This window comes from Massilia sp. BHUDP2, from assembly GCF_046236355.1.
Lineage (GTDB): Bacteria > Pseudomonadota > Gammaproteobacteria > Burkholderiales > Burkholderiaceae_D > Telluria > Telluria varians.
This window is the reverse complement of sequence record NZ_JBJUVW010000002.1, coordinates 285098-341760: the sequence shown is the minus strand read 5'-3', so window position 1 is coordinate 341760 and position 56663 is coordinate 285098. Positions and strand designations below refer to the sequence as shown.

The 56663-nt window shown below is 66.7% G+C and carries 47 protein-coding genes (2 of these 47 running past the window's edge); 24 read left to right on the top strand and 23 right to left on the bottom strand.

What is annotated here, in order from left to right; translation table 11 throughout:
* Both ACK6C6_RS12220 and pgeF read left to right on the top strand, forming a co-directional pair.
* Nucleotides 1–473 carry the end of an RluA family pseudouridine synthase gene (locus tag ACK6C6_RS12220; protein ID WP_409267542.1) on the top strand. Its footprint begins 547 nt before the window's first position, so the window shows 473 of its 1020 coding nt (coding positions 548–1020); the start codon falls outside the window, past its left edge; its stop codon occupies nucleotides 471–473.
* Entirely contained in the window at nucleotides 473–1249 is a 777-nt protein-coding gene (gene pgeF / locus ACK6C6_RS12215) for a peptidoglycan editing factor PgeF (RefSeq protein ID WP_409267541.1), read from the top strand. Before ACK6C6_RS12220 ends, pgeF begins: the two co-directional genes overlap by 1 nt.
* Nucleotides 1250–1274: 25 nt before the next feature.
* Here pgeF and ACK6C6_RS12210 read toward each other — a convergent pair whose 3' ends face one another.
* Nucleotides 1275–1499, bottom strand: a complete 225-nt coding sequence (locus ACK6C6_RS12210; protein ID WP_209586844.1) for a hypothetical protein — start codon at nucleotides 1497–1499, stop codon at nucleotides 1275–1277.
* A gap of 55 nt (nucleotides 1500–1554) precedes the next feature.
* On the opposite strand from ACK6C6_RS12210, the gene phaC reads away from it, so the two are divergent.
* The 5 genes from phaC to ACK6C6_RS12185 all read left to right on the top strand — a co-directional run bounded on the left by phaC (nucleotide 1555) and on the right by ACK6C6_RS12185 (nucleotide 13639).
* Entirely contained in the window at nucleotides 1555–3312 is a 1758-nt protein-coding gene (gene phaC / locus ACK6C6_RS12205) for a class I poly(R)-hydroxyalkanoic acid synthase (RefSeq protein WP_409267540.1), read from the top strand.
* 269 nt (nucleotides 3313–3581) lie between these two features.
* Nucleotides 3582–4145 carry a polyhydroxyalkanoate synthesis repressor PhaR gene (gene phaR / locus ACK6C6_RS12200; RefSeq protein WP_027867422.1) on the top strand — a complete coding sequence of 188 codons (564 nt, stop codon included), beginning with the start codon at nucleotides 3582–3584 and terminating at the stop codon, nucleotides 4143–4145.
* A 126-nt stretch (nucleotides 4146–4271) separates the two neighbouring features.
* Nucleotides 4272–5723 (top strand): 30S ribosomal protein S12 methylthiotransferase RimO, encoded by a 1452-nt coding sequence (rimO, locus tag ACK6C6_RS12195; protein WP_409267539.1) that lies wholly within the window; start codon nucleotides 4272–4274, stop codon nucleotides 5721–5723.
* Entirely contained in the window at nucleotides 5720–6883 is a 1164-nt protein-coding gene (locus tag ACK6C6_RS12190) for a cystathionine beta-lyase (RefSeq protein WP_409267538.1), read from the top strand. The genes rimO and ACK6C6_RS12190 overlap by 4 nt, the downstream gene beginning before the upstream one ends.
* Nucleotides 6884–7081: 198 nt before the next feature.
* On the top strand, nucleotides 7082–13639 hold the full coding sequence (locus ACK6C6_RS12185; protein ID WP_409267537.1) for a VCBS domain-containing protein: 6558 nt from the start codon (nucleotides 7082–7084) through the stop codon (nucleotides 13637–13639).
* Between the two features lie 107 nt (nucleotides 13640–13746).
* Here the strand turns inward: ACK6C6_RS12185 and ACK6C6_RS12180 are convergent, their stop codons facing one another.
* Complete coding sequence (locus ACK6C6_RS12180; RefSeq protein WP_209586839.1) at nucleotides 13747–14109, bottom strand: hypothetical protein; 363 nt, start codon at nucleotides 14107–14109, stop codon at nucleotides 13747–13749.
* 118 nt (nucleotides 14110–14227) lie between these two features.
* On the bottom strand, nucleotides 14228–14665 hold the full coding sequence (gene trxC / locus ACK6C6_RS12175; protein WP_409267536.1) for a thioredoxin TrxC: 438 nt from the start codon (nucleotides 14663–14665) through the stop codon (nucleotides 14228–14230).
* 105 nt (nucleotides 14666–14770) lie between these two features.
* Between trxC and ACK6C6_RS12170 the strand changes: the two genes are divergently transcribed.
* From ACK6C6_RS12170 to ACK6C6_RS12155, 4 genes are all read left to right on the top strand, one after another.
* Complete coding sequence (locus ACK6C6_RS12170; RefSeq protein ID WP_409267535.1) at nucleotides 14771–15571, top strand: DUF72 domain-containing protein; 801 nt, start codon at nucleotides 14771–14773, stop codon at nucleotides 15569–15571.
* A complete protein-coding gene (locus tag ACK6C6_RS12165) occupies nucleotides 15565–16347 on the top strand; it encodes a Mut7-C RNAse domain-containing protein (RefSeq protein WP_409267534.1) in 783 nt (260 codons plus the stop codon). Before ACK6C6_RS12170 ends, ACK6C6_RS12165 begins: the two co-directional genes overlap by 7 nt.
* Before the next feature lie 4 nt (nucleotides 16348–16351).
* Nucleotides 16352–16768, top strand: a complete 417-nt coding sequence (locus tag ACK6C6_RS12160) for a hypothetical protein (protein ID WP_409267533.1) — start codon at nucleotides 16352–16354, stop codon at nucleotides 16766–16768.
* An 82-nt stretch (nucleotides 16769–16850) separates the two neighbouring features.
* Nucleotides 16851–17240, top strand: a complete 390-nt coding sequence (locus ACK6C6_RS12155; RefSeq protein WP_209586834.1) for a cupin domain-containing protein — start codon at nucleotides 16851–16853, stop codon at nucleotides 17238–17240.
* A gap of 60 nt (nucleotides 17241–17300) precedes the next feature.
* On the opposite strand, the gene ACK6C6_RS12150 is transcribed toward ACK6C6_RS12155, so the two are convergent.
* The 4 genes from ACK6C6_RS12150 to mfd form a co-directional block, all read right to left on the bottom strand.
* A complete protein-coding gene (locus tag ACK6C6_RS12150; protein WP_409267532.1) occupies nucleotides 17301–17723 on the bottom strand; it encodes a hypothetical protein in 423 nt (140 codons plus the stop codon).
* Between the two features lie 91 nt (nucleotides 17724–17814).
* Nucleotides 17815–19119 carry an SGNH/GDSL hydrolase family protein gene (locus ACK6C6_RS12145; protein ID WP_409267531.1) on the bottom strand — a complete coding sequence of 435 codons (1305 nt, stop codon included), beginning with the start codon at nucleotides 19117–19119 and terminating at the stop codon, nucleotides 17815–17817.
* Nucleotides 19120–19378: 259 nt separating this feature from the next.
* Nucleotides 19379–20221 (bottom strand): phosphoserine phosphatase SerB, encoded by an 843-nt coding sequence (serB, locus tag ACK6C6_RS12140; RefSeq protein WP_409268271.1) that lies wholly within the window; start codon nucleotides 20219–20221, stop codon nucleotides 19379–19381.
* A gap of 14 nt (nucleotides 20222–20235) precedes the next feature.
* Entirely contained in the window at nucleotides 20236–23682 is a 3447-nt protein-coding gene (mfd, locus tag ACK6C6_RS12135) for a transcription-repair coupling factor (protein ID WP_409267530.1), read from the bottom strand.
* Between the two features lie 151 nt (nucleotides 23683–23833).
* Between mfd and ACK6C6_RS12130 the strand changes: the two genes are divergently transcribed.
* Nucleotides 23834–24505, top strand: a complete 672-nt coding sequence (locus tag ACK6C6_RS12130) for a class I SAM-dependent methyltransferase (RefSeq protein WP_036214811.1) — start codon at nucleotides 23834–23836, stop codon at nucleotides 24503–24505.
* Nucleotides 24506–24517: 12 nt separating this feature from the next.
* Here the strand turns inward: ACK6C6_RS12130 and ACK6C6_RS12125 are convergent, their stop codons facing one another.
* From ACK6C6_RS12125 to ACK6C6_RS12105, 5 genes are all read right to left on the bottom strand, one after another.
* Nucleotides 24518–25480 (bottom strand): HDOD domain-containing protein, encoded by a 963-nt coding sequence (locus ACK6C6_RS12125; RefSeq protein ID WP_409267529.1) that lies wholly within the window; start codon nucleotides 25478–25480, stop codon nucleotides 24518–24520.
* Nucleotides 25481–25619: 139 nt separating this feature from the next.
* Nucleotides 25620–25901 (bottom strand): hypothetical protein, encoded by a 282-nt coding sequence (locus ACK6C6_RS12120; RefSeq protein WP_409267528.1) that lies wholly within the window; start codon nucleotides 25899–25901, stop codon nucleotides 25620–25622.
* A gap of 137 nt (nucleotides 25902–26038) precedes the next feature.
* Nucleotides 26039–27799: a putative bifunctional diguanylate cyclase/phosphodiesterase gene (locus tag ACK6C6_RS12115; RefSeq protein ID WP_409267527.1), complete on the bottom strand. Its 1761-nt coding sequence runs from the start codon at nucleotides 27797–27799 to the stop codon at nucleotides 26039–26041.
* Nucleotides 27792–29150, bottom strand: a complete 1359-nt coding sequence (locus tag ACK6C6_RS12110) for a diguanylate cyclase (RefSeq protein ID WP_409267526.1) — start codon at nucleotides 29148–29150, stop codon at nucleotides 27792–27794. Before ACK6C6_RS12110 ends, ACK6C6_RS12115 begins: the two co-directional genes overlap by 8 nt.
* A gap of 22 nt (nucleotides 29151–29172) precedes the next feature.
* Nucleotides 29173–29562, bottom strand: coding sequence for a PAS domain-containing protein (locus ACK6C6_RS12105; protein WP_409267525.1), 390 nt, complete (start codon nucleotides 29560–29562; stop codon nucleotides 29173–29175).
* A gap of 198 nt (nucleotides 29563–29760) precedes the next feature.
* Between ACK6C6_RS12105 and ACK6C6_RS12100 the strand changes: the two genes are divergently transcribed.
* Nucleotides 29761–31011 carry an AMP-binding enzyme gene (locus tag ACK6C6_RS12100; protein ID WP_409267524.1) on the top strand — a complete coding sequence of 417 codons (1251 nt, stop codon included), beginning with the start codon at nucleotides 29761–29763 and terminating at the stop codon, nucleotides 31009–31011.
* A gap of 9 nt (nucleotides 31012–31020) precedes the next feature.
* On the opposite strand, the gene ACK6C6_RS12095 is transcribed toward ACK6C6_RS12100, so the two are convergent.
* Entirely contained in the window at nucleotides 31021–33378 is a 2358-nt protein-coding gene (locus tag ACK6C6_RS12095; RefSeq protein WP_409268269.1) for a penicillin-binding protein 1A, read from the bottom strand.
* A gap of 212 nt (nucleotides 33379–33590) precedes the next feature.
* Here ACK6C6_RS12095 and ACK6C6_RS12090 point away from each other — a divergent pair, with 212 nt between their 5' ends.
* Complete coding sequence (locus tag ACK6C6_RS12090) at nucleotides 33591–35870, top strand: OPT family oligopeptide transporter (RefSeq protein ID WP_409267523.1); 2280 nt, start codon at nucleotides 33591–33593, stop codon at nucleotides 35868–35870.
* 82 nt (nucleotides 35871–35952) lie between these two features.
* On the opposite strand, the gene ACK6C6_RS12085 is transcribed toward ACK6C6_RS12090, so the two are convergent.
* The gene (locus ACK6C6_RS12085) at nucleotides 35953–36873 is read right to left on the bottom strand and encodes an NAD-dependent epimerase/dehydratase family protein (protein WP_409267522.1); all 921 of its coding nucleotides are present in this window, start codon (nucleotides 36871–36873) and stop codon (nucleotides 35953–35955) included.
* A gap of 105 nt (nucleotides 36874–36978) precedes the next feature.
* Between ACK6C6_RS12085 and ACK6C6_RS12080 the strand changes: the two genes are divergently transcribed.
* Nucleotides 36979–37878 carry a LysR substrate-binding domain-containing protein gene (locus ACK6C6_RS12080; RefSeq protein ID WP_036215510.1) on the top strand — a complete coding sequence of 300 codons (900 nt, stop codon included), beginning with the start codon at nucleotides 36979–36981 and terminating at the stop codon, nucleotides 37876–37878.
* 65 nt (nucleotides 37879–37943) lie between these two features.
* Here ACK6C6_RS12080 and ACK6C6_RS12075 read toward each other — a convergent pair whose 3' ends face one another.
* On the bottom strand, nucleotides 37944–39446 hold the full coding sequence (locus ACK6C6_RS12075) for a peptide MFS transporter (RefSeq protein WP_209586821.1): 1503 nt from the start codon (nucleotides 39444–39446) through the stop codon (nucleotides 37944–37946).
* A gap of 255 nt (nucleotides 39447–39701) precedes the next feature.
* On the opposite strand from ACK6C6_RS12075, the gene ppnN reads away from it, so the two are divergent.
* Nucleotides 39702–41072 carry a nucleotide 5'-monophosphate nucleosidase PpnN gene (gene ppnN / locus ACK6C6_RS12070; RefSeq protein WP_027867403.1) on the top strand — a complete coding sequence of 457 codons (1371 nt, stop codon included), beginning with the start codon at nucleotides 39702–39704 and terminating at the stop codon, nucleotides 41070–41072.
* A gap of 155 nt (nucleotides 41073–41227) precedes the next feature.
* On the opposite strand, the gene lysS is transcribed toward ppnN, so the two are convergent.
* The 3 genes from lysS to prfB form a co-directional block, all read right to left on the bottom strand.
* Nucleotides 41228–42763 (bottom strand): lysine--tRNA ligase, encoded by a 1536-nt coding sequence (gene lysS, locus ACK6C6_RS12065; RefSeq protein WP_409267521.1) that lies wholly within the window; start codon nucleotides 42761–42763, stop codon nucleotides 41228–41230.
* A 28-nt stretch (nucleotides 42764–42791) separates the two neighbouring features.
* The gene (locus tag ACK6C6_RS12060) at nucleotides 42792–43454 is read right to left on the bottom strand and encodes an HAD family hydrolase (protein WP_409267520.1); all 663 of its coding nucleotides are present in this window, start codon (nucleotides 43452–43454) and stop codon (nucleotides 42792–42794) included.
* Between the two features lie 3 nt (nucleotides 43455–43457).
* A protein-coding gene (gene prfB / locus ACK6C6_RS12055; protein ID WP_409267519.1) for a peptide chain release factor 2 occupies nucleotides 43458–44562 on the bottom strand; the annotation gives its coding sequence in 2 pieces (ribosomal slippage) (nucleotides 43458–44480 and nucleotides 44482–44562; 1104 coding nt in all).
* 155 nt (nucleotides 44563–44717) lie between these two features.
* Here prfB and ACK6C6_RS12050 point away from each other — a divergent pair.
* Both ACK6C6_RS12050 and ACK6C6_RS12045 read left to right on the top strand, forming a co-directional pair.
* A complete protein-coding gene (locus ACK6C6_RS12050) occupies nucleotides 44718–46739 on the top strand; it encodes a bifunctional 2',3'-cyclic-nucleotide 2'-phosphodiesterase/3'-nucleotidase (protein WP_409267518.1) in 2022 nt (673 codons plus the stop codon).
* Nucleotides 46736–47125 carry a tetratricopeptide repeat protein gene (locus tag ACK6C6_RS12045; RefSeq protein WP_409267517.1) on the top strand — a complete coding sequence of 130 codons (390 nt, stop codon included), beginning with the start codon at nucleotides 46736–46738 and terminating at the stop codon, nucleotides 47123–47125. The genes ACK6C6_RS12050 and ACK6C6_RS12045 overlap by 4 nt, the downstream gene beginning before the upstream one ends.
* A gap of 16 nt (nucleotides 47126–47141) precedes the next feature.
* On the opposite strand, the gene ACK6C6_RS12040 is transcribed toward ACK6C6_RS12045, so the two are convergent.
* From ACK6C6_RS12040 to ACK6C6_RS12030, 3 genes are read right to left on the bottom strand one after another with little or no spacing between them, the layout of a single operon-like run.
* Entirely contained in the window at nucleotides 47142–47462 is a 321-nt protein-coding gene (locus ACK6C6_RS12040; protein WP_409267516.1) for a DUF2288 domain-containing protein, read from the bottom strand.
* A gap of 13 nt (nucleotides 47463–47475) precedes the next feature.
* A complete protein-coding gene (locus ACK6C6_RS12035) occupies nucleotides 47476–48156 on the bottom strand; it encodes an RES family NAD+ phosphorylase (protein WP_409267515.1) in 681 nt (226 codons plus the stop codon).
* Between the two features lie 2 nt (nucleotides 48157–48158).
* On the bottom strand, nucleotides 48159–48596 hold the full coding sequence (locus ACK6C6_RS12030) for an antitoxin Xre/MbcA/ParS toxin-binding domain-containing protein (RefSeq protein ID WP_209586813.1): 438 nt from the start codon (nucleotides 48594–48596) through the stop codon (nucleotides 48159–48161).
* A gap of 154 nt (nucleotides 48597–48750) precedes the next feature.
* Between ACK6C6_RS12030 and ACK6C6_RS12025 the strand changes: the two genes are divergently transcribed.
* Nucleotides 48751–49206 carry a YybH family protein gene (locus tag ACK6C6_RS12025; RefSeq protein WP_409267514.1) on the top strand — a complete coding sequence of 152 codons (456 nt, stop codon included), beginning with the start codon at nucleotides 48751–48753 and terminating at the stop codon, nucleotides 49204–49206.
* Nucleotides 49207–49317: 111 nt separating this feature from the next.
* Here ACK6C6_RS12025 and recJ read toward each other — a convergent pair whose 3' ends face one another.
* The gene (gene recJ / locus ACK6C6_RS12020; RefSeq protein WP_051306781.1) at nucleotides 49318–50967 is read right to left on the bottom strand and encodes a single-stranded-DNA-specific exonuclease RecJ; all 1650 of its coding nucleotides are present in this window, start codon (nucleotides 50965–50967) and stop codon (nucleotides 49318–49320) included.
* 61 nt (nucleotides 50968–51028) lie between these two features.
* Complete coding sequence (locus ACK6C6_RS12015) at nucleotides 51029–52045, bottom strand: hypothetical protein (RefSeq protein ID WP_409267513.1); 1017 nt, start codon at nucleotides 52043–52045, stop codon at nucleotides 51029–51031.
* A 156-nt stretch (nucleotides 52046–52201) separates the two neighbouring features.
* On the opposite strand from ACK6C6_RS12015, the gene ACK6C6_RS12010 reads away from it, so the two are divergent.
* From ACK6C6_RS12010 to ACK6C6_RS11990, 5 genes are all read left to right on the top strand, one after another.
* Nucleotides 52202–53482, top strand: coding sequence for a lipoprotein-releasing ABC transporter permease subunit (locus tag ACK6C6_RS12010; protein WP_409267512.1), 1281 nt, complete (start codon nucleotides 52202–52204; stop codon nucleotides 53480–53482).
* An 82-nt stretch (nucleotides 53483–53564) separates the two neighbouring features.
* Nucleotides 53565–54830, top strand: coding sequence for a lipoprotein-releasing ABC transporter permease subunit (locus tag ACK6C6_RS12005; protein WP_409267511.1), 1266 nt, complete (start codon nucleotides 53565–53567; stop codon nucleotides 54828–54830).
* A complete protein-coding gene (lolD, locus tag ACK6C6_RS12000; RefSeq protein ID WP_409267510.1) occupies nucleotides 54823–55530 on the top strand; it encodes a lipoprotein-releasing ABC transporter ATP-binding protein LolD in 708 nt (235 codons plus the stop codon). Before ACK6C6_RS12005 ends, lolD begins: the two co-directional genes overlap by 8 nt.
* Nucleotides 55531–55532: 2 nt before the next feature.
* Nucleotides 55533–56354: a TatD family hydrolase gene (locus ACK6C6_RS11995; protein ID WP_409267509.1), complete on the top strand. Its 822-nt coding sequence runs from the start codon at nucleotides 55533–55535 to the stop codon at nucleotides 56352–56354.
* A gap of 206 nt (nucleotides 56355–56560) precedes the next feature.
* A protein-coding gene (locus ACK6C6_RS11990) for a type VI secretion system Vgr family protein (RefSeq protein WP_409267508.1) crosses the window boundary here: on the top strand, nucleotides 56561–56663 show its 5' end (the start). 2699 nt of this gene lie beyond the right edge of the window; 103 of the gene's 2802 nt are visible here — the first part of the coding sequence; it begins with the start codon at nucleotides 56561–56563; the stop codon falls past the right edge of the window.

Sequence of the window (56663 nt, the reverse complement as noted above, 5' to 3'; positions counted from 1 at the left end):
CCGTCAAGCGCGAGTACTTCGCGCTGGTCTGGGGCACGCCGCAGCTGTCCGGCACGATCAACGCCTCGATGGGCCGCCACCCGCGCGACCGCGTCAAGATGGCGGTCTCGACGGGCATGTTCGGCAAGCCCGCCATTACCCACTACAAGCGCGTCGCCGAAGGCAGCCTCGACCGCCGTCCGGTGAGCCTGGTGCGCTGCAGCCTGGAGACCGGCCGCACCCACCAGATCCGCGTCCACATGCAGCACCTGGGCTTCGCACTGGTGGGCGACGCTGTCTACGGCAAGCAGCACCTGGTGCCGGTGTTCCACCGCCAGGCCCTGCAGGCGCGCCGCCTCGGCCTGGTGCATCCGGGCACGGGCGAGCCCTGCGAATGGACGGTGCCGCTGGCCGCGGACTTTGCCGAGCTGATCGCCAAGGCCGGGATCGCCGAGCCGCTCATGGAGAACGATAGCGAGGACAGCGAGGAGTAATGGAGCGCAGCACTCTGGTATGGCCGGACTGGCCCGATCTGCCCGGGAACGTCGGCGCACTGGCCACCAGCCGTGACGGCGGCGTGAGCCACGGCCCGTACGACGACGGCAAAGGCGGCGGCGGGCTCAACCTCGGCATGCACTGCGGCGACGATCCCGAGGCCGTGCGCAGCAACCGCGCGCGCCTGGAGGCCTGGCTGCCGGGCCGTCCGGCCTGGATCGCGCAGGTGCATGGCGCCGCCGTGGTCGATGCCTGCACGGTGGGACCAGAGCAGCCGGTGCGTACCGGCGACGCCAGCGTCACGACCCAGCCGGGCGTGGTGTGCGCGATCCTCACCGCCGACTGCCTGCCGGTGCTGTTCGCCGACCTCGAGGGCAAGGTGGTGGGCGCCGCCCACGCCGGCTGGCGCGGCCTGGCCGGCGGCGTGCTGGGCGAGACGCTGCGCGCGATGCGCGCCGCGGGAGCCGGCGAGATCACCGCCTGGATGGGACCGGCGATCGGTCCGCAGGCATTCGAGGTGGGCGAGGATGTGCGCGACGCCTTCCTGGCCGCCATGCCGGGCGAGGCCACCCTGGCCGCCTTCACGCCGAAATTTGACCAACCGGTAAAATTCTTGGCCGACATGTTCACGCTGGCGCGCCTGATGCTGGCGCTTGAGGGCGTGACCCGCCTTCATGGCGGAGGCATGTGCACCTTCAGTGCGCCGCAGCGTTTTTATTCCTACCGCCGCGATCACGTCACGGGCCGCCAGGCTAGCTTGATCTGGCTCAAGTAAGCGGCGCCGTGCGGGCTCACAATGTTCAGTCGCCTGTGCCGCCCGACGCGTCGTTTGAGGCCGTTGCCGCGTTGCTGCGGGCCAGCGCTTCGCGCCGCGCACGCCGCCGTTTTGACCCTGTGAGATAGAAAAGAATGGATAATGGCAGGGCGCAATAGAACAGGAACGTCATCACGCCGTGCACCACGGTCGGTTCGGTCGCTGCCATGAGGGCAACGACATAAATCCACGCAACGGCGACGATCCACATGAGCTTTTCCCAAGGTTTTTATTCTGTACCCCGATTCTAAACAACGGACGCTGACATGAACATGCCTGACCCCCAAGCTTTTGCCGCCTCCTGGATGAGCCAGTTCACCGACCCGAGCGTCTGGCAAGGCTGGATGACGATGCCGGCCATGACCCCGCCCGCCGCCGGCGCCAATGCCTTCGGCGCCAATCCGCTGGCCGGCGTGCTGAAGGACTTCGGCGCCGGCATCGCCCCGGCGAAGCTGGAAAGCATCCGCGACGACTACCTGAAAAAGGCCGGCCAGCTGTGGCAGGATTTTGTCAGCGGCAAGACGCCCGAGATCCACGACCGGCGCTTCTCCAGCTCCGAATGGCGCGAGCACCCGCTCTCGAGCTTCTCGGCCGCGTCCTACTTGCTGAACTCGGAATTCATGCTGGCCCTGGCCGACGCCGTCGAGGCCGGCCCGCGCGAGCGCCAGAAGATCCGCTTCGCGGTCCAGCAGATGGTCGACGCCATGTCGCCGGCCAATTTCTTCGCTACCAATCCGGAAGCGCAGAAGAAGCTGATCGAGACCAAGGGCGAGAGCCTGACCAAGGGCTTGAGCAACCTGCTGGCCGACCTGCAGAAGGGCCGCATCTCGCAGACCGACGAATCGGCCTTCGAGGTCGGCCGCAACGTCGGCACCACGCCGGGCCAGGTGGTGTTCGAGAACGAGCTGTTCCAGCTGATCCAGTACACGCCGAGCACGCCGAGCGTGAAGGCGGTGCCGCTCCTGATGATCCCGCCGTGCATCAACAAGTTCTACATCCTCGACCTGCAGCCGGAAAACTCGCTGGTGCGCTACGTGGTGGAGCAGGGCAACACGGTGTTCATGGTGTCGTGGCGCAACCCGGACCGCAATCTGGCCAAGGTCCGCTGGGACGACTACGTCGAGACGGGCGCGATCAAGGCGATCGAGGTGGTGCGCGAGATCAGCGGCCAGGACAAGACCCATGTGTTCGGCTTCTGCGTCGGCGGCACCATCGCCGCCACCGCGCTGAGCGTGCTGGCCGCGCGCGGCCAGCAGCCGGCCGCCAGCCTGTCGCTGCTCACCACCTTGCTCGATTTCCAGGACACCGGCGTGCTGGAAGTCTTCGTGGACGAGGCCCAGGTGGCGCTGCGCGAGCAGACCCTGGGCGGCGGCGGCCTGATGCCGGGCCGCGACCTGGCCACCACCTTCTCGGCCCTGCGGCCGAACGACCTGGTGTGGAACTATGTCCAGCAGAATTACCTCAAGGGCAAGGAGCCGCCGGCCTTCGACCTGCTGTACTGGAACGCCGACAGCACCAACCTGCCGGGCCCGATGTTCTGCTGGTACCTGCGCAATACCTACCTCGAGAACAAGCTGAAAGTGCCTGGCGCCCTGAGCGTGTGCGGCGTGCCCGTGGACCTGGGCAGGATCGACTGCCCGGTGTTCCTGTACGGCTCGAAGGAAGACCATATCGTGCCCTGGGAAGCGGCTTTTGCCTCGATGGACCTGCTGAACCCGAAGAACCCGAAGGCGAACCGCTACGTGCTGGGCGCGTCCGGCCACATCGCGGGCGTGATCAATCCGGCTTCCAAGAACAAGCGCAGCTACTGGGTCAACGACAAGTCGGGCAAGGCGCGCCCGAAGACAGCCGAGGCCTGGTTCGCAGGCGCTACCGAGCAGAAGGGCAGCTGGTGGCCGGAGTGGGCCAAGTTCCTGGCGCAACATGGCGGCGCGGACGTACCGGCTCCGAGCGCGTTTGGGAACGAGCGCTACCAGCCGCTCGAGGCGGCGCCGGGACGCTACGTCAAGGCGCGGGCGGACTGAACGCAGCCCTGTACGGCGGATGGCCTTTTGTGATCTGGTCCACCGGACCAGATCACTCCGCTGTACATATCAAAATCATCACGTTCGTTTGTAGTCTAATAATTGCTGCACCTGCGCGCGGGTCGTGGTATGGTGTGGGCTTGTCCGTCCGTTAGGCAATAAAATTGCCGCGCGGAACGGCCCACGGGCCGGGTTTTCTGGTGACCAATCACGAAAAAATAGCGTGCGGTCCACGCTACCGCAACGCACAACGATGAGACATGAGAGAGATGAGCAGTGTGAAAAAGAGTGCTGAACGCCTGATCAAGAAGTACCCGAACCGCCGTCTGTACGATACCCAGACCAGTTCCTACATCACCCTGACCGACGTGAAGCAACTGGTGCTCGACGCCGACGAATTCACCGTCGTCGATGCCAAGACCAACGAAGACCTGACCCGCAGCATCCTGCTCCAGATCATCCTGGAAGAGGAGGCCAACGGCATCCCGATGTTCTCCAGCTCGGTGCTGGCCCAGATCATCCGCTACTACGGCCACGCCATGCAGGGCATGATGGGTTCCTACCTGGAAAAGAACGTGCAGGCCTTCACCGACATCCAGAACAAATTCACCAGCAACGCCGCCGGCGCCCTCGAAGGCAAGCCCTTCAGCCCGGAAATGTGGACCCAGTTCATGAACGTGCAGGGCCCGATGATGCAGGGCATGATGAACAACTACATCGACCAGTCGAAGAACCTGTTCCTGCAGATGCAGGAGCAGATGCAAAACCAGAGCAAGGCGATGTTCGGCGCCTTCCCGTTCCCGGGCATGACGCCGCCGAACGATAAGAAGTAAGCAAGAAGTCGCTGTTTTGACACATCCGCCGGCCCTGGCCTGGGCCGGCAAACCCTCCCCCAGGTAGCACCGGCACACCCGGTTCGGGTACAATCGCGGATTGCCCAGATTCCCTGTCGTCCGCCCATGACCGAACTCCGTCGTATTCCCGCTTCCGCCAATACCGCTGCTGCCGTCGCCGAGCCAGCCGCTGCGCCGCTCGTCATCCCGAGCCCGGCCGCCGGCACGGTCGCGCCCAAGGTCGGCTTCGTGTCGCTCGGCTGTCCGAAGGCGCTGGTCGATTCCGAGCAGATCCTGACCCAGCTGCGCGCCGAAGGCTATGAAACCGCCAAGTCCTACGACGGCGCCGACCTCGTGATCGTCAACACCTGCGGCTTCATCGACGCCGCGGTGCAGGAATCGCTCGATGCGATCGGCGAGGCCCTGGCCGAGAACGGCAAGGTTATCGTCACCGGCTGCCTCGGCGCCAAGAAGGACGCGGACGGTGCGGACCTCATCACCAAGGTGCACCCGAAGGTGCTGGCCGTGACCGGCCCGCACGCCGTCGCCGAAGTGATGGAATCGGTCCACCTGCACCTGCCCAAGCCGCACGACCCCTTCGTCGACCTGGTGCCGGACCACGGCGTGAAGCTGACTCCGAAGCACTACGCCTACCTGAAGATCTCGGAAGGCTGCAACCACCGCTGCAGCTTCTGCATCATCCCGTCGATGCGCGGCGACCTGGTCTCGCGCCCGATCCACGAGGTGCTGCAGGAAGCCGAGAACCTGTTCAAGGCCGGCGTGAAGGAACTCCTGGTCATTTCGCAGGACACCAGCGCCTATGGCGTCGACGTGAAATTCCGCCTCGGGTTCTGGAACGGCCGCCCGGTCCGGACCCACATGACCCAGCTCACCGAGGAACTGGGCCGGATGGCGCGCCAGTACGACGCCTGGGTGCGCATGCACTACGTCTATCCGTATCCCCACGTCGACCAGGTCATCCCCCTGATGGGCGACGGCCACGTGCTGCCTTACCTCGACATCCCGATGCAGCACGCCCACCCGGACGTCCTGAAACGCATGAAGCGCCCGGCCAGCGGCGAGAAGAACCTCGACCGCATCCTGGCATGGCGCAAGATGAATCCGGACCTGACCATCCGCTCGACCTTCATTGCCGGCTTCCCGGGCGAGACCGAAGAAGAGTTCGAATACCTGCTGGCTTTTCTCCGTGAAGCGCAGATCGACCGCCTTGGTTGCTTCGCCTATTCTCCGGTGGAGGGTGCGACCGCCAACGAGCTGGCCAACCCGGTGCCGGAAGCCGTGCGCGAAGAGCGCCGCGCCCGCGTCATGCTGCTGCAGGAAGAAATTTCGCTCAAGCGCATGCAGGCCAAGGTCGGCAAGACCATGCGCGTGCTGGTCGACGAGGTCGGCGCCCGCGAAGCCATCGGCCGCACCGCCGCCGACGCGCCGGAGATCGACGGCGTGGTCCACATCAAGCGCGCGCTCCAGCCGGGCAAGCCGAAGCCGCAAGTGGGCCAGTTCATCGACGTGGTGATCACCAAGGCCGACGCCCACGACCTGTGGGCCACCGTGGCATGAGCAAGAAGAGCGTCCAGACTTCCCTGATCCACAGCGACTACCAGGCGCCCGGCGGTTTCGACGCCTTCCCGCCGGGCGTGCACCGCGCCTCGACGGTCTTGTTCGAGAACGTCGCCGCGATGCGCTCCGGGCAGTGGAAGGACAAGAGCGCCTATACCTACGGCCTGCATGGCACGCCGACCACCTTCACGCTGGAAGCGCGCCTGGCGCAGGTCGAGGGCGGCGAGCACTGCCTGCTGGCGCCTTCCGGCCTGTCGGCGATCGCGATGATCAACTTCGCGCTGCTCAAGAGCGGCGACGACGTGCTGCTGCCCGAGAACGTCTACAACCCGAACCGCGAACTCGGACGCTGGCTGTCCCAGGATTTCGGCGTCAGCGCGCGTTTCTATGACCCCATGGTGGGCAGCGGCATCGCCGAGCTGATCCAGCCCAACACCAAGCTGATCTGGACCGAGGCCCCCGGCTCGGTCTCGATGGAAGTGCCGGACCTGCCGGCCATCTGCAGGGCCGCGAAGGAGAAGGGCGTGCCGGTTGCGCTCGACAACACCTGGTCGGCCGGCCTGGCCCTGCGCGGCTTCGACGCCGGCGCCGACATCGTGATGCACGCACTGACCAAGTACCAGTCCGGCGGCGCCGACCTCCTGATGGGCGCGGTGATCACCCGCGACGCTGCGCTGAACGAACGCCTGGCGCAGGCCCACATGCGCCTCGGCCTGGGCGTCGGCGCCGACGATGCCTACCTGGTGATGCGCGGCCTGCCGACCATGAAGCTGCGCTTCGAGGCGCACGACCGGGCTGCGCGCCAGGTGGCGGCCTGGCTCAAGGCGCGCCCCGAGATTGCCAAGGTGCTGCACCCGGCCTTCGAGAATTGCCCCGGCCACGAGAACTGGAAGCGCGACTTCCAGGGCGCAGGCGGCCTGTTCTCGGTGCTGTTCGACCCGCGCTATACCGAGGAACAGACCGACCGCTTCGTCGACTCCCTGCAGCTGTTCGGCCTCGGCTACAGCTGGGGCGGCCCGAACAGCCTGGTGATGCCGTACCGGATCCGGGCGATCCGTAGCCAATGGCGGGAGCAGGGTGTGCTGGTGCGTTTCAATATCGGCCTGGAAGAGACGGGCGACCTGATCGCGGATATCGAGCAGGCGCTGGCCAAGTTATAAACGCGTGTTTCTCGTGCTGCTGGGCGGCTCTCTGCCGTCCAGCCGTGCGAGATTGCAGGCTCGGCGCCGCTCCCCGCGGCGCTGTTGCAGATTTTGTTCATCATCATTTCCGCACGGCAACTTCCGTGCTAAACTTGCTTTATAGTAAGTTTTGTTGCGCCTCGGAAAAACCTTCCGGCCTCCATACAAGGATAAATGATGACCACGACCACTGCGTCCGTTAGCACCACGCTGAATTCCACCACCGACGACCTCGTCCTGACCGGCACCGCCGACATCGACGGCACCGGCAATTCCCGCAACAACGTCATTACCGGGAACGCCGGGGCGAACGTGCTGAACGGCATGGCGGGGGCGGACCGGCTGATCGGCGGTGCGGGCAACGACACCTATGTGGTGGACAATGCCGGCGACGTCGTGGTCGAGCAGGCGGACGAGGGCATCGACACCGTGCTGGCCAGCACCAGCTACACCCTGTCCGACAACGTCGAGCACCTGACCCTGACCGGGAACGGCAGCATTGCCGGCAGCGGCAACGCGCTCGACAATACCATCATCGGCAACGGCGGCAGCAATGCGCTCAGCGGCGGCGCCGGCAACGATCTGCTGGTCGGGAATGCCGGCAACGACGTGCTCGACGGCGGCCTCGGCGCCGACCTCATGCAGGGCGGCGTGGGCGACGATACCTATGTGGTCGACCAGGAAGGCGACGTGGTCAGCGAGGCCGGCGGCGGCGGCGTCGACACCGTCAAGTCCAGCATCAGCTATACCCTGCAGGACGAGTTCGAAAACCTGACTCTGCTGGGCGACGCCGCCATCGACGGCACCGGCAACGGCGCGGACAACGTCATCATCGGCAACAGCGCCAGCAACAGTCTGAGCGGCGGCGCCGGCAACGACAGCCTCAACGGCGGCCTGGGCGCCGACCGGATGGCGGGCGGCAGCGGCAACGACAGCTACGTCGTCGACGACGCGGGCGACCTGGTGAGCGAAGCGGCGGGCGAGGGCCTGGATTCGGTCCAGTCCAGCATCAGCTATACGCTGACGGAGAACGTCGAGAACCTGACCCTGACCGGCGCCGCCGTCAGCGGGACCGGCAACGAGCTCGACAACAACATCGTCGGCAACAGCGCTGCCAACACCCTGTTCGGCCTGGCGGGTAACGACACCATCGACGGCGGCGTCGGGGCGGACCAGATGCATGGCGGCACGGGCGACGACACCTATTACGTCGACAATGTCGGCGACGTGACCATCGAGCTCGACGGCGAGGGCCGCGACCGCGTGTTCTCGAGCGTCAACCACACGCTCGGCGCCGCGGTCGAGGAGCTGACCCTGACCGGCAGCCAGAACACCGTGGGCACCGGCAATGAACTCGACAACCTCATCACCGGCGGCAACGGCAGCAACACCCTGTACGGCGGCGCCGGCAACGACACGCTGGTCGACAACGGGGGCAACGATCTGCTCGACGGCGGCCTCGGGGCCGACAGCATGGCCGGCGGCGCCGGCAACGATACCTACGTGGTCGACGACGCGGGCGACCTGGTCATCGAGGCCCTTGGCGCGGGCACGGACACGGTGCGTTCCAGCATCGACTATGCATTGACCGACAACGTCGAACACCTCGAGCTGACCGGCGAGCAGGACCTGAAGGGCACCGGCAATGCCTTGAACAACACGATCACCGGCAACGCCGGCGACAACGTGCTGGATGCGCGCGCCGGCAACGACACCGTGAAGGCCGGCGGGGGCGACGATGTGCTCAATGGCGGCGACGGCGACGACCTGCTGATGGGCGAGGCGGGCCAGGACACCCTGTACGGCGACGCCGGCAACGACCGTCTCGACGGCGGCATCGATGCCGACCGCATGGCCGGCGGCGCCGGCAACGACGTCTACGTGGTCGACAACGACGGCGACCTGGTGGTCGAGGAAGCGGGCGCCGGCACCGACCTGGTGGAATCGAGCATCACCTACACGCTCACCGCCCAGGTCGAGAACCTGACCCAGACCGGGACCGCCGCCATCGATGGCGCCGGCAACGAACTCGACAACATCATCACCGGCAACAGCGGCGCCAATACCCTGCACGGCCTGGCCGGCAACGACACCCTGTACGGCAATGCCGGCAAGGACCTGCTGGTCGGCGGCGAAGGCAATGACCTGCTCGACGGCGGCGTCGATGCCGACACCATGCAGGGCGGGACCGGCGACGACGTCTACATCGTCGACCATGCCGGCGACCTGGTCGTCGAGAACGCCGGCGAGGGCCTGGACCACGTGCGCGCGAGCGTCGACTACAGCCTGACGGCCGAGGTCGAGAACCTGACCCTGACCGGCGCGGCCGCGATCAGCGGCACCGGCAACGAGCTCGACAACAAGATCGTCGGCAACATCGCCGCCAACGCCCTGTACGGCGGCGCCGGTAACGATATCCTGGAAGACAACGGCGGCAACGACAGGCTGGACGGCGGCCTGGGCGCCGATACCATGTCCGGCGGCACCGGCAACGACGTCTACGTGGTCGACAACGCCGGCGACCTCGTGATCGAAGCCGCGGGCGCCGGCACCGACACGGTCGAATCGAGCATCGACTACACCCTGGTGGCGAACGTGGAAAACCTGGTGCTGACCGGTTCGGATAACCTGGTCGGCAATGGCAATGCACTGAATAACAAAATCACCGGCAACTCCGGCAACAATACCACCGACGCCGGCGCCGGCAACGACACCGTCAACGCCGGCGAGGGCAGCGACCTGGTGCGCGGCGGCGACGGCAACGATTCGCTGTTCGGCGAAGGCGGCGACGACCAGCTGTACGGCGACGCCGGTAACGACCTGATCGACGGCGGCCTGGGCGCCGACCGCATGGCCGGCGGCCTCGGCGACGACACCTTCGTGGTCGACGATGCCGGCGACCTGGTGGTCGAGGATGCCGCGGCGGGCACCGACATCGTACAGTCCAGCATTACCTATACCCTGACCGCGAACGTCGAGAACCTGACGCTCAACGGCACCGCCGACATCCTGGGCACCGGTAACGAGCTGAACAACATCATCACCGGCAACAGCGGCAACAACGTGCTCGACGGCCTGGCCGGCAACGACACCATCCACGCCGGCGCCGGCAACGACAGCGTGGTCGGCGGCGAGGGCGACGACGTCCTGAACGGCGAGGCGGGCGACGACCAACTGCGCGGCGACGCCGGCAACGACACCCTGAACGGCGGCCTGGGCAACGACAGCATGCGCGGCGGCAGCGGCGACGACATCTATATCGTCGACAGCGCCGGCGACCTCACGCTCGAAGAGGCAGGCGAAGGCACGGACCTGGTGCAGGCCAGCGTCAGCTACACGCTGGCGGCCAACGTGGAAAACCTGACCCTGACCGGGTCGGCCAGCATCAACGGCACCGGCAACGAGCTGGACAACGTCATTACCGGCAACAACGGCGCCAACATCCTCAGCGGCGGCGCCGGCAACGACACCCTGGTCGCCAACAGCGGCAACGACGTCCTCGACGGCGGCCTCGGGGCCGACACCATGCAGGGCGGCGCCGGCAACGACAGCTACGTGGTCGACGACATCGGCGACGTGGTGGTCGAAGCGGCCGGCGGCGGCACCGACACGGTCACGTCCAGCATCGACTACGTGCTGGGCGCCAACCTCGAGAACCTGGTGCTGACGGGTAGCGCCCTGAATGGCACCGGCAATGCGCTGGCCAATGCGATCACCGGCAACGACGGCAACAACCTGATCGACGGCGGCGCGGGCCTGGACACGATGAGCGGCGGCGCCGGCGACGACACCTATATCGTCGACCAGAGCGGCGACCTCGTGCTCGAGGCGGCGGGCGGCGGCATCGATACCGTCCGCGCCAGCGCCAGCTACACCCTGGCCGCCAACGTCGAGCACCTGGTGCTGACGGGCACCGCCGCGATCAACGGCACCGGCAACGCCCTGGACAACGAGATCACCGGCAACGAGGCCGCCAACGTCCTGTCGGGCGGGGCCGGCAACGATACGATCGTGGCAGGCGGCGGCAACGACACCCTCGACGGCGGCGCGGGCGCCGACGCCATGACCGGCGGCACCGGCAACGACAGCTATGTGGTGGACGACGCCGGCGACCAGGTCCTGGAGAACGCCGACGAGGGCGTGGACACGGTGCAGGCCAGCATCAGCCACCGCCTGGCTGCGAACGTCGAGAACCTGATCCTGACCGGCAGCGGCGCCATTTCCGGCAGCGGTAACGAACTGGACAACGTCATCACCGGCAACGCCGGCAACAACCAGCTCGAGGGCGGGGACGGCAACGATACCCTGGCGGGTGGCGCCGGCACGGATCTGCTGCTTGGCGGCGCGGGCGACGATACCTATCGCTTCCGCCGCGGCGACGGCGCCGACCGCATCGAGGACGCGCAGGGCAGTAATACCCTGCACATGGCCGGCGGCCTGACCCAGGCGGACCTGACGGCGAGCATCTCGGGCAGCGACCTGCTCATCGCCATCAAGGGCAGCGCCGACAGCGTGCTGCTGGCCGGCTGGCTGAACGGCGCTTCCGAAGGCGTGAATCGCATGGTCTTCGACAATGGGAGCACGCTCGATCGTGCCGGCATGATCGCCCTGCTGGGCAATGTGCCGGTCGCGAACGCCGACAAGCTGGCGGTGCGCGAGGACGGTGGCTCCGTGGAGGTCGCGACCGGCACGCTGCTGGCCAACGACCTGAACGGCGCCGCGAGCGTGGTGGCGGTCGGCGCCTCCAGCCTGGGCGTGCTGGTCGACCTGGCCGGCGAGACGGTCCGCTACGACATCGGCAGCCGCTTCCAGGAGCTGGCCCAGGGCGAGGTGCTCAAGGACAGCTTCAGCTACACCGTCCAGGATGCGCTTGGCCGTAGCGCCACCGGCATCGTCAACGTCGAGATCACGGGCGTGAACGACGGCCCGGTCGCGGTGGCGGACAGCGCCGCCTTCAAGGAGGGCGAGGTGGCCGCCATGAAGGGCAACGTGCTCGCCAACGACAGCGACGTCGACCGCGGCACCGTGCTGCAGGTGGCCGCGCCCGGCACCATCGCCGGCGCCTTCGGCACCCTGGTCCTCGACAAGGACGGCAACTACAGCTACACCCTGAACCCGGCCGGCGCCTACGATGCATCGAAGGCGGTGGACGGCGTGCTGACCGAGCGCTTCGACTATGCCGTCACCGACGGCATCGCCAGCGCCGGCGCCAGCCTCGAGATCCGCGTGACCCTGTCGAATCAGGCGCCGGTCGCCGCCGAGGATGCGGCGCAACTGCGCGAGGACGACGCGGCCGTGAGCGGCAACGTGCTTGCCAACGACCGCGACCCGAACGCCGGCACGGTCCTGAAGGTCGCCGCGCCGGGGAGCTACGCCGGCAGCTACGGCAGCCTGGTGCTGGCGCCGGACGGCAGCTACACCTACACCCTGAACGGGGGCGACGCCCGCGTGCAGGCGCTGGCCGAGGGCCAGAGCGTGCTGGAACACTTTGCCTATGTCGTCACCGACGGCATCGCAACGGATGCATCGACGCTGGCGATCACCATCGCCGGCAGCAACGACGCCCCGGTGGTCGCCGCGGACACCGCTTCGGTGGCCGAGGACGGTGTGATCAGCGCGAGCGGCAACGTGCTGGCCAACGACAGCGACGTCGACACCGGCGCGCAGCTGGCGGTGGCCGCACCCGGCACCTACACCGGCGCCTACGGCACCCTGGTGCTGGCGGCGGACGGCAGCTATACCTACCGCCTGGACAACGATGCCAAGGCCGTGCAGTCGCTGGCGCAGGGCGCCACCGTGGTCGACAGCTTCAGCTATGGCGCCACCGACGGCAAGGAGATCGTGGCCGGCAGCCTGGCCATCACCGTCACCGGCAGCAACGACAAGCCGGTCCTGCGCGCCGATACCGCGTCGATGCTGGCCAGCCAGGTCACGGTCTCCGGCAACCTGCTTGCCAACGACAGCGACATCGACGCCGGCACGCAGCTGACGGTGACGGCGGGCAGCTTTGCCGGCAAGTACGGCACCCTGGTCGTGCAGGGCGACGGCAGCTACGTCTACCAGCTCGACGCTTCGGCCGGCATCGAGTCGCTGGGCCGCGGCGCCAGCGTGGCCGAGCATTTCGACTACACCGGCAGCGACGGCTTCGCCTCGCTCCTGTCCTCGCTCGACATCACGATCGCCGGCGCCAACGACGCGCCGACCGTGGCGAAGGCGCTGGCCGACATGCACGTCAACTTCAACAAGGCCTTCTGGTTCCAGCTCCCGGCCGGCAGCTTCGTCGACGTCGACAAGGGCGACACCCTGGTCTATTCGGCGACCCTGGCCGACGGTTCGGCGCTGCCGTCCTGGCTGAAGTTCGACGGCGCCACCGGCACCTTCTCGGGCACCGCGCCGAAGCAGGTCACGTCCTTCGACGTGCGCCTGACGGCAACCGACAAGGCGACCGGCGCCGGCGGCAACCTGTCGGCGTCCGATGTGTTCAAGCTGCACGTCAACCACGGCAACAATGGCGGCGGCAACGGCGTCGACGCGGCGCCGAACGGCCAGCAGACCGACAAGGACAGCCCGCCGGTGGACAACCCGTGGGTCCTGCAGGCCAGCCAGAAAGGCAACGGCAAGATGCTGATGCCGCAGGCGGCCGACAGCGGCTACCAGTACGGCAGCGACGATGGCGGCCATGCGCAGCTGGTCGGCGTGCACGGCGGCCACGGCACGGAGCTGTTCATCGCCTGATCGACAGCGCGCGCAAGCGTGTAAAAAAGGGACGTTCGCGGTGCTGCGAACGTCCCTTTTTGTATTCCGGCTGGGGGCGGGCACGCGCCCCGCGCATCAAACCGGCATCAGACCGGCATCGGCCGGTTGCTGTTCAGGTCGAGGAAGCCGCGGATGATGCGGTAGGCGGCCCACAGCCAGGCGGCGCCCCACACGATCAGGGCGATCGGGATGCCGATGATGGTAGCCGCCAGCACCCAGGCCACGACCGACCAGACCAGGTACCACCAGAAGGCCCGGATCATCCAGGTGTGGTGCGAATACACGATGGTGCCCTGGGTCTCCGGACGCTTGACGTAGTTAACGATCAGCACCAGGATCGACAACAGGCCGGCCGAGAAGAGGAAGGTCAGGGCGTGTGCCACGTACAGGATGCGCGCGAACTGCTTGGCGTCCTCGGTTCCGCGATCCATTACCAGGTCTTGCGACATCAGTTTTCTCCTTAGAGGAACACGGGAACGCCCCGTACGCGACGATTGTAGCAGCGAGTGCTGCCGTTTTGCCAACATGAGGGCCGAAGGCAGCTTCTTCAAGACCTGCTCTGCGGTGTCACCTCAGCTGCGATTCGACCCAGGCGACCAGGCGGCCGGCATCCATGGCCCCGGACTGGCGCGCGAGCTCGCGGCCGCCGCGGAACAGCGCCAGGGTCGGGATGCTGCGGATCGCGAACTGTGCCGCCAGGTCCTGGCTGCGCTCGGTATCGACCTTCAGCAGGCGCAGCGCCGGCTCGAGCTGCTGCGCCGCCTGGGCGAAGTGCGGCGCCATCATCTTGCAGGGGCCGCACCACTCGGCCCAGAAATCGACCAGCACCGGGATGTCGTTACGCCCGACGTGTTTCATGAAGCGCGCGCTGTCGACGTCGAGCGGGCGCCCCGTAAACAGGGCTCCGGCGCACTTGCCGCACACGGGCGCATCGCGCAGGCGTTCGGGCGCCAGCCGGTTCACCGCATCGCATTGCGGGCAGACGATATGGATCGGTTCGCTCATCGGGTTCTCCTTCGTTGATACACCCCGGTATTGTAAGCCGAACATCATGCGCCGCCCGCGCGGCGCGTTTCGTAGAATGGAGCCATTGCCATCTTTGCCATGCTTATGACAGCTCATTCAACAGCGGATGCAAACCTGCCGGGCCGCCTGCTGGTCGGCTGTGCCGGCTGGAGCCTGCCCAAGGCCGATGCCGCTTCCTTCCCCGTCGAAGGCAGCCACCTCGAACGCTACGCCGCCGTGTTTCCCATGGTCGAAATCAACTCGTCCTTCTATCGTCCGCATCGTCCGGCGACCTATGCCAAGTGGGCCGCCTGCGTGCCCGATGACTTCCGCTTCGCGGTCAAGGTGCCGCGGGCGATCACGCACGACGCGCGCCTGGAAAACGTCGAACAGCTGCTGGTGCAGTTCGCCGCCGAGGCAGGGGAGCTGGGCGAGAAGCTGGGCTGCCTGCTGGTGCAGCTGCCGCCCAAGTTCGGCTTTGTCGACGAGGCCGCGCGCAGCTTCTTCCGCCAGCTGCACGCCATCTTCGGTACGACCATCGCGTTCGAGGCGCGCCATCAGAGCTGGTTCTCGGAGGCAGCTACCGAGCTCCTGGTGGAGACCCGCGTCACGCGCGTGATCGCCGACCCGGCGGCAGGCCAGCCCGGCCCGCACGTGCCGACCAGCAGCGACTCGGTCTACGTGCGCCTGCACGGCACGCCGCGCATCTACTACTCCAGGTACTCCCCGGAGTATGTCGAGTCGGTACGGCGCGAGCTCGACCGCCAGCGGGCGGCCGGGCGCACCTGCTGGTGCGTGTTCGACAACACCGCGGCCTTCGAGGCCGTGCCGAACGCGCTGCAGCTGCTGCACGGCCTGGACGGGCAGGTGCTCGACGAGTCCGCGGTACCGCCGGCGCCATGGTGACCGCGAGCTTTCGCTTCTACGACGTGCTGGGCGACTTCCTGCCGCGCGAACGGCGCGGGCGCGCGTTCAGCACGCCTTGCGCGCGCGAGGCGACGGCCAAGCACATGATCGAGGCGCTGGGCGTGCCGCATACCGAAGTCGAGCTGCTGCTGGTCAACGGCGTCTCGAGCGGCTTCGAGCACCTGCTGCGCGAGGGCGACCGGGTGGCGGTCTACCCGGCCTTCGGGATGCTCGACGTGCGCCCGCTGCAGCGCCTGCGCCCCTTGCCGGAAGGGCGCCCGCGCTTCGTGGCCGATGCCCACCTGGGCGCGCTGGCGCGGCTGCTGCGCATGGCCGGCTACGACACGCTCTACGACAACCATTACCACGACGACGAGATCGAGCGCATCGCGCGCGAGGAAGGGCGGATCCTGCTCACACGCGACCGCGCGCTGCTCAAGCGCCGCAGCGTCGAACGCGACTGCTACCTGCATGCGCTGGCGCCGCAAGCCCAGCTGCGCGAACTGTTCGCGCGCCTGCACCTGGGTCCCGGGATGCGTCCCTTTGCGTTGTGCCTGCACTGCAACCTGCCATTGCGCCCGGTCGCCAAGTCGATGGTGCTTGACCGCCTGCCGCCGCGGGTGGCGCAGCTGCACCAGGAATTCACCACCTGCGATGCTTGCGGCCGGGTGTACTGGAAGGGCTCGCACCATGCACGCATGGCAGCCCTCCTGCAGGGCGTGGCGGCGGCGCCGGCTGATGTAGAATTGCCGCCGACCCCTGACTCCCATCCATGACAGCGTGAGCGAGCAACTGTCGCCGTTTCCTTTCCCCGTCCGCACCGAGTGCCCGCCGGGCGCCTGTGTGTGCGAGCGCGACCGTGTCATGGCCGACCCGCAGGCCGACCACCGGCCCCTCGCCCTGACCCGCCAGCAGGAGCAGAAGCTGGTCGAGCGCATCGAGCGCGTGAGTAGCTACGAAGACCTCAAGCACGTGCAGGAACTGATCCGCAAGAACCTGGGCGCCGAGCTGCGCATTGCGCCGGGCCCGAACGAGGTGCGCACCGTGCGCGGCATCATCGTCGTGCTGGAAGAGAAGCCGGGCTTGTGCAAGAAGGCGCGGCAATCGGTGCCGGCGGCGGTGCGCCGCTGCCTGACCGAGCACCCCGAGATCGCCTATGCGCTGCTGGATGCCCACGACCTGTTCGGTTCCCGCTAGCGCCGTCGCACGCGTTTTGTTTGGCTCTTATACAATGTGGACGAGGCGGCAACAGCCGTGCGCATTTATCAGGAGAAAAGTAATGTCGGGCTACAGCATCAATATCGAAGAGAAAACCCTCGCCGGAAACAACTTCCGCGAGGTGCTCTACACCACCCAGCGCAGCCAGCTGGTCATCATGACCCTGCAGCCGGGCGAGGAGATCGGTCTCGAGCACCACGAAGGCCACGACCAGTTCATCCGCGTCGAAGCGGGCGAGGGCGTCGCCATCCTGGACGGCGAGGAGCACAAGCTGGAAGACGGCGTCGCGGTGGTGATCCCGGCCGGCACCGAGCACAACGTCATCAATACTTCGCAGACCGAGCCGATGCGCCTGTACACCCTGTACACCCCGCCGGAGCATCCGGACGGCATCGTCCACGCCACCAAGGCGCAAGCCGACGAGTACGAGCGCCAGCACCACGGCCACTGATCCGGGCCTCGCCCATGAGAAAGGCCGGCGTCCCTGCCGGCCTTTTTTACGTGCACGCCTTTAGCGGCGCCAATGGTAGGGGAAGCGCGTCCCGATGTGGCCGCCCCAGCCGCGATGGTGCCCCCAGCCGCGGCCGAAATTGAAGCCGAGGCCGATCGAGACCGGCGGGTAGTAGTAACGCGGCTGGTACACCGGTTCCGGCACGTAGACCGGCTGCGGCACGTACACCGGCGCCGGCTGCACATAGACCGGCGTCTGGTGCACGACCACCGGAGCAGAGCTATAGGTCGTGGTCGTCCTGGTGTCCCCGCTGGCGGCCGCACGGGCGCCCGTGCCCAGCGGTACCGGTGTCACCGACACGACTTGCCACTGGCTCGGATCGCCCGAACGCGGATAAGCCTGGCTGCCGTAGTAGTTCGGGCCGGGCGCGGCGCAGCCGGCCAGCACGGCCAGCGACGCGGTAACAATGATGAGTTTCTTCATGGCGGTCCTCCTGATGCCACCATGATAAAAAAATCCGTGCACTGTACCGCGTGGAATTACACCCTGTTACAACCGCCAGCGCTGGACAGGTTTATACGCGCAGCGACGCCAGCTCCCCGAGCGGCACGGCGGCCGCCAGTGCCTGGTAGCCGGCATCGTTCGGGTGCAGCCCGTCGCCGCTGTTGTAGGCACTGCGCAGGTAGGTCGGCGCTTGCGGGTCGCGCAGCACGCTGTCCCAGTCGACCAGCGCGTCGAAGGCGTTCGGCGAGCGCAGCCAGCTGTTGACCTGCTGGCGTACCGTTTCGCGCGCCGCCGAGTTGCGCCCCGATCCCTGGATCGGGGGCAGCGTCGCCCCGAGGATCGTGATGCCGCGCGCGCGCGCCTTCATGATCAGCTGGCGGTAGCCGTTGACCAGGTTGTCGCGCATCGAGGTGAGGGCGGTACTGGATGCCAGGATGATGTCGTTGATGCCGATCGCCACGATCGCGGCCTGCACCCCCGGCGTGGCCAGCACGTCGCGGTCGAAGCGCTCGAGCACGTCGTGGCCGGCCAGCAGCGCGTTCGGGTCGTCCACCAGCAGCCGGTTGCCGGCAATCCCCCGGTTCACCACACCGATGCGTCCCGCCGTGCCCAGTTCGGCCTGCAGCCGCTGCGCCAGGTAGTCCGGCCAGCGCCGGTTCTGGTTCACGGTGCTGCCCTGGCCGTCGGTGAGCGAGTCGCCGATCGCCACGACGCAGGGCGCGCCGACGTCGACGTCCACTTCGGTGAGGAAGGCCCAGGAAGCGAAACTGCGCGTGTAGCTGGTGGTGGTGCTGGCCGCGGCATTGCCCGAGGCGACATAGGTCGACGACCAGGAGTCGCGGTGCAGGGTGCTGGCCCTGGCCGGCGCGCTCGACGGGAAATACAGGCTGACGGCGAGGTCGGCGAAGGGCGCGACCTGGAAGAACAGGGGATCGGACAGGACGTGGGCGCCGGGCTGGATGGTGACGGTGCTCCTGCCGCCGAAAGTGAGCGGATGGTTCGATCCCGCGATCACGGCTTGCGCGCTGTTGCGCAGGCCGATCCAGGCGGCGTCGATGGCGAGCGGCGCGCTGCCCATTTCGTTCGACAGGCGCACGCGCACGCGGTTGCCGCCGATGCTGGCGCGGATGAACATGCGGATCGTCTGCCCGCTGAAATTGTAGTCGTAGTAGCTGCCGGCAGGGGCGGGCCCGGCCGGTGCGCATCCCCAGCTCGCGCACCAGCCGGGCAGCTGCTGCGCCGATACGCCGTAGGGCGCGAGGGCAAGACTGCCGGCAAGGGCCGGCACACCGAGGACGAAGCGCCGTCGGCCGCTGTCCGGGCCGCCGGCCGCGCGGGCCGCATGGTCGGATTGGGAATCGGAAAGAATGGACATGGCATGCTCCTGAGGAGTGAGGCGCAGCCGCGGCGCGGCCGCACCAATACCATAGACCAGCAGCGCTGCTCATCCAATCGTGCGTGTCAGTTCCTTTGCGCTGGCTCGTGTTTGAGCACCGAACTTACGGAACAGAGGAAACTTATGCGAAACGCGACGGTTCGTCAGTGCATGAAATTTCGTGCTTCACATGCATATCGCCCGTGAATACAGGCGCTATGCCGTGCGGCACTGTCTTCGCTGCACGGAAAAACCGCTGTCACTGCAGGATCGTCAAGAGACCGTCCAGTCCCGAGAAGTTCAGCGCCACCGAGGCCTGCGCACGCACCACCGGCTTGGCGCGGAAGGCCACCGACAGGCCGGCGATGCCCATCATCTTGAGGTCGTTCGCGCCGTCGCCCATGACGATGGCCTGGCGCGGCGCGAGGCCATACTGCGCGCAGACACGCTCGACCGTGCGCATCTTTTCTTCCGCATCGACGATGCCGCCGAGCACGCGACCGGTCAGCTTGCCGTTTGCCACTTCCAGCACGTTCGCATGCGCGACGTCGAGCCCCAGGCGCTGCTGCAGGCGCTCGGTGAAGAAGGTGAAGCCGCCCGACACCAGCAGGGTCTTCAGGCCGGCGGCCTGCACTGCCTGCAGCATCGCTTCGCCGCCCATCGAGATGCGCAGGCGCTCGTCGTAGACGCGCTCCAGGGCCGTGGCGTCCAGCCCTTCGAGCAGCGCCACGCGGCGCGTCAGGCTGGCCGCGAAGTCGAGCTCGCCGCGCATGGCCGCTTCGGTGATCTCGGCCACCTGGGGTTTCAGGCCCTGCATGTCGGCGATCTCGTCGATGCACTCGATGGTGATCAGGGTCGAGTCCATGTCCATGGCCACCAGGCCGAAGTCAAGCAGCCGACGCCCGGCCTCGATGAAGCAGGCATCGACGCCGGCGTCGAAAGCCGCCGCGTCGATGCGCTCCTTCAGTTCGGTGGAGAAGGGCACGTCCTCGCAGCGCAGGGCATGGTCGCCGAGGCGGACCACGCGCGCGGCTTGGGCGAGCAGGGCAAGGCGGTCGAGCGTGTCGGAAGAGGCCTGCGGCCCCTGGAGCACCAGGTTCATCGTCATTGTGATTCTCAAGCGAGCAGTTGTTTGATGGTCTGTTTTACCTGCGTTACGCGCGCCGTCAGGTCGGGCATGCTGGCGCTGATGCGCAGCTTGTCCTGGCCGGCGAGCTTGATGTGGCGGTTCTTCTGGATCAGCGTGATGATCTTGATCGGATCGATCGGCGGCTTCTCCATGAACTGCAGGTTGGCCGCTTCGCCGTGGGCGTCGATCTTGACGATGCCGACTGACTTGGCCGCGATGCGCAGGCGGTGGGTCTCGATCAGGGCCTTGACCTGGTCCGGCATCTTGCCGAAGCGGTCGATCAGCTCTTCCTGCATGGCGTCGATCCGGTCCTGGCTTTCGCAGTTGGCCAGGCGCTTGTAGATCGACAGGCGCTCGTGCACGTCGCCGCAGTAGTCCGAGGGCAGCAGGGCCGGCACGTGCAGGTTGATCTCGGTGGTCGACGAGAGCGGCGCGGCCAGGTCGGGCTCCTTGCCGGCCTTGAGCGACTTCACCGCTTCGTTCAGCATGTCCGAATACAGCTGGAAGCCGACCTCCAGCATTTCGCCCGACTGGTTCTCGCCCAGCACCTCGCCGGCGCCGCGGATCTCGAGGTCGTGCATCGCCAGGTAGAAGCCGCTGCCCAGTTCTTCCATCGCCTGGATCGCATCCAGGCGGCGCTGCGCCTGCTTGGTGAGGCCGGAAACATCGCTGACCAGCAGGTAGGCATAGGCCTGGTGGTGCGAGCGCCCGACGCGGCCGCGCAGCTGGTGCAGCTGGGCCAGGCCGAAGCGGTCGGCGCGGTGCATGATGATGGTGTTCGCGGTCGGCACGTCGATGCCGGTCTCGATGATGGTGGTGCACAGCAGGATGTTGAAGCGCTGCGCAACAAAATCGCGCATCACCTTTTCCAGGTCGCGCTCGTGCATCTGGCCGTGGGCCACGCCGATGCGCGCTTCCGGCAAGAGTTCCTGCAGCATGGCGCGGCGGTTCTCGATGGTCTCGACCTCGTTGTGCAGGAAGTAGATCTGGCCGCCGCGCTTCAGTTCGCGCAGGCAGGCCTCCCTGATCACGGAACCGTCCTCGCTGCGCACGAAGGTCTTGATCGCCAGGCGCTTCTGCGGCGCGGTGGCGATGATGGAAAAGTCGCGCAGGCCTTCCAGGGCCATGCCGAGGGTGCGCGGGATCGGGGTCGCGGTCAGGGTCAGGACGTCGACCTCGGCGCGCAGGGCCTTGAGCGCCTCTTTCTGGCGCACGCCGAAGCGGTGTTCCTCGTCGATGATCACCAGCCCCAGGCGGGTGAACTTCACGTCCGGCGAGAGCAGCTTGTGCGTGCCGATCACGATGTCGAGCGTGCCGTCGGCCATGCCCTTGATCGCGTTGTTGATCTCCTTGCCGGTGCGGAAGCGCGACAGCTCGGCGATTTTCACCGGCCAGTCGGCGAAGCGGTCGGCGAAGGTCTGGGCGTGCTGCTCGGCCAGCAGGGTGGTCGGGGCCAGGATCGCGACCTGCTTGCCGCCCATGACGGCGATGAAGGCCGCCCGCAAGGCCACCTCGGTCTTGCCGAAGCCGACGTCGCCGCACACCAGGCGGTCCATCGGACGGCCCGAGGTCATGTCCTTGATGACGTTGTGGATGGCCTCAAGCTGGTCCGGGGTCTCGTCGAAGCCGAAGCTGCCGGCGAAGTTCTCGTAGTCGGTGCTCGAATACTCGAAGGCGTGGCCCTGGCGCGCGGCGCGGCGCGCGTACAGGTTGAGCAGCTCGGCCGCGGTGTCGCGCACCTGCTCGGCGGCCTTGCGTTTGGCCTTTTCCCACTGGCCGGAGCCGAGGCTGTGCAGCGGCGCGTCTTCCGGCGAGGTGCCGGAGTAGCGCGAAATCACGTGCAACTGCGAAACCGGCACGTAGAGCTTGGTCTCCTTGGCGTATTCCAGGTGCAGGAATTCCATCTCGCCTTCGCCCAGGTCCATGCTCATCAGGCCCATGTAGCGGCCGATGCCGTGGTTGATGTGCACCACCGGGTCGCCGATCTTCAGCTCCGACAGGTCGCGCACCATCGATTCGACCTGGCTGGTCGCTTCCTGCTTCTTCTTGCCGGCGCGGCGGCCCGAGCCCGCGTACAGCTCGGTCTCGGTGACGAAGACCAGGCGCCCGCTTGCTTCCTCGCTCAGCTCGAAACCGGCCTGCAGCGGGGCCACGCCGAGCGCCAGTTTCGCACTGGCGGCGCGGAAGCCCTCGAAGCCTTCGACCGGCGCCAGTTCCAGCCCGTATTCGTGGAAGTACTGCTGCAGGGTCTCGCGGCGGCCCGCAGAATCGGCGACGATCATCACGCGCGCATCCTGGCGCAGGAGGTAGGCGCGCAGATTGGTCAGCGGATCGTCCAGGCGGCGGTTGACCGAGATGTCGGGAATCGGCGCGGACAGCTCGGAGCTTGGGGCGGCCGGGTCACGGCCGATGGTCCAGCGGCCATGCGGCTTGGCGCAGGTGAAGAACTGCTCGGCCCCCAGGAACAGCTCGCGCGGCTCGAGGATCGGGCGTTCGCGGTCGCTCTTGAGGAATTTGTAGCGCGACTCGGTATCGAGCCAGAAGCGCTGGATGGCGGCCTCGATGTCGCCCACCAGGGCGAGGGTGGCGTCCTGGGGCAGGTAGTCGAACAGGGTCGCGGTTTCTTCGAAGAACAGCGGCAGGTAGTACTCGATGCCGGCCGAGGCGATGCCGTTGCCGATGTCGCGGTAGATCGGCGAGCGCGAAGGATCGCCCTCGAAGCGCTCGCGCCAGCGGCCGCGGAAGGCGGTGCGCGCCGCTTCGTCCATCGGGAACTCGCGGCCCGGCAGCAGGCGCACTTCCTTGACCGGGTACAGCGAGCGCTGGGTGTCGGCGTCGAAGGTGCGGATCGATTCGATCTCGTCGCCGAACAGGTCGAGGCGGTAGGGCAGCGCCGAGCCCATCGGGAACAGGTCGATCAGGCCGCCGCGCACCGAATACTCGCCCGGCGACATCACCTGCGACACGTGGGTGTAACCGGCCAGCGTCAGCTGGGCCTTCAGCCTGGCCTCGTCCAGGCGTTCGCCCTGCCGGAAGAAGAAGGTGTAGGCTGCGAGGAAGGACGGCGGGGCCAGCCGCACCAGCGCGGTGGTGGCGGGCACCACCAGCACGTCGCACTGGCCGTTGCGGATCTCGTGCAGCGTGGCCAGGCGTTCGGACACCAGGTCCTGGTGCGGCGAGAATGCGTCGTAGGGCAGGGTTTCCCAGTCAGGCAACAGGTGGCAGGACAACTTGCCGTCCGCGAACCAGGGTATCTCGTCGAGCAGGCGCTGGCCGTCGCTGGCATGGGCCACGACGACGGTCAGTATCTGATTGTTGGCCTTGAGTGCCAGCGCGGCAGTGGCGAGCGCATACGCGTCGCTCGAGCCATGCAAGGCCGGCAGGGCAAAACGGGTTCCTGGTTTGGGAAGATTTTTCTTGAGATCGAAGGGCATTGAGCGCGCAGTGACGTTCGCAACAGTGGTGGGCCATTATAGACGAATGGCCCGGGCCACGTAGGAGCGCTACGCCGGGCAGGACGCCTTGGCGGATTGCGCTCCCGGCCTCGATGCCGCGAGTAGAGCGAGGTGCAGAATGAGAAGTGCAATGAAGCATTTTTCCGATCCGGCCGCGGTTGCGCATTACCACCAGGGGCCGCCGCGGCTGGTGCCGGGATTCAGTGATCTGCAGCGCATGGCGCAGGTCCTGCTGGCTGAACGGGCGCCGCTGGACGCCCGGGTGCTAGTGCTGGGCGCCGGCGGCGGGCTGGAACTGAAGGCCTTCGCCGATGCCCAGCCCGGATGGTCGTTTGACGGCGTCGATCCGTCGCACGAGATGCTGGAGCTGGCCCACGACACCGTCGGCGAGCATGCCGGGCGCGTCCGGCTGCATGAAGGCTACGTGGATGCCGCGCCGGCCGGTCCTTTCGACGCCGCGGCCTGCCTGCTGACCATGCACTTCATGCCGCTGTGCGAGCGCCGCCACGCGATGCGCGCTATCCGCCAGCGCCTGCGGCGCGGCGCGCCTTTCGTGGTGGCCCACATGAGCGTTGCCGAGGACGAGGATGAGCGCGCGCTGTGGCTGGCGCGCGACGAGGCCTATGCGGTGGCCTCCGGCGCGCCGCCCGAGGAAGCACGGCAGCGCCGCGCGCTGATCGAGCGGGTGTTGCCGGTGCTGGCGCCCGAGCAGGACGAGGCGCTGCTGCGCGAGGAGGGCTTCAAGGAGGTGAGCATGTTCTACGCGGCCGGGGTGTTCCGGGGATGGATCGGCTATGCCTAGCGGGCGGCCGCTTCACTGCTGCTGCGGATGGAGCTTGTCGAATATTCGCAACGCGTCACCGGATAATGCTGCCGCCATTTCACCCGCCTCTGCGTTGCCCGCATCGCACAGCACGCGCAGCTTGGCCAGCCGGTCGCCTTCATGCAGCGCCTGCGCGAGCGGCGTGGCCTCAACCTGGCCGGCCTGCAGGATCGCCTGCGCCACGCCCGGCGGGAACTCCCATCGTCCCGCGATCCCTGCCGACAGCCTGCGCGCGCTGTCCAGCAAGGCATGGGCGAAATCGTCGGACTGCGGCAGGGGCGCTGCGCCGCCCAGCCGGTCCGCCAGGCGCAGGGCCACGACCAGCCCGACGCTGCGCATCAGGCCCGCGAGCGTGGCCTCGAAGGGATCGGCGCCACAGGCGGGGGCCGCCATGCTGGCCGCCATCGCGCACTTCTCGGACTGGCTCCAGACCAGCGGCGCCGCCTGGCGCGCCAGGCGCCCGCTCTGGCTGCCGATCAGCGGACGGAAGGCCACTCGCGCCAGCAGCATGCGCAAGCCGTTCTGGCCCAGCAGCATCAATGCGCCTTCGATGTTCGCGATCCTCGCCGTGGCGCGGTAATACGGGCTGTTGACCTCGCGGATGACTTCCGCCACCAGGCTCACGTCCTGCGTCACCTGGCGCGCCAGTTCGCCCGCTGAGGTGGCATCGATGCGCAGGCTGCGCAGCAGTTGCGGGATGACCGCCGGCACCCGTGGCACCAGGTCGGCGCCCGCTTCCGGCTGGCGTGCCAGGCGCGCCAGCTCATCGAGAATCAATTGCTCGGGCATCTCGCCGGCATGCGCCGATCCGCCCGCAAGCGAGCGGTAAAAAGCCAGGTCGAGGTCGAAAGACGGTGGCGGATTTACAACGCCGACAGCTGCGGGAACGGCCGATAGCGGCGCCGGTGCCGGCTGCACCGGACTGCCGAACAGGCGTGCAAGCCAGTTCTTCATCGGCGACCGAAGGGAGAGAGAGAACGAGCGACGGCCCGGCTGTGCGACCGCGAAGCGGCCGCAGCCGGGCTGCGGGGCAGGTAGCCCGCCCGCAGGGGCGCGGAAGGCGCAGGCAGTGCGCGCCGGTTCCGCGGGCCGCTCAGCGGCCGGTACCCGAGGTCGACGAATTGGTCGCCGGCGGGGTGGTGGTGGTGCTCGGGTTGGTGGTGCCGGTGTTGGTGCCGCTCTGGCCCGAGCCGCCCGTGGTGTCGGAGCTGGTGCCGGTGCCGACGTTGCCGGAGGCGCTGGAGCTGCCGGTGCCGGTCGTGCCCATGCTGGCGTCGGAGTTGGAGCTGGAGCCGGTGTCGGTGCCGGTCGTGTTGCAGGCCGCCAGCGACAGGGCCATGATGCCGCCCAGCAGAACGGTGTGGATCTTGTTCATTCGTGTTCTCCTCGATGTGGTTGGGTCGGACCATCATGCGAGGTGTGCGGTGCACGTGAAATAGGAACAAAACTTCAGTCGGTGTAGGAGCGGGCGTACGTACTGCGTGGCGCGAAGTTCGCGCCTTACGATACTGTTCAGGCAGCAATTGCCTGGTGACCGGCCAGCCATGCCAGCAGGTCGTCCGAAGGCAGCGGCCGGCTGTAGAAGTAACCTTGGCCCTTGGCGCAGCACTGGGCGCGCACGACGTCGGCCTGGGACTGGGTCTCGATGCCTTCGGCCACGGTCTTCATGCCCAGGCTCTGGGCCACCTTGACGGTCGCTTCGATCAGCACCCGGTGATGGTGGCTGGTGTCGGCCTGGCTCACGAAGGAGCGGTCGATCTTGACCGTATCCACCGGCAGCAGGTGCAGGCTGGACAGCGACGAGTAGCCGGTGCCGAAGTCGTCGAGGGCCAGCTGGATGCCCAGCGCCTTCAGTTCGTGCAGGCGCTGCTGGATGCCCTGGTCCTGCGCCGCCAGGCTTTCGGTGACCTCGAGCTGGAGCTGCTCGGGCGCGATGCCGGTGACCTTCAGCACGCGGCGCACGCTGTCGATCCAGCCCGGCTGCCCGAGCTGGGCGCGCGACAGGTTGACTGCGATCCGCCGCGGCGCACCCTGGCCCAGGCGTGCCTGCCAGTCCATGAAATCGCGGCACGAGCGTTCCAGCACGAAGTCGCCGACCGCGCCGATCAGGCCGCACTCTTCGGCGACGGTGATGAATTCGATCGGCGGCACGATGCCGCGCTCGGGATGGCGCCAGCGCACCAGCGCCTCGACCCCGGCCGCATGGTCGGTGCCGCCGTCAGGCAGCAGGCCGACCACCGGCTGGTAGACGACGAACAGCTGTTCCTCGGCCAGGGCCTGGCGCAGCTCGGCCTCGATGCCGGCGCGGCGCTCGGCGCGTTCGCGCATCGAGGCCTCGAACACCAGGTGGCGGGCGCCGCCGGCGCGTTTGGCCTCGACCATCGCGATGCCCGCGTCGCGCAGCACGTCGTCGGCGTCGCGCGCGCCGCAGTGGACCGATTCGGCGCCCCAGGCCAGGCCCAGGCTGGTGCCGCACACGACTTCATGACCCTGCACCCGGTAGGGAAGGGCCAGGGCATCGAGAATGCGGCCGGCGACGCGCTCGGCATCTTCGCGCGAGCGCATCCCGTCCAGTACCACCACGAACTCGTCGCCGCCCACGCGCGCGGCCAGCTGGCCGGTCACGCTGCCGATGTCGATGCGGTCGCTCGGCGGGCGCAGCGCGCCGCGGATGCGGTCGGCGATCTGCACCAGCAGCTCGTCGCCGGCCGCCTGGCCGAGGGTGTCGTTGATCTGGCGGAAGCGGTCGCAGTTCATGAACAACACGGCAAACTCGCCCGCTGACAGGGGCCGCTCAACCAGGTGCTGCAGCTGCTCGCGCACCGCTTCGCGGTTCGGCATGCGCGTGAGCGCATCGGTACGGGCGGCGTTGCGCAGCCGGCGCAGCAGGGTGTCCTGCTCGCGCTGCACTTCGGCCGTGACGTCGGTCACCACCGCCATCAGCCGCTCGGTGTCGAGCTTCATCAGGCTGATCGCCAGCACTTGCGGGCTGCCCGAGGTCAATTCGAGCGGCAGCGGCGCGCGCATGCCTTCGCAGATCACGCCGGAGGAATCGCCGAATCCCGCTGCCAGGGCAGACAGCTGGGGCGCGATCGGCGCCAGCACGCTGTACAGGTTGTCCAGGCCGGTATCGCGCGCGATCGGCATCAAGAGGCTCGATGCCATGGGATTGAGCATCTCGACCGTGCCGTCCGGCGCGATCTGGGCCAGCCCGATCGGCGCACGGTACAGGAACTGCACCAGGGCTTCGTAGGCGTCGCTCGGGTCATGCATGCTTGCGATCTCCTTCGGATTGGTGGGCCGGGCTGGAGGCCATCTCGGTGCGCCAGCGTTCGACGCGGTTGCGCCCCAGGCGCTTGGCTGCGTACAGGGCCTGGTCGGCGCGCTTGAGCAGCAGGTCGATGCCGCCCTCGCCGTCGGCCAGGCTGGCCACGCCCGCGCTGACAGTATACTGGATGCGATGTCCATCAAAGTGGACGACTTGCGAGGCCACGGCCGAACGCAGGCGCTCGGCCACCACCGCCGCGCGCGGCAGGTCGGTGGACGGCAGCAGCACCGCGAACTCCTCGCCGCCGATGCGCGCGACCACGTCGACTTCGCGGAAGGTCTCGCTCAGGATCGCGGCCAGGTGTTGGAGCACGGCGTCGCCGCCCGGATGGCCGTAGCGGTCGTTGATGGCCTTGAAATGGTCGGCGTCGATCGCGATCACGGCGGTCGGGCGCGGCACCGTCAGGCTGCGGGTCAGCTCCTGCTCGGCCGCCTCGAAGAAGGCGCGGCGGTTCGCCAGCCCGGTGAGGTAGTCGCCGAAGGTTTCACGGCGGCGCCGTTCGCTGGCCTCGCGCTTGTCGGTGATGTCGCGCAGGATCAGGCAATAGGCCGGGCCGTCCGCCTCCAGGCCGCAGGGCGGCTCACGCTCGGGCAGCGGCGCGATCAGGACGCTGCCCCAGAAGCCGCTGCCGTCGGCGCGCACGCGCTTGCCTTCGTCGAGGCTCCAGCCGTCGCGTTCGGCGTCGCGCAGGCGGTCGAGCAGGCGCTCCGGGGTCATCGCGTCGAGCGGGTAGAAGATCGAATAGGGCTGGCCCACCGCCTCCTGGCCGAAGCCGGTGACACGGCCGATGCTGGGGTTCCATTCGGTGATGCTGCCGTTCGCATCGAGGCCGACCAGGGCGTAGTCGGTGATGCCGGTCAGGATCGCGTTGAGCCAGGCGTCGTTCTGGCGCAGCTGGCGCTCGCGCCGCACCTGCAGGGTGACGTCGTCGATCACCGCCATGATGCGCTGGGCGTCGAGCTTGAGCAGGGTGATCGCGAGGATCTGCGGGATTTTCTTGCCGCTACTGGCACCACTGCCGGCGTTCAGGTGCACGTGCAGGCCGTCGCAGATCTTGCCGGCGCGCCTGCTGTAGGTGCTGCACAGGTGGCGCAGCTCGGGCGCGACGCTTTCGAGCGCCGTGAACAGGTTGTCCAGGCCGCCGTCGCGCGAAAGCGGCATCAGGAGCTGGGCCGAGATCGGATTCATCATGACGATGGCGCCGTCGATGTCGGCCTGCACCAGGCCCACCGGGGCCAGGTACAGGAACTGGATCAGGGCTTCGTGCTCGGCCCGCAGCTCGTCGATGTCGTCCACGCGTGCGCCTCGGTCGTGTGGATCAGCGCTGGCGCTGGACCAGCACGTAGCGATTGCCGCTGGCCGGGCTGGCCAGCAGGCGCAGCGCCACCTTGACCGGACGCATGCGCAGGGTCAGGACGTAGTCGAGGGTGGCGTCCAGCGCGCTGCCGTCCTCCATGGCGTCCTCGAAGCGCTGGGCCACCATGAAGTTGTTCAGGCAGGGGGCGACGTTGGTGAACAGCGGCTGGCCGACCACGCGCTGCGGCGACAGGCCGGCGGCCTGCGATTCGAAGGCGTTGTAGCGCTGGACATTGGTGTCGGCGTCGAAGCCGATCACGCCGAAGTCGAGCTGGTCGAGCTGCTCCGGGGAGCAGCCGTCAAGTTGGGAGGCCAGGTCGACGGTCGAAAACGACAGGGTGGGTGCGTTCATGGCGTAAGTGGCGTTCGGGCGCGTTCGTTGATTTGAGGAAATTGATGTTGACATGCCGCCAGCCCCTCTGTCAATTGTGCGCGCCCGGGTTTTGACAGTTTGCGTTGTCGAATCACACTTTTGCTCGGGTTTTCGGCAGGCTTGACAGGGTTCCGGGCTGTCGGCACCATCGACGGCTCGCTACCTATCCACCATGTAATGACTGTCAATACCGTTCCTGTACCCCGTTGGTGGAGGCACCAGGCAAGCCTGCTGCGCGTCCTGTCCGACCTGCTGGCCGGCGAACTCGCGCTGATGCGGCCCGGCATTGCGCGCCGTCCGCCGCCCTGGCCGCCCGAACTGGACTTGATGGCCGACCTCGGCGCCGATTCGCTCGAACTGCTGGGCCTGGCCACCGCGATGGAGCAGGTGCTCGGGATCGGCTGCATCGGCGAAGAGCGGGTGCTGGCCAACCCCCGGCTTGGCGCCTGGCTCGAGGCGGCGGCTTCCGGACTGGACCATGGCAGTGGGGTGATCAGTTTCCGCACTTCGGGGAGCTCGGGCGCGCCCAAGGCCTGTTCCCATGCGCTGGCAAGCCTGTGGCAGGAAACCGGCGCGCTGGCCGCGCTGTTTCCGGAAACGCGTCGAGTAATCAGCCTGGTTCCTTCGCACCATATTTACGGCTTCCTGTTCACGGTCCTGCTGCCGCGCGCACTCGGCCTGGATCCCGCCGCGACCGTCGACCTGCGCGGCGCCTCGCCCGGCGCGGTGGCCCGGCAACTGGCGCCGGGCGACCTGGTGGTGGGCTTTCCCGATTTCTGGCGCGCGTTCGCGCCGGTGGCCGGGACGCTGCCGGCAGGCGTGACCGGCGTCAGCTCGACCGCGCCATGCCCGGACGAGGTGGCGCGCGCCGTCATGGACGCCGGCCTGGCCCGGCTGGTGCAGGTCTACGGCAGTTCCGAGACGGCCGGTGTCGGCTGGCGCGACAGCCCGGATGAGGATTACCGCCTGTTCCCGTACTGGGAGGCGGGCAGGGATGGGACGCAGCTCGAACGCTGCGGCGCGGACGGCAGCCGCCGGCCCTTCGCCTTGCAGGACCGGCTGGCCTGGAGCGCGCCGGGACGGTTCCGGCCGATGGGACGGATCGACCACGCGGTGCAGGTCGGCGGCATCAACGTGTTCCCCGGCTACGTGGCCGACGTGCTGCGCATGCACCCGCAGGTAGCAGACGCAGCGGTGCGCGCCATGCGGCCCGACGAAGGCCGGCGCCTGAAGGCCTTCGTGGTGCCGCGCGCGGGTGCGCCGCTGGAGGGCAGCCCGGAAGCGTCGGCGCTGCGCACGGAACTGAGCGCGTGGATGGCCGAGCGCCTGTCGACGCCCGAGCGTCCCGCCGCGTATTCGTTCGGGGCCGCGCTGCCGCGCCAGGCCAGCGGCAAGCCGTCGGACTGGATCATCGACGCCGGCGCATGAGGCGAGGCATCAGAAAATCGTGGATGGGGCCGGCGGTGGGGGCGGCGGCGGCGGTGGCTGCGGCGTTGTCGGCGCGGGCGGCGGCGTAAGTGGCTCGCCCGTGACCGGATCCACCTCCACCGGCGGATTGTCGAGTCCCGGGTCGATGTCGATCGCGCGCAAATCCGGCCGTTCGACGAATTCCTCGAACACCCAGTCGTCATCCTCGCGCACTACGCCTTCCGGCTCCAGTTGCTCCTCCTGCGGCGGGACCTTGGCCAGGGCCACGCGCATGTAGTCGATCCAGATCGGCAGCGCCAGGGTAGCGCCGAATTCGCGCCCGCCGAGCGAGCGCGGTTCGTCGTAGCCCATCCAGGCCACCGCCACCACCTTGCCGCCGTAGCCGGCGAACCAGCCGTCGATGGCGTCGCTGGTGGTGCCGGTCTTGCCGGCGATATCAAGGCGTCCCAGCTGCTTCACCGAAGCGGCGCCGGTGCCGTAGCGGGTGACGTCGCGCAGCATGGAATTCAGGACGAAGGCATTGCGCTGGTCGAGCACGCGGTCGCTGTCCTGGCGCGCGGCCGGCTTGTTCTCCTGCAGGATGTTGCCGTTGCCGTCGCGGATCTCGGCGATCAGGTAGGGCTTGACGCGGTAGCCGCCGTTGGCGAACACCGCATAGGCGCCGGCCATCTGCAGCGGCGTCACCGCGCCGGTGCCCAGCGCCAGCGTCAGGTTCTTCGGGTGCTTGGGCAGGTCGAAGCCGAAGCGGCCCAGGTAGTCGTGGGTGTAGTCGGTGCCGAGCGCGCGCTGCAGGCGCACGGTGGTCACGTTCTTCGAATGCGCCAGCGAATGGCGCATCGTGATCGGGCCGTCGAACACGCCGTCGTCGTTCTGCGGCGACCAGGTCTCGCCGGCGTTCTCGCCCGGCATGTCGAGCGGCTCGTCGAGGATGCGGGTGCCCGGCGAATAGCCCTTGTCCAGCGCCGCCGCGTACACGAAGGGCTTGATCGCCGAACCCGGCTGGCGCCAGGCCTGGGTCACGTGGTTGAACTTCTGCAGGTTGTAGTCGAAGCCGCCCACCAGCGCGTGGTAGGCGCCGGTGTCGGCATCGATGGCGACAAAGGCGGCCGCCACCTGCGGCACCTGGGTGATGGCCCAGCTTTCCTTGCCTTTTTCCTTGCGCTGGCTGACGCGCACCACGGCGCCCGGCGTGATGCGCAAGGCTTCCTTGGCATTCGCCGCCAGGCCGCGCGCCGCGAACTTCAGGCCGGCGCCTTCGATCGTCACTTCCTCGCCGCTGAGCAGCTCGACGCGCACCGCCTGGGGCGAGGCCGCCAGCACCACCGCCGGCAGCAGGCCGTCGCTAGGCGTGCGCTTCTGCAGGGCCTCGATGACCGCTTCCTCGCGCTCGAGCGGGTCCTGCGGCAGGTCGACGCGCGCCTCGGGCCCGCGGTAGCCGTGGCGCTGGTCGTAGGCCAGCACGTTACGGCGCACCGACTCGTAGGCGGCGTCCTGCTCGGCCTTGAGGATGGTGGTGGTCACCACGATGCCGCGCTCGTAGGCGCTCTCGCCGAGCTGGGCGAAGACGGCCTGGCGCGCCAGTTCGGCGACGTAGTCGGCCTTGGTGTCGAAGACCTGGCCGCCGCGGCGGATGCGCAGCGGTTCGGCCAGGGCCTGCCGGTATTCGGGCTCGCTGATCTGGCCGAGCTTGAGCAGGCGCTCGAGCACCGCGTGCTGGCGTTGCTGCGCGCGCTTCGGGTTGGCGATCGGGTTGTGGCGCGAGGGGTTCTGCGGCAGGCCGGCCAGCATCGCGGTTTCGGCCAGGGTCAGCTCGTCGAGCGTCTTGCCGAAGTAGCTGCGCGCCGCGCTGGAAAAGCCGTAGGAGCGGTTGCCAAGGAAGATCTGGTTCATGTACAGCTCGAGGATCTGGTCCTTGGTGAGCGCGTCCTCGATGCGGTAGGCCAGCGCCACCTCGGTGATCTTGCGCGACAGGACCTTCTCGTTGGAGAGGAAGAAGTTGCGCGCCACCTGCATCGTGATGGTCGAGGCGCCGCCGGAGCCGAAGCCGCCGCGCAGGTTGGTGTATACCGCGCGCATGGCGCCGCGCCAGTCGATGCCCTGGTGCTGGTAGAAGTGCGCGTCCTCGATGGCGAGCAGCGCCTGCTTCATGCGGGTCGGGATCTTGTCGATGGTGACGAAGTCGCGCCGCTCGACGCCGAACTCGCCGATCAGGTGCTTGTCGAGCGTGTACACGCGCAGCGGGATCTTGGGCTGGTAATCGAGCACCGCATCGATCTTCGGCACGTTCGGCAGGACCACCGTCATGGCATAGATGGCAAGGGCGGCCGCCAGTCCGACCAGGGCGGCGAGCGAAAAGAACAGGAACATCCGGAGACGGCGGGGGCGCTTGGCGGGCGACTGGGACGGCGGGGTAACAGGCTTGGTCACTGACTACTCTCGAAGAACGCTCGCAAGGTCGGAGCATTGCGGTGCATTGTATCCCGCGCATTCTACCGCTTCAAACTGCTTTCATTCCATTTCGGCATATGCGATAGTCACGCCTTCGGTTTTACCCAAGCGTGCATACCCGAGGAACACCCATGCCCTACGATTCGCCTTCCAATACCAGCGCGGCCGGCTTCAAGCCCTATATTCCTGCCAGTGCCAACCTGCCCGAGTTCACACTGCGCGCCCTGATCATGGGCACGGTGCTGGGCATGATCTTCGGGGCGTCCTCCCTCTACCTGGTGCTGAAGGTCGGCCTGACCGTGAGCGCCTCGATCCCGGTGGCGGTCATCGCCATCACCCTGTTCCACACGGCGAAGAAGTTCGGCGCGCGCGAATCGACCATCCTCGAGAACAGCATCACGCAGACCGCCGGCTCGGCGGGCGAATCGCTCGCCTTCGGCCTGGGCGTGACCATGCCGGCGATCATGATCCTCGGATTCGACCTGGAGATCTCGCGCGTGATGCTGGTCGGCGTGCTGGGCGGCCTGCTGGGCATCCTGATGATGATCCCGATGCGCCGCACCATGATCGTCGACGCCCACCGCGAACTGAAGTACCCGGAAGGCACGGCCTGTGCCGAGGTGCTCAAGGCCGCGGCCACCGAGACCTCGCGCGCCGCGGCGGGCGAGGCGCGCGAAGACGGTTCCGATGCCGCCCGCGACGCAAAGCGCCGCGCCATGCTGATCTTCGGCGGCTTCGGCATCGGCCTGGCGTACAAGACCCTGAGCGTGTCCTTCAAGGGCTGGCGCGACTACGTCAATTTCGAATTCGGCAACCCGCTCAAGGGCGGCTCGGCCGGCGCCGAAGTTTCGCCCGAGCTGCTCGGCGTGGGCTACATCATCGGCCCGCGCATCGCGCTCACGATGGCGGCCGGCGGCGTGCTGTCCTATCTGCTCCTGATCCCGATGATCGCCTTCTTCGGTGAGCTCCTCACGGTGCCGCTGGCGCCGGCCACCACCCTGATCCGCGACATGGGCCCGGACGACATCCGCAACGCCTACGTGCTGTACATCGGCGCGGGCGCGGTGGCGGCCGGCGGCCTGATCGCCCTGGTGCGCTCGATGCCGGCGATCTGGAACGGCCTGACGGGCGGCCTGTCGAGCATGAGCAAGAGCCGGGCCGCGGGCGCGCCGGCCGACAAGGCGCTGCGCACCGAGCAGGACATTCCGCTCAAGTGGGTCCTGATCGGCTGCCTGGCGATCATCGCCATCATCACCGTGGCCACCCCGCTGCACATGAACCTGCTGGGCGCGCTCCTGATCCTGGTGTTCGGCTTCCTGTTCGCCACCGTGTCTTCGCGCCTGACCGGTGAAGTCGGCTCGTCCTCGAACCCGATCTCGGGCATGGCGGTGGCCACCTTGCTGTTCACCTGCCTGATCTTCCTGGTGATGGGCTGGACCGGCGGCCAGTACTACGTCACCGCGCTGTCGGTCGGCGCCATCGTCTGCATCGCCGCGAGCAACGCCGGCACCACCTCGCAGGACCTGAAGACCGGCTTCCTGGTCGGCTCGACCCCGCGCATGCAGCAGTACGCCATCCTGTGCGGCGCCCTGGCCTCGGCCCTGATCCTGGGACCGATCCTGCTCAAGCTGAACGAGGCGGGCACCGTGTACGTGCCGGCGGCCCAGGTGGCGCCCGGCTTGAAGGTGGATGCTTCGAAGCTGACCGAAACCGCGCAGTTGCACGGCCCGCAGGCCGCCGGCGACGCCAACACCTACAAGGTCTGGCAGAAGACCGACACCGCGGGCGGCCCGGCCGGCAAGTACCTGGTGGCCGCCGACGGCAGCCTGGCCTACCTGGTCGACCCGGGCATCAACGGGACCCACAAAGTGCGTCCGGACGGCACCGAGGTGAAGAAGTACGACGCGCCCAAGGCGGTCCTGATGTCCTACATCATCAAGGGCATCCTCGACCAGGAGCTGCCATGGACGCTGGTGCTGTTCGGCGTGATGATCTCGGTGGTGCTCGAGATGGCCGGCGTGCACGCGCTGGCCTTCTCGGTGGGCGTCTACCTGCCGCTGATCTCGACCCTGCCGATTGCGGTGGGCGGCATGGTGCGCTGGCTGGCGGACCGCCGCAACAACCGGCTGCCGCAGTACGAAAAGTTGAACGCGGAAGAGCGCCAGGCCGCGGGCGACCGCAGTTCGGGCACGCTGCTGGCCTCGGGCTATATCGCGGGCGGCGCGCTGGCCGGCATCATCATCGCCATCACCGCCGGCGTACTGACCGACTTCGACAGCAGCATGGCGAAGTGGGCGGAAGCCTCGAACCCGTTCTTCGCGGGACCGAACGCCAACCTGCTGACCCTGATTCCCTACGGCTTGATCATCGCGCTGCTGTACTGGGTGGCGCGGGAAAAAGCGAAGAAGTAAACGACAACGGCCCGGAAGATTCCGGGCCGTTGTTTTTGTAGGGTGGGCAAGTTTCTTGCCCACGCGTTCAAGCAGCTTGAATTCAGACGAACGCCAGGTCGTGATGGCGAATCACATCGTCGAGCCAGTCCCTGGTATGGCCGAAGCGGTAGCCAAGCGCCTTGGCACGCGAGGTGTCGAGCGCCAGAGGCGTGGCGAAATCGAAGGGCGACAATACGCCCGGCGCTGCCGGCGCCACCTGCGCGGCGCGCGGCGTCTCATCGAGCACCGCGGCCACGCGCGCATGCAGGTCGAAGCTCGAGAGCGCCCCGTCGCAGGCGGCGTTGACCGGGCCGCGGAAGTCCTGCATGCCGGTCCACAGCAGGAAGTCGGCCGCTTCCTGGGCTTCCATGAACGAGACCTTGGCGGCCGCGTTCGCATAAGGCAGGGTGGCGCGCAGGCGCACCAGGTCGACGTAGTGGGCCAGCCGGCCGGTGAAATCCTCGGGGCCGCCGAGCACGTGGGCCAGGCGCACGGTCGCGAGCGGCAGGCTGCCGTCGCGCTCCAGGTAGGCTTCGGCCTGGATCTTGCCCGAGACGTAGCATTCGATCGCGCGCGCCGGGTCGTGCCAGGGATAGGCGGTGTCGATGCGCTGCGCCAGCACGGGCAGGTCGGTCTCGACGAAGGCCGCATCGCGCGGCGCCAGTTCGCGGTAAGCGTCGATGGTCGAGGTCATGATGTAGCGCCCCACCTTGCCGGCGAAGACGCGCACCGAGATGGCGGCGTCCAGCGGCGAATAGCACATCTGGTCGAAGACGATGTCGAAGGACAGGTCGCGGAACGCGTTGCGCATCGCATGTTCATTGCGCCGGTCGACGCGGATGCGGGTGATCCGGTCGCCGAAGGGATCCGGCGCATAGCCTCGGGTGGCAATGGTCACGCTGTGCCCGAGACGCAGCAGGCGCTGCACCAGGAGTTTGCCGAAATAACGGGTACCGCCGATCACCAATATATTCTTTGGCATGACTTTTCCTTGTAGGATCGCGTATATTTTCTGCAAAGCAGCAAAAACCATCAAACGAGAAAAAGTACTGACATTGAATAAGAAAAACTTATGCATGGAGGCGGCATGAAGCCCTTGCGCAGCCTGTCCGGCCTGATCGATTTCGACGCCGCCGCGCGCTGGGGCAGCTTCAAGCTGGCTGCGCGCGAACTGCACAAGACCCCGGCGGCGGTCAGCCTGCAGGTCAAGCAGCTCGAGGAGAACATCGGATTTCCCCTGTTCGTGCGGCATCCGCGCCACATCGCGCTGACCGAGAAGGGGCAGGAGCTGGCGATTGCCACCGGGCGCATGCTGGCCGACCTGCGCGCCAAGGTGGCGGCGCTGCAGCGCGGCGACGAGGAGGCGGTGCTGCGGATCTCGACCACGCACTCGTTCGCGATCAAGTGGCTGGTGCCGCGCATGCACCGCTTCACCAAGCAGTACCCGGAACTCGACATCCGGATCGACTCGAACGACGCGCCGGTGGACCTGCAGGCCGACAGCACCGACGTGGCGATCCGCTACGGGCCGGTGGTCGAGGGCGATCCGTCGGTGCTGTTCCGCGAGCGCCTGGTGCCGGTCTACAGCCCCGAACTGCTGGCGCCCGGCCAGGACGCCTTGCTGCTGGCCGACCTGCCGCAGCACCACCTCTTGGTGGTGCAATCGCCCGAGGCCTGGCTGCAGCTGCTCAACGAGAACCGGGCGCTCAAGGGCAAGTACGACTTTTCGCGCGTGTACACGCACTGGGGCGTGCTGGTGCAGGCGGCGGTGGCGGGGCAGGGCGTGGCGCTTGTGCCCTACGGGATCGCCTTCGAGGACATCCAGTCCGGCGCGCTGCGCCAGATTCCCTGCAGGAGCGCGCGCTTCGAGAGCGGCTACCGCTTCCTGGTCAATCCGCACAAGGAGCACATGCTCAAGGTGCAGCGCTTCAGGGAGTGGATGGTGGCGGAGATGCGCGCGATGGAAGCGACGCTGGACCGGCGCTGAACGCGGCGCGCCAATGAAAAACGGCGGCCCGCGGGCCGCCGTTTTTACTCCTTGCGTCTGGACGCTTACTTCACGCCGTGCATCAGTTTCTGGATGAGCGGGGCCAGCAGGAACAGCAGCACGCCGCCGCCCATCAGGATCCAGAAGCCGAAGGTGTAGCCGTCCAGTGCCGAGGCCACCGACATGCCGGTTTCGCCCGAAACGTGCGAGGCGAAGATGCCCGACAGGTTGTTGCCGATACCGGTCGACAGGAACCAGCCGCCCATGCCCAGGCCCACCAGGCGGGTCGGGGCCAGCTTGGTCACCATCGACAGGCCGATCGGCGACAGGCACAGCTCACCGATCGACTGGATCGCGTAGACCATGAACAGGGTCCAGAACGGGATCTTGCCCTGGTCGTCGATCAGCTGGGTCAGCGCGTACATCAGCAGGCCGAAGGCCAGCGCGTTGAAGATGATGCCCAGGCCGAATTTGCGCGGGATCGACGGGTTCACGTTGCGCTTGCCCATGGCGACCCAGATGGCGGCGATGATCGGTGCGCACACGATGATGGCGACCGAGTTCACCGACTGGAACCAGGCTACGGGGAAGACCCAGTCGCCGAAGTTGCGGTTCACGATCTGGTCGGCCAGGAAGGTGAACGAGCTGCCGGCCTGCTCGAAGAAGCACCAGAACAGGATGTTGAAGAAGAAGATGATCATCATGGCGATGGTCTTGTCGCGCGAGACCTTGCCTTCGCGGACGCCTTCGACGATCAGCATCAGGGCCAGTGCGATGAACAGTACCGACAGCACGATCTGCAGGTTCTCGGCGCCGGCCTGCAGCAGCAGGTAAACGCCCGGGATCACCACGATCGAGCCAAGCACCACGGCGATCAGGCGCTTCGGGCTGGCCAGCTCGCCGGTCGGTGCGCCGATGCCCTTGAGCTGCTTGCGGCCCATGTAGAACCAGAACAGCGAGATCAGCATGCCGATGCCGGAGGCGATGAACACGATCTTGTAGGCCGGGGTGTCGCCGGTGTTGAAGACGTTCTGCGCCAGTTGCTGGGTCAGGATCGGCGAGAGGAAGGCGCCGGCGTTGATGCCCATGTAGAAGATGGTGAAGCCCGAATCGCGGCGGGTGTCGTTCAGCGTGTACAGCTGGCCGACCATGGCCGAGATGTTCGGCTTGAACATGCCGTTGCCGACGATGATCGTGGCCAGGCCGAGTTTGAAGACGTCCGGGTTCGGGACGGCGATCATGAACAGGCCGGCCGCCATGAAGATGGCGCCGACCAGGATCGAACGCTGGTAGCCGATCACGCGGTCGGCGATGTAGCCGCCGAACACGGCGCCGGCATACACCAGCGCGAGGTAGGAACCGTAGGTCAGGTTGGCGTCGGCCTGGCCGACGGCGTTGCCGTCGTAGAATTGGGCGACGATATAGAGCACCAGGGCCCAACGAATGCCGTAGAACGCGAAGCGTTCCCAGAATTCGGTCATGAAGAGCATCCACAACGGAGCTGGATGGCCCATGATCTGCTTGAATTCTGGGATCGGTCCCTTGGCTGAAGTAGCTGCACCGCTCATGCGGTTCCTCCCGAAATAGTTATATGTGACGACGATTTTTTTGGTGGAATATCTGTATGCCGGAAATTCCAATAGGCACGCATTTTAGTGTAAATCCCTCATCGCAAGCGAACTTTTTCGGCTTGTGGTAAACGCGCTCCCCCGCAGTGCGCGCCACGTCATGGAATGCCCTCAATCGGGGCGCAAAGTGTTGCACTTTGGCGTATATTGGCAAACAGGCCAATCCGTATTACCGATGAAAGGGAAAACAAAACCATGACCCAAGATGTTGTCGATGTTCTCATCTCTCCGGAAGGCCGCCTCGAAGTCCTGTCGAAAGCCGAAGTCGCCAAGCTGCTCGACACCAGCAAGAGCGGTTTGTATGACATATTCAGAAAATGCGCACTGGCCGTACTCAATACCGGCAGCTCGATCGATGACGGCAAGGAGCTGCTCGAACGCTACCGCGATTTCGAAATCAGCATTCTCCAGCGCGAGCGCGGCATCAAGCTCGACATCCGCAGTGCGCCCGCGCACGCCTTTGTCGACGGCAAGATGATTCGCGGTATTCACGAGCACCTGTTCTCGGTGCTGCGCGATATCGTCTACGTCCATTTCGATATCACCTCCAACCCCAAATTCGACCTGAACCGCCCGGAAGGCATTACCGACGCGGTATTCCACATCCTGCGCAATGCCAATGTGCTGCAGCCGCAGCGCAGTCCGAACCTGGTGGTGTGCTGGGGCGGGCACTCGATCAACCGCGTCGAGTACACCTATACGAAAGAGGTCGGCTATGCGCTCGGCCTGCGCGAGCTGGATATCTGCACCGGCTGCGGTCCGGGGGCCATGAAAGGCCCGATGAAGGGCGCCGCCATCGGCCACTCGAAACAGCGCATCCGCAGCGGGCGTTACCTCGGCATTTCCGAGCCGGGCATCATCGCGGCCGAGTCGCCGAACCCGATCGTCAGCGACCTGGTCATCATGCCGGACATCGAAAAGCGCCTCGAGGCGTTCGTGCGCACCGGCCACGGCATCATCGTGTTCCCGGGCGGCGCCGGCACGGCCGAGGAGATCCTGTATATCCTGGGTATCCTGCTGCATCCGGAGAACGCGGAAGTGCCGTTCCCGCTGATCTTTACCGGCCCGGCGACGGCCGGCGCGTATTTCGAGCAGATCGACCATTTCATCGGCCTGACGCTCGGCGAAGCGGCGCAAAAGCGCTACAAGATCATCATCGACGATCCCGAGGCAGTGGCGAAAGAAATGTACGCGGGCATCCAGAAGGTGCGCGAATTCCGCAAGGCGCACAGCGACGCGTATTACTTCAACTGGCGCCTCAAGATCGATCCGGAATTCCAGAAGCCGTTCCGCCCGACCCACGAGAACATGCGCAACCTGAAGCTGCACCGCGCCCAGGAATCGCACCTGCTGGCGGCGAACCTGCGCCGGGCGTTTTCGGGCATCGTTGCCGGCAACGTGAAGGAAGAGGGCATCCGCGCGATCGAACAGCACGGCAAGTACGAAATCCAGGGCGAGAGCGCGATCATGGAGCCGATGGATGCGCTGCTGGCATCGTTCGTGGAGCATAGCCGGATGAAACTGCCGGGCAAGGCATATACGCCTTGCTACACCATCGTGCAGTAGGGTGGACGGGTTTCCCGTCCGCGCGTTCAACTCCCCTGTGAATCGTGGCGGAGTCACTATGCATCGACGGTTTGAACGCGCGGACGGCGAAGCGTGATCTAGTCCACTGGACTAGATCACCCCTACAAAAAAAGCGGCCGAGGCCGCTTTTTCTTTTAGTCTTCCTTGCGCAGGTGCGGGAACAACAGCACGTCGCGGATGTTCGGCGAGTCGGTGATCAGCATCATCAGGCGGTCGATGCCGATGCCGCAGCCGCCGGCCGGCGGCATGCCGTATTCCAGCGCGCGGATGTAGTCGGCGTCGTAGAACATTGCCTCGTCGTCGCCCGCATCCTTGGCGGCCACCTGCGACAGGAAGCGCGCGGCCTGGTCTTCCGGATCGTTCAGCTCCGAGAAGCCGTTGGCGATCTCGCGGCCCACCATGAACAGCTCGAAGCGCTCGGTGATGCCTTCGCGGCTGTCCGAGGCGCGTGCCAGCGGCGACACTTCGACCGGATAGTCGATGATGAAGGTCGGCTCCCACAGCAGGGCTTCGGCGGTCTCTTCGAACAGCGCCAGCTGCAGCGCGCCCAGGCCGGACGTGGCGAAAGGCTTGACGCCGAACTTCAAGAGTTCCTGCTTCAGGAAGTCCATCGAGTTCAGCTGCTCCTGGGTATAGCCCGGTGCGTACTTGTCGATCGCTTCCACGATGGTCAGGCGCTGGAAGGGCTTGGACAGGTCCAGCTCGCGGCCGCCATAGGTCAGCACCGCGCTGCCGTTCGAATCGATCGCGGCCTGGCGGATCACCTGCTCGGTGAAGTCCATGATCCATTTGTAGTCGGTGTAGGCCGCATAGAATTCCATCATCGTGAATTCCGGGTTGTGACGGACCGACACGCCTTCGTTGCGGAAGTTGCGGTTGATCTCGAACACGCGGTCGAAGCCGCCCACCACCAGGCGCTTCAGGTAGAGTTCCGGCGCGATGCGCAGGTACATTTCCATGTCGAGCGCGTTATGGTGGGTGATGAAAGGCTTGGCCGCCGCGCCGCCCGGGATCGGGTGCAGCATCGGGGTTTCGACTTCCATGAAGCCGTTCTTTTCCATGAAGCGGCGCATCGACGACATGGCGGCGGTACGCGCCTTGAAGGTGCGGCGCGTCTCTTCGTTCATGATCAGGTCGACGTAGCGCTGGCGGTACTTGGTCTCCTGGTCGGCCAGGCCGTGGAACTTGTCCGGCAGCGGGCGCAGGGCCTTGGAGATCAGGCGTAGCTTGGTGACCTTGATGGTCAGCTCCTCGACCTTGGTCTTGAACAAGGTGCCTTCCACGCCCAGGATGTCGCCCAGGTCATAGCTGCGCAGGGCTTCCATCGCCTCTTCGCCGGCGGAATCCACCGTGATGTAGATCTGGATGCGGCCGCTGGCCGACGGGCCCGAGCTGTCCTGCAGGGTTGCGAACGCGGCCTTCTTGCCGGCTTCGCGGCGCAGCATCATGCGGCCGGCCAGCACGACGTTGACCGGTTCGGCTTCCAGCTCTTCGCGGGTCTTGCCCTTATAGGTCTCGACCAGGTCGGCGGCCTTGTCCTGCGGGACGAAGTCGTTCGGGAAGGGATTGCCCTGCTGGCGCAGCGCGGCCAGCTTGGCGCGGCGCTCGGCGATGATCTTGTTTTCGTCGTGCGCCACGACGGGCGACTGGTCTTGGTTTTCCGTAGTCATGATTGGATAGGCAGTTCTTATTAGGTGTTTAGGCGAACAGCAGTTCGGCCTTCAATTCGGTGAAGTCGCGCACGATGGCGATGACGTTGTCGAAGCCGGCGAAGCTGGAGGCGGGCAGGGTGGTCGTCAGCACGATGCAGCGCATGCCCGCGCGGCGCGCCGCTTCCACGCCCAGCGGCGCGTCTTCGAACACGATGCAGTGCTCGGGCGCCACGCCGCACAGCTCGGCCGCTTTCAGGAACACGTCCGGGTGCGGCTTGCCGCGCGCGACGTCAGTCGCGCCGACGATCGCGTCGAAGTGGCGGCGCAGATCCAGGCCGTCGAGGGTAAACTCGACGTTGGCCGGCGGCGCGGCGGTGCCCACGGCCAGCTTCACGCCCTGCGCCTTCGCCTGCGCAATCAGCGCGTCGAAGCCGTCCACCGCCTTGCGATGCGGTGCGTACAGTTCGCGATAGAGCGATTCCTTCTCGTGGTCGAGCAGGGCGAGTTCATCGTCCGTCAGGTGCTCGCCCAGATAACTGCGCATGATTTCGCGGCCGTGACGGCCGGCCGTCGCACGGAAGAATTCATCCGCATCGAGGACCTGGCCGCGCAGCTCGAAGAAGCGCAGCCACGAGTCGGTGTGGAAGGCCATGTTGTCGACGATGGTGCCGTCCATGTCGAACACGAAGGCGCGTTGCGTCATGCTCATCGATTACACGCCCTGCTTGAGCGAAGCGGAGATGAAGTCGTCCAGGTCGCCGTCCAGCACGTTCTTGGTGTTGCCGGTTTCAAAACCGGTACGAAGGTCCTTGATGCGCGACTGGTCCAGCACGTAGGAGCGGATCTGATGGCCCCAGCCGACGTCGGTCTTGGAGTCTTCCAGCTTCTGCTGCTCGCTCATGCGGTTGCGCAGTTCGAGTTCGTACAGCTTGGCGCGTAGCATGTCCCAGGCTTCGGCCTTGTTGCGGTGCTGCGAACGGTCGTTCTGGCACTGCACCACGATGCCCGACGGGGCGTGCGTCAGGCGCACCGCGGAGTCGGTCTTGTTGATGTGCTGGCCACCCGCGCCGGATGCGCGGTAGGTGTCGATGCGCACGTCGGCCGGGTTGATCTCGATTTCGATCGAGTCGTCGACTTCCGGGTACACGAACAGCGAGGTGAACGAGGTATGGCGGCCGTTAGCCGAGTCGAACGGCGACTTGCGCACCAGGCGGTGCACGCCGGTCTCGGTACGCAGGTGGCCATAGGCGTACTCGCCGTCGACCTTGATGGTGGCGGTCTTGATGCCCGCGACTTCACCCTCGGACTGTTCCAGGATCTCGGCCTTGAAGCCCTTGCGTTCGCAGTAGCGCAGGTACTGGCGCAGCAGCATCGAGGCCCAGTCCTGGGCTTCGGTGCCGCCGGCGCCGGCCTGGATGTCGATGAAGCAGTTGGCATGGTCCATCGGGTTGCTGAACATGCGGCGGAATTCCATCGACTCGATGATCTTCTGGATTTCCTCGGCGTCGCCGCCGATCGATTCCAGGGTGCCGTGGTCGCCTTCTTCCTTTGCCATCTCGAACAGGTCGGCAGCGTCGGTAAGGTCGTTGCGCGCCTTCTCGAGCGTCAGCACGACGCCTTCCAGCGCCTTCTTTTCCTTGCCGAGGTCCTGGGCCCGCTTCTGGTCATTCCAGACGGACGGGTCTTCGAGTTCCTGGTTGACCTGTTCTAGTTTCTCTGACTTGCGATCGAAGTCAAAGATACCTCCGAAGTTCGGCTTCACGGCTGGTCAGGTCGTTCAGCAGGGCGGAGATGGCGTTGATGCGTTCAGCTTCCATGGTCTTGGTAGTCTTCTAAGGGGGTTAAACTGGCGTTGAATCGAACCTTCGATTATACCCCAGGACGGCTCCAGGCCGGCGGGCACGATTGGCCTTGCTTGCTACCGAGCATGGTGCTGGCATATCATCCCCCGGTTCCGTTCACCGCACACCCCATGGCCATCCACTTGCGTTACCAAATTTGCATCGCGCTCGCCCCGGCGCTCCTCAGCCTTCCCGTGCCTGCCGCCGCAGCAGCCAAGGCGCCCGCCGCCGGCACCACCGCCCAGCTGGCCGTGCTGGAGACGACCGACCTGCATTCGAACCTGGTCGGCTACGACTACTACAAGCTGGCGCCCGAGCCCTCGCACGGCCTCGACCGCACCGCCACGCTGATCCACCAGGCGCGCAAGGAATTCCCGAACACCTTCCTGCTCGACAATGGGGACACGATCCAGGGTACGGCGCTGGCCGACTACCAGGCACAAGTCAAGCCGCTGCGCTGCGACGAAACCCTGGGCATCTACAAGATCATGAACGCGCTGAAGTACGATGGCGCGGGCGTAGGTAACCACGAATTCAACTATGGCCTGGCTTTTCTGAGCCAGGTGACCGGCAACCGCTTCCAGGTGGACGGCGTCGACCAGCCCAAGCGCTGCGCCGGCCCGGCCTTTCCGATGGTGCTGGCGAACGTCTACAGCGCCAGGACGAAGCAGCCGCTGTTCAGCCCCTACGCGATCGTCGACAAGGAAGTCAGCGCGCTCGACGCCAGGGGCAAGCCGGTCAAGGCGATCGTGCGGGTCGGCATCATCAGCTTCACCCCGCCGACCATCATGGAATGGGACCGCCGCTGGCTCGAGGGCCGTGTGCTCACCACCGGCGTGCTCGAGGCCGCGCAGAAGTACGTGCCCGAGATGCGCAGGAAGGGCGCCGACCTGGTCATCGCGATCTCGCACGGCGGCCTAGATGCCAGCCCCTACACCCCGACCATGGAGAACGCCAACTGGCACCTGGCCAAGGTGGAAGGCATCGACGCCATGCTGCTGGGCCACTCGCACCAGCTGTTCCCCAGCAGGGACAGCACCGTACCGCAGTTCAACCTGCCGGGCGTGGACAAGGCCAGGGGCCTGGTGCACGGCGTGCCGACCGTGATGGCCAACCTGTGGGGCAAGCACCTGGGCGTGATTGGCCTGCACCTGAAGCACGACGGCAAGCGCTGGATCGTCGACAAGGACAAGACGCGGGTCGAGGCGCGCGCCGCGCAGACTGGTAGCAAGAGCTACGTCGACGCCGACCCGGCCGTCATGGCCCTGGTGAAGGAGGAGCACGAAGCGACCATCCGCTACGTGCAGACGCCGGTCGGCGCGACCGCCTTCCGCATGTCGAGCTATTTCGCCGACGTGGGCGACATCTCGGCCCTGCAGGTCGTCAACCAGGCGCAGACCGAGTACGTGCTGAAGTACGTGGCCGCCAACCTGCCGCAGTACAAGGACCTGCCGGTGCTGTCGGTGACGGCGCCCTTCAAGAGCGGCGTCGCCGGCCCGGCCGACTACACCGACGTCAAGGCCGGCGACCTGGCCCTGAACAATGCCGCCGACCTCTACCTGTACCCGAATTCCCTGTACGCCGTGAAGGTGAACGGCGCGGGGCTCAAGGCCTGGCTGGAAAAGTCGGCGCAGCGCTTCCATACCATCGACCCGGCGAAACCCGAGCCGCAGGCGCTGGTCAACCTGGCTGTGCCGAGCTATAACTTCGATACCCTGACCTCGCCGGACGTCACCTACGAGATCGACGTGACGCGCGCCCCGGGCGAGCGCATCCGCAACCTGTCCTGGCGCGGCAAGCCGGTGGCGGCGGAGCAGGAGTTCCTGGTCGCGACCAACAACTACCGCGCCAGCGGCGGCGGCCACTTCCCGGGCCTGGACGGCAGCAAGACCGTGATCGCTTCGCCCGACAACAACCGCGACCTCCTGATCGCCTACGTGCGGGCCGCGAAGCGGCTTGAGCGCGACGTCCATGCATCGGCGCGCAGCTGGCGCTTCACGCCCGTGAAGACGGCCGGGCGCGTGGTGTTCTCGTCGGCGCCGGGCATGCTCCAGCTGGCCCGCGAGGCCGGCCTGCACAACGTGACCCAGATCGCGGACGATGACGGCCGCGGCAAGGGCATGGCGCTGTACGCGATCGACCTGTCGAAATGAAGCGTCTCGTCCTCGCGGTCCTGGCCGCATTGATGCTTGTCCAGCCGGCTATGGCCCAGCATGGCGACGAGGCCGATATCGCCCTGCGGCGCGGGATGATGTACCGCGACGGCGGCGATGCGGCGCTGGCCGCGCACTGGCTGGGCGTGGCGGCTGCACGCGGGATGCCGGAGGCGATGTTCCTGCTGGCGAACATGCTGCTCGAAGGGGATGGCGTGCCGAAGGACGAGGCGGCCGCGCGGCGCTGGCTGCATGAGGCCACGCAACTGGACTATCCGGAAGCGTGGCAGCAGCTCGGGATGATGGAGAAGGATCCGGAGAAGGCGGGGCAGTATTTCCGGCGGGCGGCGCATGCGCTCACGCACCGCGCCGAGGGGAAGCGCTAGGAAAGCGCTTCCCGGTTCAATGCAGCTGCTTTTTCTCCGGCTGCACCAGCACGAAGGGACTCACTACCGAGGCCCACAGCGTCGCATCGGCCGCCGTCCAGGTCTGCGCCTGCAGGTCGCTGACCTTGGCCACCGTCCCCGCCGCCATCCATTTGCCTACGCTGTCCTTGTCGTCGTGCGCGATGCGCAGCGCGACCTCGATCAGGTCCAGTTCCTCGCTCACGTAGATCACCGAGCCGCTGGCAAAATGGCGTTCCAGCTCGCTCCATTTGACGCGGCCGGTTTCGCGGTTGATCTTGTCGTGCAGTTCGGTATCTTTTTCGGGATTGGTCTTCATACGCATTCAAAAACTAGGTGATCTCGACCGCCGGTTGCGGCGAGCCCGCCCATGTTAACCGATAGGTCTGCGCCTTGCGCACATTGCCCACCAGTGCGGGGCGAAAGCAGGCGAGGTTGGTGCCGCCCGGATGACGCACGCTCGGGTAGATGATGCCCATCGAATCCTGCGCCATCAGCTCGGCGGCCAGCGCCTGCGAGGCGATATAGCTGTCCGGATCCAGGCAGGCTTGATATGCATCGATGCCGCGCAGGTCGTGGAAGCCGGCGCTGAAGTCGGCCAGCAGCATCTGGTAGCTGACGCTGTCGTCGAAACGATCGATCTCGGCATACTCGACCGTCTTGTGGAAGATGACTTCGCTGAGCGCCGTCTCGGCTGCGAAGGCGCAATACCAGGCGCCGCGCTCGCCGTCGTTGAAGCGGCTGCCTTCCGGGCGGGCGTAAGTGAAGGCCGCATTGATGATGCGGAAATTCGGCACGCCGAACACCAGTTCGTCCATCCCGATTCCCGGCAGCAGGCCGGACTCGCCGCGCAGGCGCTCGTTGGTGGCGTTGTCGAGGTCGAACAGGTCGCGCAGGACCTCGTCGTTCTCGGCCAGCGGCGCCAGCACGGAATCCTCGACGTCGGCGAAACGGGACGGAATCAGGCGGCAGGTGTCGTACTGGCGCAGCTGGGTGATTTTGTGCAGCGGCAAGGTCAAAGACCTCCGCGGCGTGCGTCCAGCAGCTTGCGCACCGTCTGCATGGCGATCAAGCCGCCGGCCAGCATGTAGGCCAGCGGGCTACGGCCGGCGAACACCGGGTTGGTATTGGGCAGGTGGACCCATTCGTCGGCGAGCTTGTCGCCGTACAGGATGTGCAGGGCCTTGTAGATGCCGAGCAGGTAGGAGATGCGGGTGATGCGGTCGACCTCCAGCACCCGGTCCGGATTCTTCTTCCAGTCGTAATAGGAGGACGAGGACAGGCCGCCGAGCAGCTCGCGCGCATCGTCGTCGCGCACCTGCCAGCTCGCTGCCAGCTTGAAGAAGCCCATCAACGCCGAGCGCGACAGGCGCTCGCGTTCGGCCCGTGAATTCAGGTCGACCAGGACTGCCGGTTCGAATCGGCTTTTCGGGTAGGAGTAGGCTAGGCTCATCGTAATTCTCCGTAATTGGACTCGTTATACTCCAATTTCGGACCGATTGCAACTGCCGGTTGTAAGCTTTGCGCGACCATGACAGAATTATTGATCTTGCTGTATAGAAAAAAGCTTAATAAAAGCCCGTACACAGATCAGGAGACACCCCCCAATGCGCCTGCGTTCGCTTTCTCTTCTTGCTACATGCCTGATGTTGGCTGCCGCCGCCGGTAATGCCCGCGATTCAAATAGCGACCTGAAGCGGCAGGTCATGGAAGCGGAACGCGGATTCGCCGCCACCATGAAAGCGCGCGATTTCGACGCCTTCAAGCGTTTTATCGCGGACGAGGCGATCTTTTTCAGCGCCGAGGGGCCGCTGCGCGGCAAGGGGGCGATCGCCAGGGGCTGGCGCCAGTACTACGACAAGCCGCAGGCCCCGTTCTCCTGGGAGCCGGAAGAGGTGGAAGTGGTGGCATCCGGCACGCTCGCCTATAGCGGCGGGCCGATCTACAACGCCCAAGGGCAGCGCATTGGACGCTTCAATTCGATCTGGCGCCTGAGGGCGCCAGGGCAGTGGGAAGTGGTGTTCGACCGCGGGTCGGATTTCGAGCCGCCACCGAAAAAATAACGCCCGGGGTCAGGTCTGACATTCGGACACGAACTCGAGCGTTATCCTGTGGTACTGCTCAGCCCGTGTCTAAATGTCAGACCTGACCCCATGGTTGCATGCTTGGGCCGGTCATGCCGGCTCCGCGTGCTCCACGAGCAGCTGCACCTTGGTCACGCCGTTGTACTCGTTCGCATCCAGCCTGAACGCCACCCGCGCCCGCTCCGGCAGGCTGTCGGCATGCCCGAACCAGATTGCGTCATAGCGCCGGCCGTTCTTCTCCAGCAGCAGCTTGAGGTGGCGCTCCTTCAGGATGCGCTGGCTCACCACGCGGAACTCGTCGCAGAACACCGGCGGGGCGAAGCCCTGGCCCCAGACCTGGCCGTCCATCTCTTCGATGAACTGGGTGCAGTAGAACTCGTCCTCGAGCGGGCCGTCGGTCTCGATGATGCGTTCCAGCTGCGCTTCGGTCAGCCAGGCCTTGCCGACCGCCTCGAAGGCCTGCTGGAAGCTGTCGAAGTGCTCGCCGCGGATGGACAGGCCGGCCGCCATCGCGTGGCCGCCGAACTTGTCGATGAGCCCCGGCACCCGCTTGGACACCAGGTCGAGCGCGTCGCGCAGGTGGAAGCCCGGGATCGAACGGCCCGAGCCCTTGATCCAGCCGTCGCCCGCGGGGGCGAAGGTGATCGTCGGCCGGTAGAACTTTTCCTTCAGGCGCGAGGCGACGATGCCGATCACGCCCTGGTGCCAGCCCTCGTCGAACACGCTGATCGTGCTCGAGCCGGATGGCTCGAAGCTGTCCAGGTGGAGCAGGGCGGTGTCCTGCATCTCGGCCTCGATTTCGCGGCGCTTCAGGTTGATCTCGTTGAGCTGCTGGGCGATGGCCCAGGCGCGGCCGACGTCGTCCGTCACCAGGCATTCGATTCCGAGCGACATGTCTTCCAGGCGGCCGGCGGCATTCAGGCGCGGACCGAGCGCGAAGCCGAGGTCGAAGGGTGAGGCGCAGCGCGCTTCGCGGCCCGCCACCCGGAACAGGGCGGCCACGCCGGCATGCATGCGGCCCGCGCGCATGCGCTTGATGCCCTGCGCCACCAGGATGCGGTTGTTGGCGTCCAGCCTGACCACGTCGGCCACCGTGCCCAGCGCCACCAGGTCGAGCAGGCTGTCGAGCTTGGGCTGGGTCTGGGCGTCGAATACGCCGCGGCGGCGCAGCTCGGCGCGCAGCGCCAGCAGCACATAGAACACCACGCCGACGCCGGCCAGGTGCTTGCTCGGGAAGCCGCACTCGGGCTGGTTCGGGTTGACGATTACGCGCGCCGGCGGCAGCGCATCGCCCGGCAGGTGGTGGTCGGTGACCACGACCTCGATGCCGCGCCGGTTCGCTTCCAACACCCCATCGATGCTGGCAATGCCGTTGTCGACCGTGATGATGATGTCCGGCGACTTTTCGCGCGCGGTGAGTTCGACGATCTCGGGCGTCAGGCCGTAGCCGTACTCGAAGCGGTTCGGGACGATGTAGTCGACCGTGGCGCCCATCATGCGCAGGCCGCGCAGGGCGACCGCGCAGGCGGTGGCGCCGTCGCAGTCGTAGTCGGCGACGATGGTCATGCGCTTTGCCGCAGCAATCGAGTCGGCCAGGAACACGGCGGCGGCGTCGATGTGACGCAAGGCCCCGGGCGGCACCAGGGCCGCCAGCTCGCTGGACAGCTCGCGCGCGTCGAGCAGGCCACGCGCCGCATAGATGCGCGCGAGGACCGGGTGCACCCCGCCCTGGCGCAGCATCTCGGAAGTGCGGAAGGGGCAGGGACGGGTGGTGATGCGTGTCGTGATGCTCAAGGTATGCTCAACTAAGTCGTTCCAGGGTCGGCCGGCGCCAGAATTTGCGCTGGGCCATGGCGGTCGTGGTGCATTCGGCAAGGGTCTCGCGGTTGCTCAGCACAAGCTTGAGCTGTTTCACGCGGCCCTGTACCAGCGCCGCATGCAGCGGCGCGAACAGTTTCTGTTCCAGGTGCTGGACCTGCTGCACCCAGGTGCCCCAGTCGGAGGCGATGGCGGCGTCCGCCAGAATGCCGACGACCAGCAGGCCGTCCTGCGCCAGCGCGCCGTCCAGGCTATCCAGCGAGCCGATGGATTCGCTGGACAGGCCGCGGACCCACCCCGGCACGCCGATGCTGGCCACGCGGCCGGCGGCGCGCGTGGCGTCGCCGGCGGCGCCCCACAGCCAGAAGGAATTCACGCCGGGGAGGCGGCGCGCCTCGCGCGCGGCGTTCACCGGGTGGGTGTGCCACAGCATCTGCACTTCGTTCTGCAGCCGGCGCAGGGGCAGGGCCTGCTTGCCGCGCGGGACGAAGTCGCTCAGGTCCATGCCCACCACCGTGTCCGGGGTGGCGGCCTCGATGCCGGTCCAGTCGTCGGCGCGCAGGAACCAGGTCTGGGCATCGCCGTACAGCAGCGCATGGCCGATTTCCTCGCACAGCGGCCTGGCCGCCTCGTACAGGGCGCGGCTGTCATCCTCGCCTAAGCCTAGATGGCGCAGGTCGGCCATCATCGAATGGCTGCGCGCGATCTGGATGTGGGCCGGGTTGACGATATACCAGGTGCCGCCCGCCGGATCGAGGCCGAAGCCGCGCATGGCGGCGGCGGCGAAGGCCGGCAGGCCCTCCGGCGACAGCCCGAGCGTGCGCGCCAGCCACTGTTCGTGCGGCAGGGCGCGTGCGGTATCCAGGGCGGCCTGGCGGTCGAAGGCGCTGGTACGGGACAGCAGGGCGGCCAGCGCCGGGGTCTGCAGGGCACGGACCAGGTCGGGCGCGAATTCGGGGAGCGGCAGCAGGTGGGGCAGGACAAGCGTAATGTGCGACATACCGCTATTTTAGGGCAAATATGCTTCCAGCGAACGGTCGTGCAGCGGCCACGTCCCGCCCTCGCCACACGCGCAATGCTTTCTTTTGCGCCATAAAAGTCCGATGTCTGGCAAACTCTCGGGTTGGCAAACCAATAACGCACATTAAGCGATTTCATGAGCATCACCCACAAGCTGCCCTACGAATGGCAGGTCGGCCTGCGCTACACCCGCGCCGGCAAGCGCAGCGGGCGCAACAGCTTCATTTCCTTCATCTCGATGGCCTCGGTGGCCGGCATCGCGCTCGGCGTGGCCGCGCTGATCGTCGTGCTGTCGGTGATGAACGGCTTCCAGAAAGAGGTAACCGCGCGCATGCTGTCGGTGCTGGCCCACGTGGAAGTGTTCGACGCGCGCGGCGAGATGCCGGGCTGGCGCACCTCGATCCAGGAAGCGCTGCGCAACCCGGAAGTGCGCGCCGCCGCGCCCTTCGCCGAGACCCAGGCCATGCTGCTGAGCGACGGCGTGATGAAACCGGTGCTGCTGCGCGGGATCGACCCGGCGCAGGAATTGAAGGTGTCGGACGTGTCGAAACACATGCGCGAAGGGCGCTTCGACAGCTTGCAGCCGGGCTCGTACAACGTGATCATCGGCCGGGCACTGGCCAAGTCGCTCGACGTCGGCGTGGGCGACCGGGTGACGCTCCTGATGGCCTCCACCCCGGCGCAGGCGCAAGGCGCGGCCCAGGGTGGCGCGCTGCCGCGCACCCGGCCGCTGACCGTGAGCGGCATTTTTGAAGCCGGCCACTTCGAATTCGATTCCTCGCTGGCCTTTGCCCACATCGAGGACGCCGAGGCGCTGGCGGGCGTCTCCGCACCCGCGGGGATCCGCCTGCGCCTGGCCGACATGCACCAGGCGCCGCGCGTCGCGAGCGAACTGCATGGCAGCATGTCGGGCGACCTGTTCATCCGCGACTGGTCCAAGGTCAATGCGATCTGGTTCGCCGCCGTGGAGTCGCAAAAGCGCATGATGTTCATCATCCTGACCATGATCGTGGCGGTGGCGGCCTTCAACCTGGTGTCTACCCTGGTGATGACGGTGCGCGACAAGCAGTCCGATATCGCCATCCTCCGTACGCTGGGCGCCTCGCCGCGCTCGGTCATGACCATCTTCATGGTGCAGGGCACCCTGGTCGGCGTGCTCGGCGCCGTGCTGGGCGTGAGCCTGGGCGTGGCGGTGGCCATGAACATCGACGTCATCGTGCCTTTCATCGAGCGGCTGTTCAAGGTGCAGTTCCTGTCGCAGGAGGTCTACCTGATCAGCGAGATTCCCTCGCAGCTGCGCTGGAGCGACGTCGGCTGGATCGGCGGTGTGGCCGTGCTGCTGGCCTTCGTGGCCACCCTGTACCCGAGCTGGTCGGCGGCGCGCGTGAAGCCGGCCGAGGCCCTCCGCTACGAATGAGGATGCCTCACTTGACGATGACAATCTGGCCACGCCCGTGCCTCCTGTGGCACACTGCGGCCTCGCAACAACGACCCAGACCATGAGACTTACCCAGAACCTGCCGTACGAATGGCTGGTCGGCCTGCGCTACACGCGCGCCGGCAAGCGCAGCGGCCGCAACAGCTTCATTTCCTTCATCTCCCTGATCTCCGTGTCCGGCATCGCGCTGGGCGTGGCCGCCCTGATCATCGTCCTGTCGGTGATGAACGGCTTCCAGAAGGAAGTCACCGACCGCATGCTGTCGGTGCTGGCCCATATCGAAGTATTCGACCGCAGCGGCAGCATGCCGGACTGGCGCGCGGCCGGGCAGGAAGCGCTGAAGAACCCGGCGGTGCGCGGGGTCGCGCCGTTCGTGGAGACCCAGGGCCTGCTGGAAGGCCAGGGCGTGATGCGCCCCTCGATCATCCGCGGCGTGCTGCCCTCGGAAGAACCCAAGGTGTCCGACGTGGCCAAGCAGGTCAACCAGGGCAGTCTCGATTCGCTCAAGCCCGGCGCCTATAACATCGTGCTGGGCTACGCGCTGGCACGCGCGCTGAACGTCGGCATCGGCGACAAGGTCACCATGCTGCTGGCGCAGGGCCAGATCACGCCGGCCGGCCTGCTGCCGCGCAGCCGCAGCTTCACCGTCTCCGGCATCTTCGAAGCCGGCCACATGGACTTCGACGCGGCGCTGTCCTTCATCCATGTCGAGGATGCGCAGCGCATGGAGCGCCTGCCGGCCCCGATGGGCCTGCGCCTGCGCATCGCCGACATGCACCAGGCACCTAGCGTGGCCCAGGAACTCAAGAAATCCATGCCGGGCGACCTGGAAATGCGCGACTGGTCCAAGCTCAACGCCAACTGGTTCGCCGCCGTACAGACCGAGAAGAAGATGATGTTCATCATCCTCACCCTGATCATCGCGGTGGCCGCCTTCAACCTGGTGTCCACCCTGGTGATGACGGTGACCGACAAGCAGGCCGACATCGCGATCCTGCGCACCCTGGGCGCTTCGCCGCGCTCGATTCAAAAGATTTTCATGGTGCAGGGCGCGCTGGTCGGCATCATCGGCACCGTCCTGGGTGTCGGCGGGGGCGTGCTGGTGGCCCTGAACATCGACGTCATCGTTCCGTTTATCGAAGGTTTGCTGGGAGTGCAGTTCTTGTCGAAAGATATCTACCTGATCAGCGCGGTGCCGTCCGACCTGCGCTGGCCGGACGTTTTCAAGATCGGCGGCGTATCCGTGCTGCTGGCGTTTGCTGCGACCCTGTACCCGAGCTGGTCGGCGTCGCGCGTGAAACCTGCGGAGGCGCTGCGTTATGAATGATTACCCGAATACCTCAACTACCCCTGTCCTGTCCTGCCGCGGCCTGGGCAAGACCTTCAAGCAGGGCGACTACACCGTCAAGGTCCTGGACGGAATCGATTTCGCGATCTACCGCGGCGAGCGCGTGGCCATCGTCGGCGCTTCCGGCTCCGGCAAGTCGACGCTGCTGCACCTGCTGGGTGGCCTGGATACCCCGTCGCTAGGTGCCGTCACCCTGCTGGGCGAGGATTTCGCGACCCTGTCCGAGACCCGCCGCGGCGAGCTGCGCAACTCCTCGCTCGGTTTCGTCTACCAGTTCCACCACCTGCTGCCGGAGTTCTCGGCCCTCGACAACGTCCTGATGCCCTTGATGATCCGGCGCGAAGCGCGCGAGCCGGCCTTGAAGAAGGCCGAGGCGATCCTCGGGCGCGTGGGCCTGGGCAAGCGCGTGGTGCACCGCCCCGGCGAGCTGTCAGGCGGCGAGCGCCAGCGCGTGGCCCTGGCGCGCGCGCTGGTCACCGAACCGGCCTGCGTGCTGGCGGACGAACCGACCGGGAACCTCGACCACAGCACGGCCCAGTCGATTTTTGATTTGATGCTGGAACTCTCACGCACCCTCGGCACGGCGTTTGTGATCGTCACCCACGACATGGAGCTGGCGCGCCGCTGCGACCGCGTGTTCCGGCTGACCGAGCACGGGCTGCAGGCAGTGGAGAACTGACGATGTGGATCGACACCCACTGCCACCTGGATGCGCACGAATTCGGCCACGGATCGCTGGACGTGGCTGCAGCGGCGAAGGCGGCGGGCGTGTCGATGATCGTGGCGATGGCGATCGAGCGCGGCAACTTCGGCGCCGTGGCCGAGCTGGCCGCGCAGGCCCCGAACGTTACCTATGCGCTGGGCATCCACCCGATCTACGTGCCGCAGGCCCGGGATGAAGACCTGCTGGTGCTGCGCAGCGCGGTAGAAGCGGCGATGAAGGACCCGAACTTCGTCGGCGTCGGCGAGATCGGACTGGATTTCTTCATCCCGATACTGTGCGAGGCGGACATGCGCGAGAAGCAGGAGCGCTTCCTGCGCGAGCAGCTGCGCATCGCACGCGACTTCGGCCTGCCCGTGATGCTGCACGTGCGCCGCTCGCAGGACCAGGTGCTGAAGCACCTGCGCCAGATCCGCCCCTTGGGGGGGATCGCCCACGCCTTCAACGGCAGCTTCCAGCAGGCGCAGAACTTCATCGACCTGGGCTTTCACCTCGGCTTCGGCGGCGCCATGACCTTTACCCGCGCGCTGCAGATCCGGCGCCTGGCGGCCGAGCTGCCCCTCGCGTCCATCGTGCTGGAGACCGATTCTCCGGACATCGCGCCGTCCTGGATCCACCCGGGACGCAATACGCCCGACCAGCTGCCCGCCATCGGCGCCACCCTGGCCGAACTGCGCGGGATCGGCGTGGACGAGGTGCGCGAAGCGGTCTACCGGAACACGCTGGCGGCGATTCCGCGGCTGGCCGGCTATCCGCTCGCGCATGGTCATGCTGCGGGCTAGCCAATCCGACACTGGACAAATAGATAATTAGCGAAGTAGCAGCACTTGCGCCGGTGGGTAGCACCGGATGCTTGGCGGCGTCCCGCGACAGTGGCTATAAGGTTTAGTTCGTTTGCAGCGTTGAAGCACGACAAGGCTGCGCATGTTCCGTTCTGCCAAGATGCACTCTTCGCTGCCATTGCAGCACAGCCACGATGGAGAGTGATTTGGACAGCGCGAGCGAATTCCTGCGGATGCTACGGCACGAGAAGTCGCTGACCACCGCCCACCGGCCGATCCGGCTACGCCTGGGCCATGCCGACCACCTGG

Bases quoted from the DNA above. Each gene is read 5' to 3' on its own strand.
- pgeF (WP_409267541.1), top strand. From the start codon at position 473: ATGGAGCGCAGCACTCTGGTATGGCCGGACTGGCCCGATCTGCCCGGG.
- ACK6C6_RS12210 (WP_209586844.1), bottom strand. From the start codon at position 1,499: ATGTGGATCGTCGCCGTTGCGTGGATTTATGTCGTTGCCCTCATGGCA.
- phaC (WP_409267540.1), top strand. From the start codon at position 1,555: ATGAACATGCCTGACCCCCAAGCTTTTGCCGCCTCCTGGATGAGCCAG.
- phaR (WP_027867422.1), top strand. From the start codon at position 3,582: ATGAGCAGTGTGAAAAAGAGTGCTGAACGCCTGATCAAGAAGTACCCG.
- rimO (WP_409267539.1), top strand. From the start codon at position 4,272: ATGACCGAACTCCGTCGTATTCCCGCTTCCGCCAATACCGCTGCTGCC.
- ACK6C6_RS12190 (WP_409267538.1), top strand. From the start codon at position 5,720: ATGAGCAAGAAGAGCGTCCAGACTTCCCTGATCCACAGCGACTACCAG.
- ACK6C6_RS12185 (WP_409267537.1), top strand. From the start codon at position 7,082: ATGACCACGACCACTGCGTCCGTTAGCACCACGCTGAATTCCACCACC.
- ACK6C6_RS12180 (WP_209586839.1), bottom strand. From the start codon at position 14,109: ATGTCGCAAGACCTGGTAATGGATCGCGGAACCGAGGACGCCAAGCAG.
- trxC (WP_409267536.1), bottom strand. From the start codon at position 14,665: ATGAGCGAACCGATCCATATCGTCTGCCCGCAATGCGATGCGGTGAAC.
- ACK6C6_RS12170 (WP_409267535.1), top strand. From the start codon at position 14,771: ATGACAGCTCATTCAACAGCGGATGCAAACCTGCCGGGCCGCCTGCTG.
- ACK6C6_RS12165 (WP_409267534.1), top strand. From the start codon at position 15,565: ATGGTGACCGCGAGCTTTCGCTTCTACGACGTGCTGGGCGACTTCCTG.
- ACK6C6_RS12155 (WP_209586834.1), top strand. From the start codon at position 16,851: ATGTCGGGCTACAGCATCAATATCGAAGAGAAAACCCTCGCCGGAAAC.
- ACK6C6_RS12150 (WP_409267532.1), bottom strand. From the start codon at position 17,723: ATGAAGAAACTCATCATTGTTACCGCGTCGCTGGCCGTGCTGGCCGGC.
- ACK6C6_RS12145 (WP_409267531.1), bottom strand. From the start codon at position 19,119: ATGTCCATTCTTTCCGATTCCCAATCCGACCATGCGGCCCGCGCGGCC.
- serB (WP_409268271.1), bottom strand. From the start codon at position 20,221: ATGAACCTGGTGCTCCAGGGGCCGCAGGCCTCTTCCGACACGCTCGAC.
- mfd (WP_409267530.1), bottom strand. From the start codon at position 23,682: ATGCCCTTCGATCTCAAGAAAAATCTTCCCAAACCAGGAACCCGTTTT.
- ACK6C6_RS12130 (WP_036214811.1), top strand. From the start codon at position 23,834: ATGAAGCATTTTTCCGATCCGGCCGCGGTTGCGCATTACCACCAGGGG.
- ACK6C6_RS12125 (WP_409267529.1), bottom strand. From the start codon at position 25,480: ATGAAGAACTGGCTTGCACGCCTGTTCGGCAGTCCGGTGCAGCCGGCA.
- ACK6C6_RS12120 (WP_409267528.1), bottom strand. From the start codon at position 25,901: ATGAACAAGATCCACACCGTTCTGCTGGGCGGCATCATGGCCCTGTCG.
- ACK6C6_RS12115 (WP_409267527.1), bottom strand. From the start codon at position 27,799: ATGCATGACCCGAGCGACGCCTACGAAGCCCTGGTGCAGTTCCTGTAC.
- ACK6C6_RS12105 (WP_409267525.1), bottom strand. From the start codon at position 29,562: ATGAACGCACCCACCCTGTCGTTTTCGACCGTCGACCTGGCCTCCCAA.
- ACK6C6_RS12100 (WP_409267524.1), top strand. From the start codon at position 29,761: ATGACTGTCAATACCGTTCCTGTACCCCGTTGGTGGAGGCACCAGGCA.
- ACK6C6_RS12095 (WP_409268269.1), bottom strand. From the start codon at position 33,378: ATGTTCCTGTTCTTTTCGCTCGCCGCCCTGGTCGGACTGGCGGCCGCC.
- ACK6C6_RS12090 (WP_409267523.1), top strand. From the start codon at position 33,591: ATGCCCTACGATTCGCCTTCCAATACCAGCGCGGCCGGCTTCAAGCCC.
- ACK6C6_RS12085 (WP_409267522.1), bottom strand. From the start codon at position 36,873: ATGCCAAAGAATATATTGGTGATCGGCGGTACCCGTTATTTCGGCAAA.
- ACK6C6_RS12080 (WP_036215510.1), top strand. From the start codon at position 36,979: ATGAAGCCCTTGCGCAGCCTGTCCGGCCTGATCGATTTCGACGCCGCC.
- ACK6C6_RS12075 (WP_209586821.1), bottom strand. From the start codon at position 39,446: ATGAGCGGTGCAGCTACTTCAGCCAAGGGACCGATCCCAGAATTCAAG.
- ppnN (WP_027867403.1), top strand. From the start codon at position 39,702: ATGACCCAAGATGTTGTCGATGTTCTCATCTCTCCGGAAGGCCGCCTC.
- lysS (WP_409267521.1), bottom strand. From the start codon at position 42,763: ATGACTACGGAAAACCAAGACCAGTCGCCCGTCGTGGCGCACGACGAA.
- ACK6C6_RS12060 (WP_409267520.1), bottom strand. From the start codon at position 43,454: ATGAGCATGACGCAACGCGCCTTCGTGTTCGACATGGACGGCACCATC.
- ACK6C6_RS12050 (WP_409267518.1), top strand. From the start codon at position 44,718: ATGGCCATCCACTTGCGTTACCAAATTTGCATCGCGCTCGCCCCGGCG.
- ACK6C6_RS12045 (WP_409267517.1), top strand. From the start codon at position 46,736: ATGAAGCGTCTCGTCCTCGCGGTCCTGGCCGCATTGATGCTTGTCCAG.
- ACK6C6_RS12040 (WP_409267516.1), bottom strand. From the start codon at position 47,462: ATGAAGACCAATCCCGAAAAAGATACCGAACTGCACGACAAGATCAAC.
- ACK6C6_RS12030 (WP_209586813.1), bottom strand. From the start codon at position 48,596: ATGAGCCTAGCCTACTCCTACCCGAAAAGCCGATTCGAACCGGCAGTC.
- ACK6C6_RS12025 (WP_409267514.1), top strand. From the start codon at position 48,751: ATGCGCCTGCGTTCGCTTTCTCTTCTTGCTACATGCCTGATGTTGGCT.
- recJ (WP_051306781.1), bottom strand. From the start codon at position 50,967: ATGCTGCGCCAGGGCGGGGTGCACCCGGTCCTCGCGCGCATCTATGCG.
- ACK6C6_RS12015 (WP_409267513.1), bottom strand. From the start codon at position 52,045: ATGTCGCACATTACGCTTGTCCTGCCCCACCTGCTGCCGCTCCCCGAA.
- ACK6C6_RS12010 (WP_409267512.1), top strand. From the start codon at position 52,202: ATGAGCATCACCCACAAGCTGCCCTACGAATGGCAGGTCGGCCTGCGC.
- ACK6C6_RS12005 (WP_409267511.1), top strand. From the start codon at position 53,565: ATGAGACTTACCCAGAACCTGCCGTACGAATGGCTGGTCGGCCTGCGC.
- lolD (WP_409267510.1), top strand. From the start codon at position 54,823: ATGAATGATTACCCGAATACCTCAACTACCCCTGTCCTGTCCTGCCGC.
- ACK6C6_RS11995 (WP_409267509.1), top strand. From the start codon at position 55,533: ATGTGGATCGACACCCACTGCCACCTGGATGCGCACGAATTCGGCCAC.